Below are 57,671 nucleotides of genomic sequence, written 5' to 3'. Positions count from 1 at the left end.
CTCATCCAGATCGAAAGTGCTTTCACTTCATTTTCTGTTACATTCGGATGGAAGCGAATTCCACCTTTCGTTGGACCAACAGCATCATTATGTTGCGCACGATATCCTGTAAATATTTTAACAGTCCCGTCATCCATACGAACTGGTATTTTCACTGTCATCATACGAATTGGTTCTTTTAATAATTCATATACTTCGTTTGGATAACCCAATTTTTCTAATGCTTCACTAATAACAATTTGTGTCGAATTCAATAGTTCAAAATGTTGTTCCCTTTGTTGTTGTGTTTTTGTTTGAGTTCCCTTTTCGGCTACCATAGTAAGTAAACCCCCTGTAATTTCACTTGTTTAGTAAACCTTCATTGCCTAGTATACACCGTTAAATTTGGAATGCAATAGAAAACGCTAACAAATATATACAACTTATTTCATATTGCAAGCGTTTTCACTATTATTATAGTCCTTTTATTGCTTTTAGAAAAGTAAAATACTTAAATATTTAAATATTTTTTATCTCACTCGAATACAGCGTCGCGAAACGGTATATTTAATTAAGAAAACGTTTGTTTAAATATTTATAATTGACCCTAGCCTTACTCCTCTTATCCAAATAAAATACAAAACCCCAGCTATGTTATATTAGCTGAGGTTTTGCTTTTTCACAAAGTAATTGTATACTTGTTCAATTGCTTGAGAAGCCATTAATTCTTTACCATACTCCATTACACGGTAAATGGTTGCCGTAGACGGATTACCGTATTCTGCTAAAATAGCTATAAAATCCGCCTTCAATAATTGTATTTGCTCTTCTTCTTCCATCCAAAGATAGAAACGCCCATCCCACGTATATAACTTTCCGCCAGTTACACCAAGGTTATATAAGCGATTCGACAGGTTAATTACGTCGTCTAGTGTAGCAAACTCATAAAGTATGTGCTCGCTCTCATCTAGAGTCACTTGCATTTCAATAAACTCGTCACGGAACTCATCATCTGTATCCACTTCTTGATTTTCCTTCGTTACTATTACAACCATGCCTTGTGCTTGTAGAGAAAATACTTCAACTGCAATCGGACCATCTGCTTCAAATCCTAATTCTTTATTTGCTTCTTGCATCATATCACGAAATAGTTGCTGTACTTTCGGTGCATTTCTCCATAAATCCTCTTTCGTTAATCCTCGTTCAGATAAATCATCAAATGTTAGGAAAATTTTTATCTTATTATAATTTAATCGTTCCAGCCTCATCTCATACCCTCCCTACGTAACCATTGAATCTAATTTTTATTATATGAAATAGAAAATAGATGGTTCTTTCCGAACAACTATTCTAACATTTTTAACCATTCATCCCATTCTTCTTTCGTATCGCCGATTAGGATTGTTTGAATGTTCAACTGATCTCGAGCGCTTATTTCCCCTATAACCCCAACAGAAAGGTTCTCATTTTTTTCTTGCAATAAATCCCCAACATTCATCGCCCTTTTCAGTTCTAGGCCATTTTCAAAAGAGACAAATAAATATTTTGGCTGTATTTGCTCAACCGCTAATAACATGCCATCTCCCTCTAAACTTGTCCTAATATGTATCGCCTCATATCCTTTTAAACGTAAATACATTGAGAAAATAAATCCTTTCAATGTATTATTTTCTAACACAATTACTTTGTGTATGGAAGAAAACGTTGAAGCATTATGATACACCATTCCTAGACGAGTTTGTAAAAATGATACGGCATATTGGAATTGCGTCATTGCAATCTCATTGTTATTTTTTAGTGTCAACAATTTGTTTGTCACTTGAAGAATAATACCGGTGATAACTTTTTCTGTTGAATAAATACTAAAAGCCTCATTTATTAATGCAGAAGTTGTAATTTCATCAAATTCTAACAAAGCTTGTAGTAAATCGTCCACTAAAACAACTTCTTTATCGTAATGTATTTCTTTTTGGGCATTACTCTGCAAACGATTCCCTTCTAATAACTGCACTGCTTGTCCAATCATCATACCGGAAGAAACCTTCTCCATTAACCATTTCAAAATTCGAATATGCTCTTCTGTATATAATCGATGCCCAGCTTGATTCCGCTTTGGGGCAATAATCTGATATCGCCTTTCCCATGCACGAAGCGTACTCGGTTGAACTCCAATAATATTCGAAACAGCTTTTATATTATATTTTCCATTTAGAGTTGGCATCATTTCCCTCCACATAACGTAATAATATGTGTTTGAGCAGGTGCTCGAAAACGAAGTGGAATCAATGTTGTTCCGTATCCATTACTAACAAAGAGAGTCGTATTTGAATGATTATATACGCCACCTTTTAAATATTTTTCAGATGGGAATAATCGAATCTGTCCTCCATGTGTATGTCCACTTAACACAAGTGAAATTTGTTCTTTTCCAGACATTTTTTTTATTATATCAGGGTTGTGACTAATTAAAATACGAAATCCCTCTTCTTTACAATCAGCCAATGCTAAGTCTAAACGATCACGTTCCAATCCAACATCATCTACACCGAGTAAGCAAATTTTCTCTCCTAACTCAGATTCAAATACAACTCTTGTATTATCTAAAACTTTCACATTATTTTCTAATAGCAACGCATCTAATTCATGGTATTCAATCTCATAGTCATTATTTCCCCATACAAAATATACAGGAGCTATCGCTCTTAACTTTTGAATGTTTGCAGAGATTTTTGATAAAGGTACGCCCTTTTCCGCTAAATCACCACCAATAATAACGAGATCTACTTTTCCCTTTATTCGCTCAATTAACGAATCTGAAACGACTCTTCTATGAATATCAGAAATAAAAAACATATTCATCTGTTGAAAACTTTGCGGAAATTCTTTAAATTCTAAAGTATGTTCCAATACCGTATTACGCATCGCTTCTTTATACATTACAAGAAGAAATATTATACCTATACATATGAGAGTACTTAATATTGTAATCCATATCATATTTTTACTTCCCTACTCATAAAGATAATCCTCAGTTTTTATAACAAGCTACGAATTGCTTAGTTTACTAGCTCTCTTGTTTTACGGACTTATCTTTTATCGGAATTTTTAATTCTTGACCTGCACTCACTTCATCTTCTTCTAAGTTATTATACTTTTTAATAACTTCAATCCCACTTTCATCTGAAAAATATTGCTTCGCTATACTTTCTAAAGTTTCTCCCTTTTTCACAGTATGCGTTACCACCTTCTCAGATTGTTTCTGAGTTTCAGATTTGGCTGAATCAAAAAAAATTACTTCAAACGCACTTTTACCAGCATTACTACTATCACTTTTCACCTGAATATATTTATCCGTATACCATAAAATACTAATTGGTAGTAATATGAATAGACACGTTAATACTCGGACAAAAATGTGATTCATTTTAAACTTTTGCTTTTTCTCTTTATTTCTATGAAGTTCACTTCGCGGCGGTAAACTTTCATCTTCTTCCACTTGCTCAACTTCTAATTCCTCTTCAAAATCAGGAATTCGTTTCCTCATGTTGTTCACCACCACCTTCCATTTATTTTCTTAGTTGGAGTCCCATTATAAAATCAACAAGAAAGTGTGCAAAGATTGTTATAAATAAATTCCCTGTCCATTCAAATACATAACCAAAGACAAAACTAATAAAACATACGAAACAAAACAAAAATGGCTTTGTTATATACCGAATATGTAAGACTGCAAATACTAAACTTGCTATTATAATTCCGAAATGAGTCTGCATTACACCTCTAAATAAAAATTCTTCTGCAAAGCCAATAACGAACGTAATAACGAGTAAATGCATAACTGACATTCCTTGAAACATCTTATCGTTAATACCACCATCATCAAACCAAGACTCTGGAAATACTCGCATTGCAACATAATCTAATAACACAATACCAATCGCTAATAAACTACCTACTATAAGTATTCGTACAGGTTCCCACTTCCAAAGACTAAAAACTTCTTTTGTATCTCGAAATAATATATATGCTAGCAAACAACCAATACCAATAATAATTAGCTGTGTTATATACAGATTCAGCCTTATTTCTTTCGGACTCATATCTTCAACATTATGCCTTTGAATGTTCATCATTCCTCCATCTTTTCTAGGCCGAAAAGCTTTTGTAACTCTGTTTCCCAATTATAGTCGAAATCGGATTGTTGCGCTCGTCTTTTTTTATACTCCGTTTTTGTAATACCACAATAATCGCAGCAATTTTTCAACTCTGTCTCTTTTCTATAACCGAACTGTTGAAGTACATATTCACGCCTACATCCTTTAACTTGTATCCATGACTTCATGTTTTCTAGCTCACTATATTTATTACGCAATCTTATTTCTACTTCAGCTATTAATCTGTTCATGATTTCATCTGACAAGCTCTCTAATATTAGTTTTCGCCGTTGTATGATCCCAAGCCGTTCGAGATGATAGCGGATGAAACGCCAATATTGTTCATTAAATCTTGCTGCATTATAACAAATTTCTTCTACATCTTCTATTGGTAATTCTTTCGTTTGAAACATTCTTTCTTGTAGTAAAGAAAATAAAAATTGTATTTGCGACTTACTTGGCAATTCATCTTCAATAATTGAAATTGGCAAATCGTGATCCAACGGACTACATAATAAAAAGGCTATACTCGGTTCGCCATCTCTTCCAGCTCTTCCGATTTCTTGTAAGTAGGAAGCTATATTAGTCGGATAATGGAAATGAATAATATATCTCGTATTCGACTTATTTACTCCCATACCAAAAGCACTTGTGCATATTACAATTTGCAATTGGTCATTCATAAATTGCTGTTGAATTAACATACGCTCTTCATGTTCCATACCACCATGATAAAAAGCCACACCAGTACAGCCTTTTCCTCTTAAATATTCCGTTAAACGTTCTGTCCATGCTCTACTTGAACAATATACAATCCCTGGCCCCTGTAAATACATCACATGTTCCAAAAGTGCTTCTTTCTTCTCTTCTATCGTCTCTACAAATTGCACTTCCATTGCAATATTTGGACGATCAATAGAGTATGCATGCTGCGAGACATTCTTTAAACTTAAACTCTCTGCTATATCTTGCAGTACATCCTTTGTCGCTGTCGCTGTTAATGCTAGTACCGTAGGAGATCCAATGTTCTCGATTACTACGTTTAATTTTTTATAATCCGGTCTAAAATCATACCCCCACTGCGAAATACAATGGGCCTCATCCACAACAAACATTGAAATATGAATTTTCTTCAATTCTCTTATTAATAAATCCGATTGCAACATTTCTGGAGACACAAAAATAAATTTATAAAAAGCCAATTTTTTCATCGCTTCTCTTTTTTCACTTAATGTCCGAAAACTATTAAATGCAATCACTCGATTTTTCACAACATACTTTAATTGTGTAACTTGATCTTCCATTAAAGATAATAGTGGTGATACAACAAGCACTGTTCCTTCTTGCATTAGCCCTGGGAGTTGATAGCACATAGATTTCCCTCTTCCAGTCGGAAGCATCGCTATAACATCTTTTCCTTCTAATAAGTCTGTAATAACTTCTTTTTGTCCTTGACGAAATTCAGAATATCCAAACCACTTATATAAATATTCCTCAAGTTTCATTTATACCCTCCATCCGTGCCAATACAAGACGGACTTCAAAATAAGATATCTCTTCCCCAACCGCTTGTTTCAAGACACGTAACTTACGTGTTTGTAATGTCTCAATTACTTCTTTTACTTTATCTATTTTGTCTTTCTCCATAAACATCTCAATTGAAAATTCTTTTTCTCGTAAAGCGATTTCTACAAAATGATCTTCTATCGTTGCAACCTTCAAATTCCGAATTGTTGCTATTTCTTCCAGAAAGCGTCCTTGTCTCCAAAGATTATATGTTTTTTTCGTAGATATGCTAAATAAATCAGCCTTCTCATTTGGATAAGATATAATTTCAGCTAATAACGGAAACTCACTTTCTTTATTACGAACTTCTTGAATAATGAAATGAATTGTACCCCAAAATAAAAAATACACTCGAAATACATCTTGTTTCGTAATTTCTGCTAATTGTTGCAACGTACAACCGATGCGTTTATAGCCCGTTAAGCGATATGTTACGATTGTCGCCTCTAATGGTTTATTTTTTTGTAAAAGAGTATACATCTCCTTCCACAACCTTTTAGCCAATTCACTTCTCATATATGGTATTCCAGTGAGAAAACGTTTCACCCACATCATTATTTCTGTATCTTGCTGAATTGGAATAAATTTCGTATTCACCTGTTGTAAATTCGAAATGGTTTGAACGATTAATGATAATCTCTTCCAAAACGTTTCACCTATCTCACCATAGTGTAAACCATGTAAACACGTCGGAAAAGCAAAGTCATCTTTCCATTTGTTTAATTGCATGTTACCAGCAGTCGTTACTACGTATGTATTTTCATGTATAGATTGAACTAAATCCGTTTGTACCAACTTTGCAACTTCTTGATCATAATCAGCTCTATTCAAAGATTTATAAATCCCAAACAAAAAAGAAATTTGAAACATATTCCCATCTTGTAATGTTTGCGATGACCTCTTTCCTTTTAATAAATAATAAATAGAAGAAACGGTCCTTTCGCCATTCAATTGTTTTAAACAATACAATAAAGTATATTGTAGTTGCATTACCGCTTCCCCTTTCCAATTTAACTTAATTCTTTTTCAATATGATTACAACGTCTACTGTTACTCATTAACCTTATCATATCGGTACCATATGCTTGTACATACTCTATTGTACCAAACGAAATAACATTTACGTATTTTGAAAATCTTATGACATAATTCAAAAATAAGTTGACACTCTAATTGATAAGCATTATCATTATAATTTTATGTTGAAAAGTTTTACAAACCGTTTTACAATAAGGTTATAATTTTTATGGCGAGCTTTTCACATACATATTATCAGGAGGGAAAAAAGATGGCAAAATATACAATCGTTGATAAAGATACTTGTATCGCATGTGGTGCTTGCGGCGCTGCTGCACCAGACATTTATGACTATGATGATGAAGGTATTGCATTTGTAACATTAGATGATAACCAAGGTATCGTTGAAATTCCAGATGTATTAATTGAAGATATGATGGATGCATTCGAAGGTTGTCCAACTGACTCAATTAAAGTTGCTGACGAATCATTTGACGGCGACGCTTTAAAATTCGAATAGTCTTTTATTAACTTCAAAAAATGCCCCTCATATTGATGAGGGGCATTTTTTGTTCCCTATTTTCATTCTACTTAACAAAAAACCATTAGTAGTTTCACACTACTAATGGTTTTATTTTATATGTTATGCATTTTTCATTTTTGCAAACACCCATACTTTCAGGCGTGAGAATAATGCTACAAATACAATTGTTACTACAATTCCTTTAATTAAATTAAACGGTAAGATCGCTGTTACAACAGTCGTTCTTATAGCCTCACTAGACATAGCAGGTGCATTTAAAAACCAAGTGTAAGCTGGGAATATGATGATATAGTTTAATACACTCATAATTAGCGCCATTGTAATTGTCCCTAACATTAGTCCTGTCGTTAAACTCTTTACAGTACGATACTTTCTAAATAAGAAAGCTGCTGGTCCAATAAATAAACATCCTGCAATAAAGTTTGCAATTTCTCCAACTGGCACTCCTACTAAACTACCTTGAATCCCGTAATGTAAAATATTCTTTATTCCCTCTACAATTATCCCCGCAATTGGTCCAAAAATAATTGCAGCAATTAGAGCTGGCACATCACTAAAATCAATTTTTAAAAATGGCGGAAGCCCTGGGAACGGGAAATCCAACATCATTAGTAAATATGCAATACTACTTAGCATTGCTACACTCACCATCTTTACTACACTGTTTTTTTGTTTCATCGTTCTCTCTCCTTTTCCATCGATCATCTCATGGAAAGTGGAAAGGTTCTGCTATGCCTATTTTTTCATAGAATGAAAAAACCCTTTGTGTTTTACACAAAGGGAGAATTTAAGGCACATCAAACAGACGTTCAAATTCCTATCTTTTTTGAACGCTTGAACCTCCATCTTCTCCCATCCAGACTATACTGTCGGCTTTGGAATCACACCAAATCCTGCCTTAACGGCTCGCGGGCTTAGAACGAAATCATAAATAGTTCATCACCGCCGGTCGGGATTTTCACCCTGCCCCGAAGATAGACCGATATTCTATTTTCCCCTTCATTATACAACAACCTAATAACATTGTGAACTAAAAAATTGTAACTTATTTAAAATTAGTTATTTATTTTTTATAACTCATTAATAATTGCAAAATATTTTACAATACACCCCATATTTTTTATTATTAGGCATTTCTCTTTTGAATTCCCTAGTCATATATAATGAAAAGTGATAAGATGTTGAATTGTTAAGATAAGAACATTTTCTGAGTTATGGAGGAAATGTCATGAAGAAAGATAAAAGACACTCTATTCGAGAAGCAATGAAAAAAAACTTAAGAAAAGAATACTTTTACTTAAAAAAAGAATTACTTTTCTACTGTCCAATTGATTTAGGCACATTCTCAAGCGAGACATACTATGCTGCTTTCGATAAAGATGGCATCAGTATTTATCAGTATGATAAAAAAACAGAAAGTAAATTAAAATTGTGCGAGCGTCATCCATGGAAGAGTTGGAATAAAGTGAAGGTTGATCACTATTTGACAACTTCTCAATTTATTTTTCAAGGTGAGCGTAACTGGATATTATCCCTTTTCCAAAAAGGAAAAGAAGCTCAAAAAATTATCGAAGAGCATACATCTTTACAAACAGAAGTTGTTTCTCGCTCTTTCTTAAAAAAACTTCCTGGTTTTCGTTCTAATACACCGTTGAATAAATACATCGGCAGCATTTGTTACACTGCACTTATTGCATTTTTATTAAAATGGATGATTCCATTTCAAGCACCACAAATCGCCCTGTACTCTCTTTCGATTGGTTGTATGCTTCTTGGCTTACTTTGTTTGACAATCGGTTTAATTGAACCGACTATTGTACTGTTTCGAACAAAAGAAAAAACAAGAACAAAAGTTTTTTACTTATATAGCTACTTAGCTATTTCTGGATTTATATGTGTCTTTATTTTTTGGTAAAAGAAGAGCTAGTTAAACTAGCTCTTCTTTACTTTACGTATAATTGTTGATTTGGATAAATTCGCTCTTGCTGCAATCCATTTTTTGCTTTTATTTCCTTAAGTGTCATACTAAATTTCCGTGCAATATTAACTAAAGTATCCCCTTTTTGTACGACATATAATGAGGAAGAAACAACTTCATTTCTTTGTTCATTTAAAACAAGTAATGGATTCATCGCATTCTTTTTCGCCATCGTCCATCTTCCTTGATGAAGTTCTAAATGTAAATGTGCACCTCGTGATTCTCCTGTGTTTCCTACTTCTCCAATTATTTCTCCTTTTGAAATATAATCCCCTTGAACTACGTGTCTCTTATTTAAATGTGCATACACAGCCTCATATTCTCCATGTTTAATAAATACAACGTTCCCATAACTATTTGAATAATATGACTTTGTCACCTTACCATCTTGAATAGCTGCCACAGGTGCTCCGATCGGTGCAGCTATATCAATACCGTAGTGTTTTCCATGCCTTGTCCCAAAATAATCACTTATCTGTCCTTCCACAGGCCATGTCCATCGATTTTCTTTTGCGTAAACATGTAATTGAGATAAAAACAGTACAGTCAATAACATGACGCTACATTTTAACACTTTCATATACATCCTCCGTTTTCTAATTACCACCATACCTTCTCTATTTTGGTATATTACAGAAAAAAGTATACAAAAAAAGAAAGTGAATTACTCCACTTCCTTCTCTTTCTTATCACGAAAAACTAATGCGCTACGGTTATACTCCACATCTTTTACTTGTAATCGAGTATTTATTACTCTAGCTACTGCAAACAAATAATCAGATAATCTATTTACATACTTTAGAACAACTTCATTTGTTTCCACTTCTTTTTTCAACGATACGATAGAGCGCTCTGCTCTTCTTACAACAGTACGTGCAATATGAATGGTAGCCGATGCCTCGCTACCACCTGGTAAAATAAAGCGTTCTAATGGTGGCGCTTCTTCTATATACAAATCAATCCTTCTTTCTAAGCTTTCGACCATTTCGATCGTTACTTTATAAGGGATTTTCTCCTCCACTATCGCCAAATCTCCCCCGCAATCAAATAGTTCATGTTGAATATTTTCAAGTTCATTGTAAATATCTCCAAATGCCCCGCCTTGTAGCTTAGTCATCGCATATCCAATATGAGAATTCGCCTCATCTATCGTGCCATATGCTTCTACACGAATATTATCTTTATCCACCCTGCCACCTATTACACTTGTTTTCCCTTTATCTCCTGTTTTCGTATATAATTTCATTTCTTCACAGCACCTCTCTCGTTATTCTTAATTCGACTAAGATAGAAAAAAGTTCTACTATAATTTATTTAATTGATTTTACAAAAAAATAAAAAACAGTAGAACTTTATTTATTATTAACTTTAAAAACATATATCTAAATTATACGATTCGGCAAATATACAGAGAATGTAGTTCCTTCTCCAACAACACTTGAGACAGAAATTTTCCCATCATGGCCTTGAACAATATTTTTAGCAATCGCAAGCCCGAGTCCTGTTCCACCCTTTTTCCCGCGTGTTCTTGCTTTATCAGCTTTGTAAAAACGATCAAACAAGAATGGAATATCTTCTTCTGGAATACCAGCACCTGAATCTTGCACTTCGAAAGTAAGACCATTATTTTCCGTATGAATTACAAGTGCAACATGTCCACCTGCATTCGTATGACGAATTGCATTATCAATTAAATTCGTCAACACCTGTTCCATACGGTCTGCATCAAACGGATATTGTTCAATTGGACTTTGGAAATCTACTGTTAGTTCAACTTCTTTATCCTTTGCAATCCCTTGGAATTTACGGCCAATCTTTTCGACAAATGGATGAATATCTACTTCACCAATATGTAACTCTACGTGGCCACTTTCCATACGAGCTAAATCTAATAATTCATTTACAAGTTTACCTAAACGAACGGATTCATCATAAATGATTTGAACAAACTCATTAATTTCCTCTTTCGTTTGCACAATATCATCTAAAATCGCTTCACTATACCCTTGAAGCATGACCATTGGTGTACGAAGTTCATGTGATACATTGGCAATAAAGTCTTGACGCATCTTCTCAAGACGGCGTTCTTCCGTCATATCACGCAACACTGCTACAGCCCCACGAATTTTCGTTTGATTGTAAAGCGGCGTCATAAGAACTACGTAGTTACCTTTTTGCAAATTAATTTCAACAACTTGTTGTTGCTCACTTTCTACAACGCGATGGAATAGTTCCACAAGTTCAGAAGGTAGTTTTTTACTTAGCTCTATCTCTTTTTCTTCTTGCCAAACTTGTAAGAAATTTTCAGCCGGTGGATTAATAACTACGACTTCACCTTCTTGATTTAACGTAATAACTCCATCTGCCATACTACTCAAAATACTAGCTAACTGTTCTTTTTCTTGCTGCAAAGCATTCATATTAAACTTCAACTGTTTACCCATTTGATTTAAGGCCGTTGCAAGCTCACCAATTTCATCCTGAGATACCATAGGGGCCTTTGCATCAAACTTCCCACGTGCCACCTCAAAAGCAACCTCACGCATTTTACGAAGCGGTGCGGTAATTCGAGTAGATAAGAAGAACGCAAAGAAGGTTGTTAATATAATCGCAATCCCAGCCGATAAGAAAATAAAATCAGTCGTTCTCTCCATACCTTGTATTGGTACTTGTAAAGATTCATATACGAACACTGCACTTTGATTTTTTGATTGCACCGGTTTTCCGACAATCATAATATCATTTTCAGTATTTTTATTCTTCCTACTATTAGAAGCTTTTCTTATGTTGTTTTTAATTTCTTTTTTATCTTTAAAAACAGCAGCTAATTCTTTATCTTCTTTTAAATCATCTATTGTTAGCGTAACTAATCCTTCTTGTTTCGGAGAAGATGAAATCTCCTTACCATCTTCTACAATAATGATTCTTGAAAGTGGGTCAGAGAATTTATACGCGATATTCTCAATCGTTTTTACATCGGCACCTTCTTCAATTAACTCTGAAACACTTGTTGCAACTTTCTGAAGCCTAGCTTCACTCATATCAACATAATACGTTCTAAAAAACTGTGAAAGTAAAATCGCAACAAATCCAAGAACAAACGAAACGAGAAGTAATATGGTCATCCATAACTTCCCTACTACACTTCTCCAAAGCATCAGTCGTTCACAACCTCAAACTTGTAACCTACGCCCCAAACGGTAACAATCATCTTCGCAGCATCTGGTGATTTTTTACTTAATTTCTCACGTAAACGCTTTACATGCGTATCCACTGTACGTAAATCTCCGAAGAATTCATATTGCCATACTTCTTTCAACAATTGCTCTCGATCGAATACCTTATCAGGAGCTTTCGCTAAGAATAATAGTAATTCATATTCTTTCGGCGTTAAGTTCACTTCATTACCATCTGCAGTAACACGATGTGCATCGTTATCAATTGTTAAGTGCGGGAACACAGTAACATCTTTCGTCGTTGTATCTTGTGTAAAGAATGTTGTTGGTACAGCACGACGTAACACCGCTTTCACACGAAGCACTACTTCACGTGGGCTAAATGGTTTTACAATATAATCATCCGTTCCAACTTCAAATCCTTGTACCCGATTTACTTCTTCACCTTTTGCCGTCAACATAATAATTGGTGTCGCTTTTTTCTCACGAACCCCTTTGCACACTTCGATACCATCTTTACCAGGCATCATAAGATCCAATAAGATTAAATCATAATCATTTTGCAACGCCATTTCTAAAGCTGTATCACCATTATCTGCTTCCTCAATAGTGTATTGCTCTCTTTCTAAGTACATTTTCAATAAACGACGAATGCGATCCTCATCGTCTACAATTAAAATTCTAAATTCATTTTCCATTTCTACCCGCTGCATATTTTCACATCAGCGGTTCACACCTACCCTTCTACACTATTATGTTGCGCTATTCTCGGTTATTTAAGCACTCCTCTAAATGTTTCACTTCCCACTATTATGCTTCACAAGAATAATAAAGTTTGTTCAATTTTTTTCCAAAACTATGTATTTTATTTGAACAGTATATTATGTCCTCGACATCATTTTACAAAATCAACCGCTACTTTGTCATGTTTTTCTCAAAAAAGAAGAAAATTTGACAAAAATAAAATAGGAAAGTGACATACACTCTCCTATTTTATTTCTCTATGCATATGAATGTAAACCCGCAATGATTAAGTTCACTACAATAAAGTTAAACATAATGATCGCAAAACCAATTACTGCAAGCCACGCTGATTTTTCCCCATGCCATCCTTTAGATAATCGTAAATGTAATACTGCCGCATAAAAGAGCCACGTTATAAGTGCCCAAACCTCTTTCGGATCCCACCCCCAAAAACGCGTCCATGCTATTTGAGCCCAAATCATCGCAAAAATTAGCGCACCTAATGTGAAAACTGGGAATCCAATTGCAATAGATCGATATCCAATTTCATCTAATAAATCACTATTCGTATTCTTTACTAGTGGCTGAAGTGCCGCTGATACTCGTTTACGTAAAACAAGTCTTAATACAACATAAAGTAGTGTTCCAACTATTACTGACCAAATAACAGTATTTAATTTTTTCGCATTTACAATCGCTGGAACTTCGACTGTCGGTTCTAATTTATTTTCTGTCAGTAACTTCCCTTCATGTGGTCCAACTAAAGCTGGGAGATTATACTTCATCTCGACTTGTTGTTCATTTTTATCAATCCATTGAAACTTAGCTTCATATTTCATACTGGAGAATACTGTCGTTACCGCAATAAATCCAACTGTACAAACAAGTGTGAACACTACCGTTTCTAACCAAAATGTACGTTTACTTCTCGTTGATTGATCTACATTTTTCAATAAATACATAACGCCCGTAATAAAACTAATTGCTAAAATTGCTTGTCCTGCTGCTGCAGTCGTCACGTGAATGTGTAACCAGTTACTTTTTAAAGATGGGATAAGCGGGGATATTTCCCTCGGGAACATACTTGCATAGGCAATTAATAAAAGAGCAACTGGTAATGCAAATAGTCCAATTATACTTACGCGGTACATAAAATACATTACAATAAATGCTCCGACAAGCATCATACCGAAAAACGTACCGAATTCGAAAAAGTTACTAACTGGCGCATGACCTGATGCAATCCACCTTGTAACAAAATATACTGTTTGTGCTATAAATCCTAAAATTGTAATCGTTATTCCTACATTTGCCCATTTATGACCCTTTTCTTTAATTGCTCCCCCAAAAAATAGAGTTGCTATTAAATATAAAATAAATGCGGTAAAGAGAAAGTTACTACTTATTTGCACCATATCGTTTCCCCACCTTAACTAATTTTTTTATCAATTACTTTATCATTTGGCTGTGGAATTACTGTACCTTCTAGTATTCTTTCAATATCTTTCTTTAAACCGAACCAATTTTTATTCGTATGTCCTGCAATCCACCATTCATCATTAACACGTTGTATCCAAATACGGCGATGATTCCAATACATACCTTGAATGACACCAACCATAAATATAAATCCTCCAATACCAAGAATCCAAAGCGTTAAATCTTTCCTAACCGTTAGAGCTGTCGCATTTTGCATTTCAACACCTGCAAATGACATTTTATATTTGTTGTTTCCATCTGCTTCTATATTTTGCTGAATACCAACGAAACTCACTTCACCATCTGGCGTCTCAGGCGTAAACATTTTAAATACGAATGCAGGGTTGTTTGGTAATTTTGTTTTTGTATTCGGTTTTCCATTCTCATCAAAATAAAAATCTGGAAAATAGCTTAATAGTTCTAAAGAATAACCATTTCCTAAATCGTATTTTTCTGTTGGATTCGCTAAATCTACTTTAATTGGTCCCCACTTTTGATTATTTTCTTTGTTTTGCAAGTGGAAGGACATACTTTTAAATTCACTTTCTTTATAATCCACTTGATACACTGCAAATTGATCAAATTTCAATGGCTCATTCACGCGAATTTCCGCTTCTTTTACTTTTTCTAATTTCGGTTTTTGCCCTGCTATATTTTCGCCTACCGCTTTATATAATACTGCATTCGTTTGGAAGTTTTTCGCAATCATTTTATCCCCAACACGGTCTATCGCTTCATCAAAAACTTCCTTATCCTTACTTTTATCATAAACTTCTTTTATAAACTTCTCATTTTTTAAATAGTATTGACCATCCGTCCCTGGTACTTCTTTCGTTTCACCATCACGTAACCAAAGAGCTTCGTCTACGTACATACTCGGTAAAAAACGAAGCATCGCACCGAATAAAAAGATAATAAGGCCGATATGATTTACATATGGACCCCAACGTGAGAAACGTCCCTTTTCCGCTAAAACGTTTCCGTCTTCCACTTTCACGTTATAGTTTCTTTTCTTTAAATTCTTTTGCACTCTTTCCAAGTCACCATCTTGCGGAGTACCAGTCCCGTATAATCTTTGTCTCTTTAAAAAGCTAGGATGTCTTTTTACCCCTTGTTTTTTTAAAGCTTTATAAAGGGGAATAACACGGTCTAAACTACATATCACAAGTGAAGTACCGATAGAAGCAATTAAAATCATGTACCACCATGAACCGTATAAATTATTAAATCCTAATTGATAGTATAATTGCCCTAAAAATCCGTATTCCTGTTTATAATATTCAGCTGGTGCAATTCCTGGCGTTATGTACATTTCTTGCGGAAAAATTGTTCCTATCGCTGATGCAGCTAAAGTTATTACGATTAGCCATACACCTACTTTTACAGAAGAGAAAAAGCTCCAAATTTTATCGACTATCGTTTTTGTTTGCGTGAGAGATCTCCGCGCACTCCCCTCATAGCGCATATCCAATAGTTTTACATTTTCATTGCTTTCAAATGGTTTCCCACAAGCTTCACAAAAAATGGTTCCTATCGGATTAACATGTCCACACTCACATTTAATTTCTTTCAACACTCTCACCGCCCCTGTATCTATATGTACTATTGTATATTCTAGCCTCAAGTTACCGCAATACTCAGAATTTTTAAATCAGAGGCGCTATAGACATGCACCTCTTATGTAAAGGCTTTCTTTATTACGGAGTAATTTTCTTTAAATAGCCTTCTAACTGTTCTTTCGTTTGTTCACCTATAATTTGCTCCACTACTTTTCCATCTTTATCAATCAAAAAGCTTGTCGGTAATGGACCTACTCCATATGTGCCTATGATTTTTGTTCCTTTATCAATGGCAACTGGGAATTTCAAATCATATTGTTTCACAAAGTTCTTAACAGCAATATCTGTTTCATCTGCATCTAACGCAATAATTTCAACGCCTTTTTCTTTATACTTTGGATATAATTCATTCATATAAGGCATTTCTTTTTCACAAGGTTTACACCAAGTTCCCCAAAAGTTTAAAAATACACCTTTACCCTTTAAGTCCTTTAATTCAATTTTCTTTCCTTCCAAATCCGTCACAACAAAATTAGGTGCTTCTTTCCCAATTTGCATTTTCTCTTTATCAGTGAAAAACCCTTGATAAAGGGTAAATCCTACAGCACCGCTTAAAATGAGCAGAATGATAACACGAAATAATAAGCGATTTTTCTTCATCTTGTCTCCCCTCTCCTCGGTAAATGGTATGTATTCTTTTCTGTAAATGTTATATTGAATAAATCACCAGCAGAGCACTCCACTGGTGAAATTTTAACTCTATAGCTTATCTTGGCTTTGTAGAAGCAAGCGCGCGTAATTGTTTTACCTCATGTGGTGTCAATTCTCTTGCATCACCAGGTCGCAAACTACCCACTTCTAAAAAGGCATAACGTTCACGTTTTAATTTCACTACTTTACAGTCTAACGCTTCAAACATACGACGTACTTGACGGTTACGGCCTTCGTGAATTGTTAATTGTACAATCGCCATCTCTTTACGCTTGTCCCAAGAAATAATTTTCACATTTGCTGGTGCTGTCTTCCCGTCTTCTAATGTAACACCTCGTTCTAACATGCGAATTTTCTCACCTGTTAATGGCCCTTTTATTTTTGCAACATATGTTTTTTCAACTTTATATCTCGGGTGCATTAATACATTAGCGAAGTCCCCATCGTTTGTCATTAATAATACGCCAGACGTATCATAATCTAAGCGTCCGATTGGGAATAAACGTTGTGTAATTTCAGGGAAAAAGTCTGTTACAACATTTCTTCCTTTATCATCTGATACACTTGAAATTACGCCAGTTGGTTTATATAGTAAAAAATAAACAGGTTCTTCTTTTTCAAGAGGGATGTTATTTACTTCTACTTTATCTTGAGGAGTTACTTTTGTTCCTAACTCCTTCACTATTTTTCCATTAACTTTCACTTTTCCTTGCTGAATTAATTCCTCAGCCTTTCTTCTCGATGCAATACCTGCTTGTGCAATCACTTTTTGTAATCGTTCCATTTCTTTTTTTCACCTCGAATTTATCTTACCTTACATTAGAAAGACTTGGCAACCGCATACGTTTTACGACTGTTCGCCTCGTCTCACTTAAACAACATAGCGATGATATTAAACATATAAAGGGCAAATCATGTTTTTATCCTTTATTATTGTCCATATTTTTCATATTTCTCACAATAAAAGTTCATCATTTTGTCAAAAATACTGCATAAAAAAACCACTATTAAGCTACACCTTAATAGTGGTCGTATACGTATTATAAGCGAAATAGCCTAAAAAATGAATAGTATTACTGAAACAATAAAGAAACAAACACAATTGAGCAAATAATCCCGATTAAATCTGCAAAAAGGCCTACTTTTAATGCATCCCCCATTTTTCTAATCCCAACAGCTCCGAAGTATACTGTTAAAATATAAAAAGTCGTATCTGTACTCCCTTGCATCGTAGAAGCTAATCTCCCAATAAACGAATCTGGTCCATATGTTGCAATTAAATCAGTCGTAATACTTAAACCAGCAGAACCCGAAATTGGACGTATAAGCGCAAGTGGAACGATTTCTGCTGGGACATGAATTAAATCTAACATCGGCTTCATTACAGATATCATCGCATCTAAAGCACCTGATGCCCGAAAAATAGAAATGGATACAAGCATTCCAACCATAAACGGTAAAATGGAAACTGCAATTTGAATCCCTTCTTTTCCTCCCTCAACGAACGATTCATACGTTGGGACTTTCTTTATCGTGCCATATAAAAGGATAAAACCAATTACACAAGGGATTACCCATAATGAAATTGTATTTACAATACTCATTTTTTCCGCCCCTTTCTACTCCTTCTTCGGTAAAAATAGCGGTCAATCCAAATTGCCCCAATCATAGAGAGCACTTGTGCAATGAATGTTACCCCAACAATTTCAGTAGGATTTGCTGATTCATAAGTCATTCGAATCGAAATGACGGTAGTAGGAATTAAAGTAATAGCTGATGTATTTAATGCTAGAAACGTCACCATAGAGCGACTGGCCGAATCCTTCCCTCCATTTAATTCTTTCAGTTGTTCCATCGCTTTAATACCAAGAGGGGTTGCTGCATTACCTAGTCCAAAAAAGTTCGCCATCATATTCGATAGAATAAATCCCATTGACGGATGATCCTTCGGTATTTCTGGAAACAACCTTTTTACTATCGGCATAAAAAGTGTAACTAACTTTTTTAACAACCCTGCTTCCTCTGCAATTTTCATTAAGCCAAGCCAAAATACTAAAACGCTAATAAGTCCTATGCAAATCGTTACTGCATCTTTTGACCCGTCAAATACAGCTTTCGTTACTTCTTCCATCGTTCCGTTTATCATGGCATACACAATCCCTATGACCGCCATCGCTGCCCAGACGAGATTAACCATCGTTCCCAACACCTATCATGTAAGAAAAAATTTCCTTCACATTGTTCCAGTACATACCCGTTGCAGCTACTAACTTCCGTTTACTATAAAATAAATTCCGTTCTCCGACTTTTTCATTACCAACATAAATGTCTGTCTTCCCAACCTTTACTCCATCCGTAAGTTTTGCACTTTTATCGAGTTCAACTTTTAATACTACGTTCTTTTTTTCTTCTTCAGTTAACGGTACCGAAAAACTATTTTTCGTATAAACATGATTGGCATATTTCTTTTCATTTATTTCAGCAAGCGCTCCTTGTCCTAAAACTTTTGTTTGCTTAAAACGTTCAAACCCTTTGTCAAATAGATTCATATGATCATCCCAATCACTAGAAGCACTCAAAGTCACGACAATTAAATCTAGTCCATCTTTTGATGCCGTTGTAACAAGCGTTCGTCCTGCTTTTTTCGTAAAACCTGTTTTCCCACCTGTTGCAAATTCATAATAGGATGTCACAAGCTTATGTTTATTTTTCCACGGATAATCCCATGAATTTGATTTATACGTTTTTGTGCCAAAAATTTTCTTAAAGGTCTCGTTCCCCATTGCATATTTCGTTAACAGTGCCATATCATAAGCCGAAGAATAATGAGAGCCATCTCCATCCAAACCATGAGGATTTGAGAAGTGAGTATCTTTCATTCCAATTTGTTTCGCCTTTTCATTCATTAAATATACGAACCCCTCTATACTCCCTCCTACATTTTCAGCAATTACTTGCGCTGCGTCATTACCTGATCTAAGCATAAGTCCGTATACTAAATCCTCTAGCTTCACTTTTTGTCCAGGTTTTAAATAAATCGCCGATCCTTCCACCCTGACTGCTTCATTACTAACTGATACCATTTCTTTCATTTTTCCTGATTCAGCAGCTAACAAGGCTGTCATAATTTTTGTTATACTAGCAATTTTTTGTGGCTCATGTTCTGCTTTTCCGTATAATACACGACCAGAACTTTGCTCCATTAATACAGCATTTCGAGCGCTAACATTACTGTTCATCTTTGCATATGTAGGAATCGGCATAACGCTTGCGTACATAATAAGAAGCGTAATGATTACACAAATTCGTCTCATATTTCCCCCCACGTCCTTTTGGCACTTTTTGTACAAGTGTATGCTTGGCCTTTTAAAATATGAACGAAATCTTCCTTCTGCTCCCATTAAAAAAGACGCAAGGAATTTGCGTCTAATATGGTGTCCATTCAATTTGTTTCGCAGTTTCAAATCTTTTTTCTACATCAGGCCAATTCACAACATTCCACCAGTTTTTAATATATTCATCTTTTCGATTTTGGTATTGTAAATAATACGCATGTTCCCATACATCTAGTACAAGGAGCGGTATCGTATCCCATTGTGTAAACAATTGATGAAGTGTACTCTGCAAAATTTCTAACCTTCCAGATCGGGGGACCCAAACGAGAATCGCCCAGCCTGAACCTTCTACTTTAGAGGCTGCTTCCGTAAAATGTTTTTGAAAACGTAAAAAGCTCCCAAAATCTTGTTCAATTTGTTGTGAAAAAATCCCTCTTGGACTTCCACCACCATCTTTTTTCATGTTATTCCAAAATATCGTGTGTAAATAATGTCCTGATCCATGAAAAGCCGCTTCTCGTTCCCAATGCTTAATTAAATCAAATTGATTGGTTTTTCTCGCTTCCTCCATCATCTTCTCTGCTTTATTTAACCCTTCTACATAACTACGATGATGTTTATCATGGTGTAACATCATAATTTCTCTAGAAATATACGGCTCTAACGCGTTATATGGATAAGGTAATGGCGGGAGTGTATGCCCTCCAATTGGAACAGCTCGTTCACTATCCCCTCTTTCATATAGTTCATATTCCTCTTCTTGCATAAATACTTCCTGCAGATGATGTTGAATATGTTCTACATCATCGCTTATTTCATACATAAACTCCGCATCCGTTTCGTACTCATGCTCTTTCATACGCTCTAATAATGTCTGAATTTTATAAGCAAGCATATGGACATCATACACTTCCATTGCGCGGCTATCTAATACGTGAAGAACACTTTCACACCAACTTTCTACTTCATGAAAGTAATCTGTAAATACACCTTGCTGACTCATGTTACACCTCCTTATTGCTATCCACTTAAATATATTCAATGAAAATCCCTTATATAACTGTACAAAAGGAAAAGAAGCTAAGTCTCCTTAGCTTCTTTTCCTTAATTAGTATTTGTGTAACATCTTCGTTTGGTAATCTGTCTCATAATATTCTAGTTCTTCACGCATCAATTGAAATTTACCTTCTAAATTCTTCATCACTTGCTCTATAGATGAAGGTGGTGTTTGTTGAAAAACGATAGAATTTTTTCCTGTATATGCAGATCGACTATTTTCATACCAATGATCACTCTTCGGGGAAAAAAACTCTGCAATTACTTGATGATATATCTTATATAAAATTTTTTCAGCTGCTGTTTTTCGAAATGGCTGGCTATTCAGCAAAACAAAACATGCATCATGTCCTTCTTCGCAAAAAACGAGAAGACGTCTCATTGATGCTAATAACCCTTTATAATATTGCTCGTTCCCAGCTGGTGTCTCTTCTAATAAAAAAGGCAACGTATGATTATTTACATAATTGGTTATCAAAGTAATCGCATCTTCTAAAAATATAGAAACTTGTTCTGTTTGATTTTCAACCATCAAATTAGACATTTCTTCCCTCTCCCTTTCCATTTCACGCTATTTCTATTCTTTTATTTTTATGTAATTCAGCCAATATTTCTTGTACTTTCAACACTGTTCTCTCATCAAAATATTGTTGAAATTCTTCTATATTATTTAAATATAAACGTTTTTGCGCACGGAGCTCCTTATCTTTCACTAAACAACATATCGCTACAATATCCCGTAAATATATGTCTTGTTCTTCTACTTTACACACTGGATTTCCTTCAAAAGGAGTAATTTCTTGTATAACTTCTTCAAAATAGCGAACGTATAAAACTGAAAAAGTTTTCTCTTTATCATTTAATATATATGTCACTTCAGATCTGTTAAAAAAATCTTCTGATGTATTAGGTTTTGCTTTCTCTAACTCATGCCCCGCATAACCTATTATAATCATATACTTCCCCTCTCTTCCTTCTTTCACTCCATTTTAACTTAACTTTCTGATAAACGAAATATTCTTTTAAATATACCTATATAAAAAATAGCTTACCTATACAGGAATTTACCTTTTTATTTTTCTTGAAGTTTGTCATAATAATATTATTGTCTCAGTTTTCTTATACAAGGAGAGTTGTATTTATGTCGTTTTCATGGAAACGTTTCTTACAAATCGGGAAAATTATCTTCCCATTTGTTGTATTAACAGTTGTATTCTTTCAAGCAAAAAAAGAATTAGCGGGCATTTCTTTTTTAGAAGCGATTGATACAATTAAAAACATTCCAACTGGAGGAGTCTTTTTAGCAATTACACTTGGTGCATTCGCTGTATCAACGATGTTCTTTTATGATTATGTTATGCTTCGTTACTTAAAAGCTGATATACCTGTCCAAAAGATTTTCCGTATCTCATGGATTGCGAATACTTTAAATGGTTTTATTGGATTTGGTGGCCTCGTTGGAGCTGGTGTACGAACAATGCTTTATCGTCCATACATAAAAGAAAATGGAAAACTTATTAAAAGTATTGCCTGGATGACGACTGCCTTTATTAACGGATTAGCCATACTTTCATTCCTCGGTCTTATCGGAATATTAGACACAAGATTTATTTTGCATGAAAAACCGTGGTTATGGCCTGTCCTTATCTTCTTTGCCCTTTTCGTCCCTATATACATCGGCTTTTCTAAACTTAAAAATAGAAAAACAACGCAAACCGAAGGACAAGAAGAGGAAGAGAAAAATCCAACTGTTTTATACTCATTAGTTTCATTAGTCGAATGGGTATCTGCTGGTATCGTTATGTACGTCATTTTAATACTGTTTGGAATTGAAGTTGACTTTCAAAAGTTTTTAGGTGTATATGTAATTGCTGCCTTAGCTGGCGTCGTTAGTCTTGTCCCTGGTGGGCTTGGTTCATTTGACCTTGTCTTCTTAACTGGACTAGGACAATACGGCATTGATACAGGTGTTTTACTGCCTGCTATGTTACTATATCGCCTCGTCTATTACATTTTACCATTCTGCCTTGGTCTCATTTTTGCGGCTTTCGAAATGACAGGAGTGGCCATTAAAAAGTTTGAAGATAAACCTTTTATTGCGCCTGCATTAGAAACCACTGGCGTTATATGGACTTTGCAGCGTGACTTTCTAGGGAAATTAGGTTCATGGGCATCTGCTGCTTTAACAGTATTTGCTGGCTTAATGGTTATTTTATCGACTATTTTACCAACAAGTATAAACCGGGCACACGCCTTACATATTTTAGCTCCAAAGCATCTGATTCAGTTTTCTTTTAGCTTATCGCTAACATTCGGTATTCTCCTTCTAATCCTTTCAAGGGGAATATATTACGGAACAAAACGTTCTTATTATATGACAATTATTTCTTTAATTGGAGCCGCTATCTTTAATACGCTAAAAGGAATTGATATTGAAGAAACATTTATTTTGTTAATCGTACTCGCTGTATTATATATGCTTCGTAAAAGATTCGTACGCGAGAAAATGGAAGTCTCACTTTCTGATATCGTAAAAGTTTTTATATTCTTACTTGTAACGTTATATTTATATAAAAACTTAGGTATTTTATTTGCAGGTGCAAAAGAAGCTTTTAAACCTGATTTCGTCGTTCGTAATATTACCCAAGTGAAACGAAGTGCATTAGCAGCTGCCTTTTTCGTTCCTACTTTTTTACTAATTGGCTCACTCATTGCCAATCGTTATCGAAATGAATTTCCCGGGCAACCAGCAAATGATAAAAGATTACAAAACTTCTTAGATGAACACGGTGGAAATGTACTTAGTCATTTAGGTTATTTAGGAGATAAACAATTCTTCTTTAGCAGTGATGGGAAAGCGCTCCTTCTCTTCTCCATAACTGGAAAACGTCTTGTTGTATTAGGTGATCCAATTGGTGACCCTTCCTCCTATCGTAATGTGTTGCAAGAGTTTTTAGCTGAAGCTGATCGATTCGGATACATTTGTGTATTTTATCAAATCGAAAGTAAATGGATGAGTTTATATCATGATTTTGGTTATAACTTCTTTAAACTTGGTGAAGAAGCTGTCGTTGATTTAAATACATTTACAATAACAGGAAAGAAACGCGCTGGTATGCGAGCGACTTTCAATCGTTTTGAAAGAGAAGGCTATACATTCTCTATTCATCAGCCGCCATTCTCAGACGAATTATTCGAAGAGTTACGGAAAGTTTCTGATGCATGGCTCGGTGGAAAAAAAGAGAAAGGTTTTTCACTCGGATACTTCGATCGTGAATATATTAGCCGTGCTCCTATCGCTACATTATCTGATGCGGATGGAAAGATTATCGCATTCACAACCTTTATGCCCGTATATCAAAACGGATCATTGTCTGTTGATTTAATGCGCTATTATCCAGATGCACCTAGTGGAATTATGGACGCAATTTTCATCCACTTATTCCAATGGGCAAAAGAAAATGAATATCACTCCTTTAATATTGGTATGGCGCCACTTTCCAATGTTGGGTTATCAACACAATCATTTTGGTCTGAAAGAGTTGCTGCTGCAATCTTTAATAACGTTCGTTATACGTATAGTTTCAGCGGATTACGACATTTTAAAGAGAAATACAAACCAGCATGGAGCGGTAAATATTTAGCATTTAGGAAGAATCATTCTTTACCAATTACGATGCTCTCTGTAACAAAACTAATAGGAAAAAGAAAAAACAGCTAAAAATTTAGCTGTTTTTTCTTTTTTGAACTTGTACGATAAAATCCTTCTCATATTTCTTACCATTTATATAAAAAGTTCCCCACAGTTTATACGTGCCTTGGGCAGGAAATGTAATACGATACTGTAATTGCTCATCCGTATCAACAGGCATAGCGTATAAAAAGTTTTCCCTCGTTTCATCTACGATATAAAGAGTTTCCTCTTCTCCTCTCTCTGAATGTAATTTCAATTTTTCACCCTTTTTTGCTTGAAACTGAAATGTTAACGTCACCGGCTCATTCGGATGTAATGCACCGAATAAAAGAGAAACTTCATGCTCTCCAATTTTTTTTGTAAGTACACTATCGACTGGCAGGTTCACCTTCTTCTTATTTTTTTCTTCTTTTTCTCTCCCAAAATCTGTCTTCGCGAATGATTCTACTGACTTATTTTTGTCTTCATATAAAAATATTGTATACGCTTCATCTTTCGCTATTTTGGAAGATAACTTATATGATCCATTCCCTGCAAATGTAGGTTTAATCTGTTGTATATGTTTTAACTGTTCATCTACAATAACTGCCCGAATTTGATCATTTACACCACGAACCTCATTATTCTTTTTATTTAGTAATTGAAACAAAATATCTACTTTATCATTTCCTTTTCCATTTGATACATCCCATTTTACTTCTTGAACACCTCCTACCGTCTCTACGGTTTCCTGATATTTTTTTATGTAAAATCCTCCCGCCACAATAAGTACCAAAGCTACAAGTCCAATGACAAGATTTTTCAAAAAATCACCTACCATTTTTATTGTCTCTGTTTATACAAAACTTCTTTCATATATATTCTAGATTATGATTTATGAAATCCTCCTCTTTTGCACATATTACAAATAATTAAAAAGATTTTAATTGAACGGATTCGTAGTGTATAATGCAAATGATATTGATTTCTATCAATACATTATAAGGAGGACTTTTCATGAGTGTACATATTGAAGCAAAACAAGGCGAAATCGCTGAATCTATTCTATTACCTGGTGATCCATTACGCGCAAAATATATCGCTGAAACATTTCTAGAGGACGTTACTTGCTATAATAACGTGCGTGGTATGTTAGGTTTCACTGGAACTTATAAAGGAAAACGTGTATCTGTTCAAGGTACAGGTATGGGTGTTCCTTCTATTTCTATTTATGTAAACGAACTAATCCAAAGCTACGGAGTTAAAAATTTAATTCGTGTTGGGACTTGCGGTGCAATTCAAAAGGACGTAAAAGTACGTGACGTTATTATTGCAATGACAGCTTGTACTGATTCGAATATGAACCGTTTAACATTCCCAGGTTTTGATTTTGCACCAGCTGCAAACTTTGACCTTTTAAAGAAAGCTTACGATGCAGGAACTGAAAAAGGATTACACGTTCGTGTTGGTAACGTTTTAACAGCAGATGTTTTTTATCGTGAAAGCATGGACATGGTTAAAAAACTTGCAGATTACGGTGTATTAGCAGTAGAGATGGAAACAACTGCTCTTTACACATTAGCAGCGAAATATGGTGTAAATGCATTATCTGTATTAACAGTAAGCGATCACATCTTCACTGGTGAAGAAACAACATCTGAAGAACGTCAAACTACATTTAACGAGATGATTGAAATCGCTTTAGATGCAGCAATTCAACAATAATACATTAAAGAACTCGTCATACGTCTGTCGAGTTCTTTTTATGTGACTTTTTATAAAAAACTACTTTAGAAAGAGACAGATTTCTCCCTCTACTTTCTTGTCACGTTTGTTATAATAAAGTGAAATCATTTACAGTATTTCTCATAAGAGGTGAAGCAGTGAAAAACAGAAGTATCGTCTTTAAACTATTTTTATTAACATCAACATTATTTACAATCATATTCCTCCTCTTTTTCCTAGGACAGTCTCTATTTTTAGAGAAATTTTATATTAATAAAAAAGTAAAAACCGTTCAAACTGCCTTTGAAAAATTCGTAGATAATTATGAAAAAAGCGGCAAAAGTTATGAGGAAATTAGAAAACTAAAACAAGAATTTCATGATAAAACAAATGCTGAAATGCAATTTTTAGATTCTAATGGCATTATTAAAAGTGAAAACAATTTCTACATTGATGTTATTGATTCTAAAACTCAAAGTACGTATTCCATTCCACTTAATAATCTTTTAACACCCGAAGAATATATTAAATTCGAAAATTTAGGTTTAAAAAAAGATGGACCAATCAGCGTCTTGGGGTTCTTACAGGGGAATATTATAACACCAATAGAATTGTCAACAAATTATAATCGATGGCGAAACGAACATTTCAATTCGGATTTCCAATCAATTAATAGTAATCCTCCTAAAAATGGACTTACAAATCGATACAAAACTACAACTAATATCCGTCTTACTGGCGTTATATCTAAGTTACAGCTCCCATCCAAAGCTGAGGTTCGGCTTGCAAATGACATTGAAACATTACGAGCCGTTCAATATTTTACATACACAATTAGGCAGGGTACTTCTGATTCAAATAAATTAACTATATACCCATTAGGCGTTGAAGAAAATTTACAAAGCCGCATCTTTGTAAAACCTATTATGGAAAACAATATGGTTACAGAGTACGCCTTTGCGATAGTATCTTTGCAACCTGTTAATGAAGCGATGCTCGTTTTAAAAGATTATTATGTCTATGCCTTAATCATTGTGTTTCTCGTGATTATTTTATTATCCTTCTACTATTCAAAAATTATTGTGAAACCATTAATTAAGATTAATCGCGTTACAAAGAAAATGGCTAATTTTGATTTTAGCGAGAAACTACCTGTTACAGCAGACGATGAAATTGGCGGACTTTCCGGCAGTATCAATACATTATCTGTAAACTTAAAAGACAGAATTGATCGATTAAATGTTGCCAATACAAAATTACAACAAGATATTGAACGTGAACGTCAATTAGAGAAGACGAGGAAAGAATTCATTTCTGGTGTATCCCACGAATTAAAAACACCACTTAGTGTAATTAGAAGTTTCGCAGAAGGGATTCAAGATGGTGTTAGTAAAGATACAACGTATTATACAGATGTTATTTTAGAAGAAACAGAAAATATGAACAGACTTATTGTTGAAATGTTAGAATTAGCAAAACTAGAATCGGGTACGTACAAACTAGAAATGACAACATTCTCAATCGGTGAATTAATTCAGCAAATCCATACAAAGTTATTATTTAGTATGGAGGAAAAGCAGTTACAAGTGGACGTCGATGCAGACACTTCTATATTTGTTAAAGCGAATCGTAGTCGTATTGAGCAAGTAGTTGTGAACTTACTTAGCAATGCAATTCGCTATACGCCCGATGGAGAAAGAATAAAAGTCTCTGTTATAGAAACCGAAGATACAGTAAAAGTCGAAATCGAGAATACAGGAAATCCTATCCCAGAAGAAAGTCTTGAAAAAATTTGGGATCGCTTCTATCGTTTAGATGCATCACGTAGTCGTCATACTGGTGGTACCGGTCTCGGGTTATCTATTGTAAAAAACATTTTAGATCTCCATCATGCCAAGTACGGTGTATATAATACGAATAATAGCGTTGTATTCTATTTTAATTTACCAAATGTAAAAGAAGTCAAATAATTTGTCTTAATTTCACTAGGAGTTCACATGAAATTCACACTCTCCCTTTATAGTAAGAAACAAGTTAATCCTTTCCTTTACACATATAAAAGAGGAGAGTGCGTGAAATGAAACAAGCAGGACAACCTATTCAAAGTGAAAAACAATTAGAAACTATCAAAAATATACTTTTACAATCTTCGAAACGTGATGGCTTATTATTCGTATTAGCCGTAAATTCTGGCTTAAAAGTAAGCGAAATCTTACAATTAAAAGTTAGCGATGTCATCGATGAAAACGAAAATGTTCGCCATTCCATTTTATTTTACAATGAAAAAGTAAAGAAACATAAATGGTTTGCTGTAAATGAAGACTTACAGCACGCAATCGAAGACTACATGAAAGAACGTAAAACTTGGAAACGCAATGAGCCATTATTAAAGTCTCAAAAAGGAACAAAATCTATTACGAGACAACATGCATGGTACATTTTAAACAAAGCTGCAAAAGAAGTTGGATTAGAAGGGATTAGCTCACATACACTTCGAAAAACTTGGGGCTATTGTGCATACAAATCAGGTGTTGACATTGCATTTTTACAACACTTCTTTGATCATAGTACTCCATCAAAAACTTTAAAGTATATCGGTATCGCTTAATACCTCTTATACATAAAAAAGGTTACCATTTAAAAAATGGTAACCTTTTTTATGTTTCATATTCTCTTTTCTTTTCTTGTCTCTCTTATATTGTAGTGGTACTCTAATAATAAGGGGGAGAAATTATGAACACACTTACAATTGAATTACCGCAAGAAACGGCTGAAAAACTCGATTTATTAAAACAAGCTTATGAAAAGAAAACAGGTGCTAGCATTTCTGAGAGCACTCTCGTTCAAACACTTATCTCAAAAGAATTTATCCAAGCGATAACTCCTTTTGATTTACAACAATTTATTAACGGAAAAGAACAGCATTAATGCTGTTCTTTTTTTATTGCTATTTAAAATACAAAAAAATTTTACTTATTTTCCGAAAAACCATTGACAATGATAATGATAACCATTATCATTTGTTATGAAGCCAACAATTGATGAATCAACCAAACGCTCAGTAACATTGTTACCCCTCTTTTTCATATAGAAAGGCACTGTACATTCCCCCTGTTTGTACAGTGCCTTTCTTGTTTTATCATCGTTCAAATAAATTTAATTGCTCAGGCTTTGGCTCACCATATGTAATGTTCATCATTTTCATAAGTTGTTTCGCATTATCCGCTGCATCCCCGCCCGAATTATTATTAAATAATACGTATATGTCCTTTGTCTTCTTTTTTAGTTGCTCTAGTCGTTCTACCCATTCTTCCAATTCTTTATTGTTGTAGCGATATAAACAGCGAACCGCCCTCCAATTTTCCCCTTTATCCAGCCAGCCATGAACGTTTCGACCATGAAAGCGGATTAATGTTATATCCGAATCCGTCGCCTCTAATACGAGTGGAACCGAACCAATTCCCGCTTGCGGTTCATCACAAATTGTATGAATCCATTTTTCTTTCTCTAAAAATTGTAGCGTTTTATCTCTCATTTCTGGATAAAACCATGTTTGATTTCGAAACTCTATCGCACACGGTAAACCTTCCATTTTCTCTTTCGTATATCGAAGGAAATCTACATTTTTCTTTTTGCAATCAAACCATGGTGGATATTGAAATAAAATTATTTTTAATTTATTCGCTTCTATTAAAGGAAGAATCGATTGTTTATACACATCAAACATCTCATCAAACGTAGAAAAAGGAGTTTCTCCTTTCATATGCCCTGTCATTCCTTGATACGCTTTTACGACAAAAGAAAAGTCTGTCGGTGTTTCCATCGCCCATTTCGTATAATTTCGTGCCGGTTGCATCGCATAAAATGAACTATCCACTTCGACAATAGGAAAATGTTCACTGTATGTTCGTAATTTATTTTTATTTTCATAGGGATCTATATATAAAGAATCATGATCTCCCCACCCTGTCACTCCAATGAAAAACAATCATATTCCTCCCTTTCAGTTTTCATCTTATATTCATTCTACTGATTTCCCAATCATCTTGGACAATCAAATTCATTAAGTAACTCTTTCTTTAAGAGTATCCGTATAAAAATATGATATACTAAATGGAAGAATTTTTAAATTGAGGGGTTATTTATTTATGCTTCCAACCGATGATATTTTATCTCATGAAAAACGAATAGAAGAACTAGAAAATAAAGTACGTTTTTATGAAGAACTTGTGAATCAATTGCCGCATCATTTCACATATAAAAATCCACATATTGGTTTACAAATAAAGAAAACAAGAACAAATCATTCCATTCAAAACATACGAAAAGAGAATAAAGAAGCTGATTTTCAACTTACTTGCGATTCATTATTTTTATTTGAACAACTTGAAAAACACTTTGTTCATATTTTTGATGCTTTTTCACATCATGTAACCTTTATTGATAATAAAGGGAATATTACATTATGTAATCAAGCTGCTGCAGATGATTTTGGTGTAATACGAAACGAAATAATTGGAAAGCCAATTCAACAATTACTTAACTTACCTGAAGAAAAAATTAAAGCTATTGAAACCTTAAAAACAGGAACCGAAATATATAATGAAGAGGTTTTAGACAAAAACTATGGCATTATTAATAATCGAATTATTCGCGATTATAATGGAGAGATTTTTAGAGTTATTAGCGTTTTTCATTATTTAAACACAGAACGTGATGCAGAGAAATTTTCATTAGCAGGACGAATTGCCGCCGGGATTGCACATGAAGTACGCAACCCACTTACAACAGTACGGGGATACTTACAGTTTTTACAAGAGAGTGTATCTCCATCCAATAAAGAATTATTTAAACACTTACTTATTCCTGAATTAGATCGTGCAAATAGTATTATTACACAATTTTTATCTATATCGAAAACACGCGAATTTAAAAGAGAACCGTTTCCCATTAATACATTTTTACGTGAATATATTCAACAGCTACTAGCAAGTGAGGTCTTTTTGCATAACATTTCAATTGATTATAATTTTTCTAATGAATTAGATGATATTTTAGTCCATATTGATCGCCATGAACTTGTTCAAGTGTTTTTAAACCTATTTCAAAACGCCGTTGATGCTCAAGGTGAAAAACCTCTTTCTATTCAAATCACTAGTTATCGCCTAGATAACTTCGTTCGGATTACTTTCACAGATAATGGAACTGGTATTCCTCCAGCTATTCAAGAATATATCTTTGATCCATTCTTCTCAACAAAAGATTCAGGAACAGGACTGGGCCTATCAGTAACGAAGAAAATTATTCAAAATCATAACGGTACATTAAAAATGACTAGTAATCAAGCCGGTACAACTTTCACTATTTCAATTCCAATTTTACCCAAAACAACCCTTGAAAGGTTGAATGAATACAAATGAGGTATTCCTCCACAAACCGCATGCCAATTGTTAGATACTCTCAACAATTGACATGCTTTTTTATGTTGAACTAATCTTCTTTAATTTCTATAAAACTTTCTCCATAACTTAATTGTTTTTGCTCGGTAGGCAAACTTCTTATTTTTTTAGAAATAGTAGTTTGTCCATCACGAATTTAGTATAAATCTCATCTTAATATATTGTAACGACTATTGATTCTATGAAAGAAAGGAATGAAAAGATAAACAATATAAATAAAGGAAAAGTATTTTATGGTAATGATTGTTGCGAAGTCAGAGCCTGTAGTCATATTAACATCTCTAAGTCCGAACTTACAGAATTCGTTAGACTTCTTCAAGCTCTTAGTCAAGCTATTCAAGCTGTCTTTCAAAAACCTTCTCAAAATAATATCGATAACTTGATTGCTGCCCTAAATAACCTACAAAAATTCCTCAATTGCTTAGATTTGTCTCCAGCACAAAAACAAATTGGAAATTCTATTATCGCTAATCTATTAACTATTTTAAGAACAACACCTTTCTCATGCGGAGCATTGTACGTTGAGCTACAAAGCTTGCTAAGTTATTTAAAGTAGATTGTTGTACTATCGACAAATTAGTTAACCTCATAACAGAGATCCAAACTATTCCTAGTTCAATACGGATCAGATTGCCTTGGAGGAGGTGCTAGTAGGACTCAAGGGGCTTACTGGTGCCCAAGGACCGGTGGGCTCTCAAGGTGCTACTGGTGCGACAGGTCCAGCGGGTACTCCAATTCCTGTACCTATCGCGTCCATCGGAAACTCAAATCCACAAACTATATTTCCTGGAACAAACATCCAATTCAATCAAGTTTTTGAATTAAATAATATCACTTTCAACGATACTGCAGATACTTTAACAGTTTTAGAAACAGGCGTATATGATATTAATTTCTCAGCGTCTACAACTTTCCCAGGCTCTTCACCGTTTGGATTCGGTATTTCCTTCAATGGTCAACCACCTACTCGTAATTTTTCAACTAACGTTATCGGTAGTGCTGTTTCTTTCTCTACAATCGTTACTTTACAAGCTGGTACAACAATCGCTGTACAACCTACAGCAAATACTATTTCTATTCCTAACACAGGTGATACAACAGCAACACTATCTGTTTTCCGAATTTACTAATTTTCACTAAATAAGCGTATTTATAATAATATGCATCATTTGACTGTAAATTAAATTTCTCTTTTTATATAGAAAGGAGCACTTATTTGGGAGGATAAGTGCTCCTTCTTTACGTTTCTTTACCTCAAATTTACTCTATCTTAATCCTCATTTTGTATGATAAATAGTGAAGTCAAAGATATGAAAGAGGGATGAAAATGAGAGTTATGTCACTGATACGCATCTGGGTTGCTCTTATGGTATGCATTATTTTATGTGTAGGATTTTTTTTAACTCTAAAATATTCCACTATATCAAAAGCAGAGAGAAAAACAGTTCCATACAAGCTTTTGTATACAAAACAAAGTAACATCCCTTATTCCAATGCAGCAAATAATGAAAAAAAGGTTATAAAAGGAATGCTTATTACGAAAGCTTCTAGTTACGAAACGCTACTTCAAATTGCTGAAACGATTAAAGATCAGTATATAAATAAAGAAATTGATGAAATCACGCTTTCTATCCATAATGAAAATAATGGTAGTTATGAAGAAGAATTACCTTACGAACCTATTAGTAAAGGCAAAATCATTATCACATATGATTCTCAATCCTCTGGCAGTACGAACATTATACTAAACGAGTAATATCATTTCCCAATTGGTATGGGCTAATCATTAGCGGTGAATAAACATCCCTTAATGATTGAAGTTTCACTTTATTTTTCATACGAAAAAGAGGCGGATTTCGTTATTCGCCTCTTTCTTCTTTTACCAAAGTGATGGAATCCACTCTTTCACTTTATCAAACCACTCTTGCTGCTCTTGTTTTCTTTGTTGTTCCTGTTCTTTCCTTCTCTTCTCTTCTTCTTTTCTTCGTTTTTCCTCTTCGATTGTTTGCAATTGTTTTTTGTAGTCAGCCTCTGGTATTAGCGATAACTGGAATGCTTTTTGAGCTGGATTTGCATTTGCTTTTTTCATGATATCCCGGAACATCGTCGTCGTAATTTGACTCCCCCCTGGAACATAATGCTCGCTATCTGTTTTATCATATCCTACCCAAATTGCACCTACTAAATCTGGCGTATATCCAACAAACCATGAATCCTTTGCACCATTGCTTGGACCATTTACAATTTGAGTAGTACCTGTCTTACCCGCCGTATCAACATTATTAACTTTCGCTTTTTCACCTGTTCCCTTTTCGACAACACCTTTTAATAAATATGTCATCTTTTGAGCAATTTTTTCACTCGTCACCCGCGTCTCTTTCTTATACCATTTCCCAATCGTTTCACCTTCAGCGTTTTGAATTTCTCTAATTGCATGAGCCTCCACTTGAACACCATCATTTGCAAATGTACTATATGCTTGGGCCATTACAAATGGAGATGTACCTACATGCATTCCGCCTAAAGCAATCGGATACGTACGATCTTCTGGCACTATTGGAATACCAAATCTCTCTAAAGATTTCAATCCTTTATCTAATCCTATTTGTTCTAACAGCCAAACTGCTGAAACATTATACGACTTTGCCACCGCTTCATACATTGTCACATTACCATGGAAGGTAAGATCACTATTTTTCGGTTCGTATTCTTTAATACTAAATGGTTCATCTTTTAATATATCGTATACTTCATACCCTTGTTCTAACGCTGGTACATATACAGCAAGAGGCTTTAACGTTGAACCTGGTTGCCTTTTTAATTGAGTAGCATGGTTAAATTGTAAAAACTGATACGGTCCTCTGCCTCCAACTAAAGCTGGAACACCACCAGTTTTTGGATTCACAAGGACCACTCCTGTTTGCATGAGCTGATCTGAACCACTATCTTTAAAATAGTTATCATTATTCACAACATCTTCTACAGCCTGTTGTTTTTTCGAATCAAGCTCTGTATAAATACGATAACCACCTGCTAAAATCTCATTTTGTGTTAATTCGTACTTGTCCATTGCTTCTCTAACAATATAGTCTACATATTGAGAATATTTACCTTTGTATTTATCATCAACACCACGTTTTAATACAAGACCGGACTCTTTTTCTTTATTGTACTGTTCTTCAGAAATATACCCTTGCTCTTTCATTAAACTTAATACGACATTACGTCGTTCAATTGATTTATTAAAGTTTTTATAAGGCGAATACGCAGACGGCGCTTTAATCAAGCCCGCAATCGTTGCAGCTTCTGAAATTGATAAATCTTTTACATCTTTATCAAAATAAGATTTAGCTGCTCTTTTTATACCCCAAGCCCCTTCACCAAAATAAATTTGATTCATATACATTTCAATAATTTCATCTTTTGTATAAGTACGTTCTATTTTTTTAGTTAGAAAATATTCTTTTATTTTACGTGAGAACGTGCGGTCTTGTGTCAAAAATACATTTTTCGCAAGTTGTTGTGTAATTGTACTTCCCCCTGCTACAACTTCTCCTGCTGTAATATTTTTAAAAACCGCACTTATAATTCCACTATAGTAAATACCGTGATGGTTAAAAAACTCCTTATCTTCTACTGCAACAATTGCCTGAACCATAATGTTAGGAATATCTTTCCTTTTTACACCTTCTGTTTTAGAAGAAGCCAATTTAGTCGCAACTTCATTGTTTGCATCATAAATTAAAGTCGGTTGCGGAACAGCTTGTTTTAATTCAGATATGTCTTGAATGGAAATTATTATATTTATAGCAATAAATAGAGTAACGAGTAAACTGCCCAATACAATTAATGAATTGCGTAGTTTCTTCCTCTTATTGAACCACTCAAGCGTTTTTTTAAAGTGAGTGTTCTTCAATTTCATTCGTTCACTTCCTTCGTTTGTTTACACTCTTCTTTTCAAAAGGAAGAATATACCTCCTTTTAAATTTATTATAATAACGTAGTCCTTCCTATAGTGTAAAGCTTTTCTTTCACATTCATACTTTTTGCAAGAAAAGGACATTCTACAAGTAAGATATTCAATATCGATTATTAATATTATTAATACAACAATGAGAGTTATGTTAAGTTTTTGTAAACTTTTCGATAAAATGTTTTAAAAAACGACAGTTTTTTGTTAGAATTGACTAGCCAATATATTTTACATATATTACTTTTGTGGGGGTAACTAATAATGGTCTTTAAATCAAAAAAAGATAAATTTTCTGAAATGTTAATGAATGTTTCTGAAAATTTAAAAGAAGGCGCGCAATTTTTCGTGGAGTATAAAATTAAAAATGCTAGCGATTTAAAAGAATTTTCTATGCGCATGAAAGAATATGAGTCAAAAGGTGACTCATTTATTCACGAAATCATTATGGAGCTAAACAAAGCGTTTATTACTCCTATTGAACGTGAGGACATCCTACAACTTGCAATGAGTATGGATGATGTATTAGACGGATTAGATCACAGTGCTGGTCTGTTCGAAATGTATTCTATTACAGAAGCTGATGAATACATGATTAAATTCGTAGAAGCAATTAATCAATGTGCAATTGAAATTGCAAACTCTGTTGAACTACTGTCTAAAAAGAAGTTGGTCGACATTCGTACGAACGCGATTAAGATTAAGGATTACGAATCACAATGCGATGATATTCGTCGTCATGCGATTAAACACTTATTCTCTCGTGAAAAAGATCCGATTAAGATTATTCAATACAAAGAGATTTACGAAGAGCTTGAAGAAGTAGCTGATAGCTGCCAAAGCGTTGCAAACGTATTAGAAACAATTATTATGAAGAACGCGTAAGGAGTTTGATCATGGATACACTCTTGATACTGACCGTTTTAGTAGTCATTTGCGCTTTAGCTTTTGACTTTATCAATGGATTTCACGATACAGCAAACGCTATTGCAACGGCTGTTTCAACGAAAGCTCTAAAGCCTAGACATGCAATTATTATGGCAGCTATTATGAACTTTTTAGGTGCAATGACATTTACAGGTGTAGCAAAAACGATTACAAAAGATATCGTTGACCCATTTGCTTTACAAAATGGTTCTCTTGTAATTTTAGCTGCTTTACTTGCGGCGATAGCTTGGAACTTAATTACTTGGTACTACGGTATCCCAAGTAGTTCTTCGCATGCAATTATTGGCTCAATCGCAGGTGCAGCTATTGCTGCTGCTGGTATTAGTTCATTAAACCTTAAAGGATTCATTAAAATTCTTGAAGCTTTAATCATTTCACCGATTATCGCTTTTGTTATTGGTTATATCGTATACAGTATTTTTAAAGTGGGCTTTAAAAACTTTAACTTAACGAAAACGAATAAAAACTTCCGTATATTCCAGATTTTCACTGCAGCATTACAAGCTTATACACATGGTACAAATGATGCACAAAAAGCAATGGGAATCATTACGATGGCTCTTATGGCCAATAACTATCATACTTCTAGCGACATCCCGTTCTGGGTACAATTATCTTGTGCAATTGCAATGGGTCTTGGTACTTCTGTCGGTGGATGGAAAATTATTAAAACTGTCGGTGGACAAATTATGAAAATTCGTCCTGTAAATGGTGTAGCTGCTGATTTATCATCATCACTTGTTATTTTCGGTGCAACATTCATTCACTTGCCAGTTAGTACAACGCACGTTATCTCTTCTTCTATTTTAGGGGTTGGTGCTTCTCATCGTGTGAAAGGTGTAAAATGGGGAACTGCAAAACGCATGTTAATTACTTGGGTTATTACACTTCCTATTTCAGCTTCATTAGCTGCGTTATTTTACTACTTATTACACTTAATCTTTTAATCAAAAGTCGTCTTCCTTATTTTTCTAGGAAGACGACTTTTTTGTGAACAAGCCTATTTCTTATTAAAAAGCGTGTATAATGATTGATGGATAAGTTATATAGAGGAGTTGGCAATTTTGGAATACATCATGTTACTTTTCATCGGATTAATCGCTGGGACCGTTGGGAGCCTAGTAGGGCTTGGGGGCGGAATTATTATCGTTCCGTTATTAATTGGATTACACAGTTTATCACCACAACTCGCAGTAGGAACTTCTATGGTAACAGTCGTTTTTACAGGACTGGCTTCTACCCTTACGTATATGAAGCATAAACGGGTGGATTATAAAAGTGGACTTATTTTATTTATCGGGAGTGGCCCTGGTGGTATTATCGGATCATGGGCAAATAAATTTTTAAACCAAGATACATTTTCTTTATATTTTGGGATTTTCCTTATTTTCGTATCCATTCTTCTTATGCTACGAGACAAATTAAAACCTCTTTCCTTATCAAATATGTCTGTCATTAAGCGGTCTTTTACAGATAACAAAGGAAATACTGTACACTATCAATTCCCACCGTTTCTTGCTATCTTTATCGCCTTTATAGTTGGGTTTATATCTGGATTATTTGGAATTGGTGGCGGTGCCTTACTTGTTCCAGCGATGATGCTTCTTTTTGCATTCCCAGCACACATTGCTGTGGCAACTTCGATGTTTATCGTATTTTTATCAGCAATTGTAAGTTCTGCAACTCACATCTCTCTTGGAAATGTTAGCTGGACTTATGCATTAATTCTTATTCCTGGTGCATGGATTGGCGGAAAAATCGGGGCTTATATTAATACAAAATTAAGCGGTAATGCCGTAATTAATTTATTACGTATCACATTAATAATTCTTGGAACTAGATTAATCATTACTTCACTTTTATAACGCGTTCTTTCTAGAATGCGTTTTTTTATACACATGAATATAAAAAAGCTCCTAAGAGAACAAATAAAACTAAACAAACACTTAATAGCATAAAATTTGAAATATGTACCTTCTTCAAGTTGATCACTCCTATAGCTGCGACTGTTATCTTTATGATAGCGAAAAAACAGTTCGCATGCAGTTACAAAGTGCTAACAATGCAAAATCATTTATTACAAATTTTATCCTTTTATTTCATTTCCTTGTATAATCTATCGATTCAATAAAAAAAGATGTCATATTGACATCTTTTTAGTGAAGAAGTGACCATCCCATAAAGTCTTCATGTACTTGGCACGCCCTCTTATCGTTTCGATCATATAATTCAGCATAACTATCTGTTTCTTCATCATAGGCCATCGTATAAATAATTTGACCGTCTATTTCAACGGATAGAACGACTCCACCTTTCATCTCTTCTACATGAATGATAGCATTCGCTGGTATTCTCACATCCGTCATCTTCATCGCATCTAACAATATACTAAACCCCCTACAGCGTATTCATTGCTAGTACTATTACACACTAAATAGTATACTACTGTAATAGCATACATTTCGTCAATGAAATTGCTGTTCAAATAGCATATTATCTTTATACATATACGCTAAAATAGAAGAAATAGAAATGTTTAAATGGGGGGCTAACATTGATTCTACACAAAGGAGATGTACTATTCCGTCAAGGCGAGGATGGTCCTTTATATTTTATAAAAACAGGTTTATTAAAAGTGGTTCGGCTAGAAGAAGACGGAACACCATTTCTATTCAACATTATCGTTCCAGGTGAAACGATACCTCACCATTCTTTAATTTCACCGAAGGAATATCACGGTACCGCTATTGCTTTAATAAAAACAGAAGTTGAACCGATTACTAGTAGCGAATGGTACGATAGACTTCAAGCAAACCCTAAATCATATGCCGACATCGCTATGCAATTACAATCGAAACTAAGAATGATGCAACAGCGGATTGACCAATTGTCAACTGTCTCTCCGAAAGAACGTCTTCATCGTTTACAAGAGTGGTTCACACTATATTTAGGTGACATTCCTATATATGAAATATTAACGCAAACTGAAATTGGTCAACTGATAGGTATACGCCGTGAAACAGTAAATCGGCTGTTAAGAGAACAAATAAAAAACGAGGTAAAATAATACCTCGTTTTTTGCTTATTCAAGCTCACCCTATTGTAAGCTTGCTGCTGGACCAAAAAATTCATAATGAATATGCTCTTGTTTCACACCTAAATCAATTAGTGCAGTATTTATATGCTTCATAAATGGCACTGGACCACAGAAATAAAATTCTGCTTCAGTTATCGGAATAATAGTTTGTAACCATTCACCTTCAATGAATCCTTCTTTATCAAAGTTTTTCATTTCCAAATCTTTTTCAGTCGGCGCAGAATAGCAAGTGTATGCTTTAACTTGTTCGTATTCATTGTCTACTGCCTTAACGTGTTCTTTCATCGCATGTGTAGTACTATTTATCGCTGCATGAACAAAATATACATTACGTTTTGAGTCTTGTTCAATTAACGTATTTAGCATACTCATCATCGGTGTAATACCTACTCCACCACTAATTAGTACAACTGGTAATGTTGAATCCATATTTAATACGAAATCTCCCGCTGGTGCACTTACTGGCAGAATATCTCCTTCCCCTACATGATCATGTAAGTAATTAGATACTTTACCACCTGGTGTATCTACACCTTCTTCTTTTTTTACACTAATACGATAATATTCTTTTCCAGGAGCATCAGATAAGCTATATTGACGATTATGTGTATATGTTTCACCTTTAATATTTATTTGAATTGTTACATATTGTCCTGGGATGAATGAAGAAACTTTCCCGCCATCTTCAGGTTTTAAATAAAATGATGTAATAACGTCACTTTCTTTCACTTTTTTAACAACTACAAAGTTTCGGAAATCTTTCCATCCACCTTCTTTATGTGCAGCCTCTTCATACATCTCTGCTTCAATGCTAATGAATGCATCAGCAATCACTCCATACGCTTCTCCCCATGCATTTAAAACTTCATCAGGTGCACCTGCGACCTCTTTAATCGCTCGTAGTAAACATGTACCCACAATCGGATAATGTTCCGCTTTAATACCTAAACTTCTATGCTTATGACCAATTTGTTTTACAACTGGAATAATTGCTTCTAAATTATCAATGTACATCGCAGCTGCATAAACAGCATTTGCTAACGCTTGTTGTTGTCTTCCCTTTTTCTGATTCGTGTGGTTGAAAATATTCAATAACTCCGGATGTTCCTCAAATAAAATTTGATAAAATCTCGTTGTAATTTCAACGCCTTTTTCTTGTAATAATGGTACTGTTGATTTTACGATTTCAATTGTTTTTGCACTTAACATTGTATCCCACTCCTCTATTTCCTTAACTGTTTTTAGTTTAACTGAATTGTATTATACACATTGTGATTTTAATCACTATTAACACGGTGTTTTTGTGAAAAATATATGAACATTGCACTTACAAAAAGAAAATAAGCCAACTAGAATGCTAGCTAGCTTATTATTTGGACTGTATTGCTTGTTCAATTCCCCTTATATATTTCCCATCTCCAAATTCTGTATACCCCCAGATATTCGTTTCACCTCTATATTTATTTACGATAATATCTAAGTCATGGTATACACGATGGGCATAAACTACATACTCAATATTTTGAAGCTCCACACCTTTTTTTACAATTTCATAACTTCTATTTACATCACGTTTGATCTTTTCATTTTTTATTTCTGTATGTATGTTTTTTAAAGATGATTCTTGTTCTTGAAACCATTTCTTTAAATGGTTCCAGTCCCCGTCTGTATAATTCTCTGCCTTACCATAATTTAAGAAATTATTATAACTTTCATGTGTCGTACGAATAAAATCAAGCACTTTTGTCTCTTCTTGTACCGCTTCTATTTGAGCTATTGTATTTACCCCAGCGGGCTTATTCGCATAATGTAATAGCACTTTCATAAGACTATAACTCGCAATGATCATCACGATTATAATGCTGAACACACTTAGCAATTTCCTCATATACAGAACTCCTTTTCTACTATGAATATTACAATAGAGTGTTTCACTTGTATCATTCGCTCGTAGAAATACAATTCCTGTTTAAATTCTTCCTATCATTTCGACACTATTTTTCTACACATTTCGCCTTGGCAAATGCTCCTGTAAAACAATATAACCTTCATAAGCTGTATAACCAAGTATAGCTATTAATCCGATATAACAAGCGAATACTGTCCATTTCGTTTTCGCATCAACTTTATAATAGTTTTCTTTTTGTACTTTTTCTTTTTCCCATTCATTTAATTGTCTTTCCGCTACTTCAAATGCCTCTCTGATGTGAATTGTATACTCGTCTTTTTCATTCTCATATGGAACATAATCTAGCGGCTCAAACTTCGGAAAAAGATGCTCTAGCACTTCCATTCTTTGAAGTTCCCCTGTTTTTAATTCTTTTTCATGCTCTCTTTGTCTTAATACATTCATCTCATGATGCATCATATATATAGTCCGATGCACAGCACCAGTTTCTTTTAGTTCCTCTTCAAGCTTAGCAACATATTCTTTCATTCCATCAATTCTATAACCTAATTCTTTAATCGGCTCATCTCTCTTTATTACTCTATATAGTTCCATACAGCCGATAATGAAAATAAATCCTCCCAAAATACTTTTAAAGTAAATTGAATAGCCTAGCAATAAAACAAGCCCTGCCCCCCAAATTTTCGTACTTACCACTGAAATAATTCGGCCACCATCTAGCGGTGAAACGGGAATTAAATTAAAGAAATTAATCATACTTCCAAGCAAAATAACAAGTGCCCAAAACGGCTCTTTTGTGATCATATAAAGTGGAATAGCTGGTAAAAATGAAAGTAATCCGAAAAGAGGCCCCATATAAGCAATATACGCTTCATCTTTTGCGTTTTTCGGCAGCTCTTTCATTCCAATAAGAGCCCCCATAAATGGAATGAAGATTGCCGGTGATGTAGGTATCCCTTTTCTTCTTGCCGCCCATAAATGACCCATTTCATGAACAAATAACAAATAAACAAGTGCTACCCCAAATTTCCAACCATATATAACTGCGTATGCACCAAGTGATAGAAACATACTAAATACAGTTGAAAACTTTGCTAATTTAAAGATTGCGAATACCCACTTTAGCTTAGATAGTAAAAATAACCCTATTGCAACAATAATTCCCCATAATCCTTTTTTATTATTTCTCATGTCCCTCTCCTTTATCTTATTGAAATGAGCTATATGCACCCATTTCAGTTTATTCTATTCTCTATTATGACACATTTTTTTCTTTTCTTAGAAATAATGTTTATATCATCCATTTTTAGACAAAAATACAAATGAAAGGAGGTAGATACAAATGAAATTACAATCTCTCATTATAGGTGCTCTCTCTTTCTTAGCCTCAACTCTTATTTTTTATACCGTTAGCTACCTATTATTATTAGATTGGTTGCCAAATCACTTATTCATCGCTCTTATTATTCTATCCGCTCTTATGATTTCATTTCTTATTACACGAAAATCCATAAATGAGCCATCTGCAAAAGCAAAGTAATAGAGAGGGGATTCTCTCCCCTCTCTATTATCATTTCCTAGGAAAGTCCATATAGACTTTCCTATTCACTTTATCTTTGTAAATCCATTTTTTCACCATACTCTTTAACAATTTGAATGATATTTTGAAAAACGCCTATTTTTTCTTTTTTATTATTTAATATTTTCAAATCATAATTTTCATAATATGTTTCTAATGCTTTTAATTGTGATAATGAAGCATCTTTCATCGGAACAGTAACATTCAATTCATACTGTTTATACCCTTCCTTTACTTTTTCACCTGAAATCATTTCACTCTCTTTTGCTCCAATTAATTTTTGAACCTTTTCCGGGAAAATCAATTGCAAATAATATTCTTGTTCCTTTGCTAACTTGTTGTAAAGTGATTGCGAAATTGTATAACGTACCTTATAATTCATTTTTTGATCCCCTGCTTTAATATGAAACGCTGTAATCTGCAAATCTTTTTTCGTTACTTCTGTTAAAGGATCAACCTGTATCTCATCTTCTTTTTGTTCTAGAATCTTTGGAAATATAGACAAAAGTTTTTCCGTATCTTTTTCGTTCAACATGTACATTGCCTTCTTATATTGTAGCCACCCTCGTCGATCTTCTCCTCTTAACCATGCATAATACGTTTCTTTTTTCCCATCTCTACTAATTTGTATTTCATATTCAGGTTCACCAAAGCTACCTGTTATTTCTTGTTTTTCCGCATTATTTATAATATCTATTACGGCCTTAACTTCTGACTCCTGTAACTTTTTCTCTTTATGTTTTTTTTGTATAACAGTTATCCCTATTGTTTCTTCCACTTCATTCACCGTCTCCTCTACTTGTTTCGTTTCTTTCTTTTGCTCAGCTTGACCACACGATGCTAATAAAATCAAACATAAAACCATTACATACTTCACTTTCAACTCAATCCCTCTTTTCTAATAAGAAATCCTTATAACCTTCATATAAGAAACAAAAACATGAGATCATATTAAATAAGCTATACTATACACTGAAGGGAGGATTTTACAATGTCCATTAATTTTCATGATGCAAATAATAAGTACACATATGCAACTAGAAATGCCCATGTTTCTTGGGAGGAAATGATAAAAAACATTACAGATATACAAAACAAACAAATAATTGACATAGGCTGCGGCGGTGGTATTTACACGAAAGAACTTGCTTTTATGGGAGCCAAAAATGTTGTTGGACTTGATTTTTCAAAAGAGATATTACAAGCCGCAAAAGAAAATTGTAGCGGCTTCCCAAACATTTCATTCATTCACGGTGATGCACATAGCATCCCATATCCTAATGAAACATTCGACATAGTTATTTCGCGCGCAGTTATTCATCATTTACAAGACATTCCTACATTTTTACGTGAAGCTTCTCGTATATTAAAGAAAAACGGTGTACTTATTTTACAAGATCGAACCATTGAAGATTGTATAATTCCAGGAAGCCCTGAACACATTCGCGGATATTTTTTCTCGGTATTTCCAAAACTCATTGAAATCGAATCAAAAAGAAGACCAAAAACTGCTACTATACAGCAAGAATTACAAAAGCATTCTCTTCACGTGTTCCCTTCGCAAACACAATGGGAAGTACGAAAAATACACGATTCTGTAGAAGCATTACTACAAGACTTATCTCCTCGAACCGGACGATCCATTCTATACGAATTAACAGATCATGAGCTTGCTCAACTTCTACATCATATCCAAATCGCATTACAAAACATCTCTCCTATTATTGAAAGAGATCGGTGGACAATTTGGAGCAGCAGGAAATTGTAAGGAAGGAAGCCTCACAAATGAATGTGAGGCTTCCTTCTTTCATAATCTAATTTTGCAACACTCTTGATATCCTCCACTTCTGGCCTGTGCACTCCCACACTTCGGACATACTAAATATCTAGACTGATTTGTCAACAAACTACCTTTTTGAAAGAGTAAAACTTCTGCTTGTTTAAACGAACGCGAATAATATAACCACATAAAACCAATTATAGCAATAATGCCAAATAATACTCCCATCGCAAGCATTTCAGTCACCTCTTTTGGTTTGTTCTTTCCAGCAAGTGGATTGTTTTATTATTCTCTGTAAATTCTATTAATACCTTCTTTACTCCTATAAATATCAACTTTCTCTACAAATTTTACATTTCTCTACAACTATTCACGCCTGTTTTACACTTCATCATTTCTTTCACAATAACAAATATCATCTTCGATATTTCCGCATATACATATATCTTTCAAAAAAACATATTGACTTTCAAAAAAAAACATGTAACAATACTGTCAGAATACTTGAACTAAAATTCATTGACGAGAACGAGTACGTTATAGGACTGTTCCCCAGAGAGTTGGCGATTTGCTGAAAGCCAACGTTCAGTGCGTAGCCGAAAATCATCTCCGAGAAGTAGAACCGAATGTTACAGTAAGTTCTTACCGGCTGTCCCCCGTTACAAGGAACACGTATCATGTTGTACGTTGCAAAGCCGTATACATATAGATTTATTTCTACATGTATAAATTAGGGTGGTATCGCGGGTAAATATAACTCGTCCCTTTCTTTAGGGGCGAGTTTTTTGTGTTCTTACAAATGAATTTTAAAAAAGGAGGAAAAAAAACAATGAACACTGTATCAAAAAAACATATTTTTTTCACAGGTCTTATGCTATTTTCTTTATTTTTTGGGGCAGGTAATTTAATTTTCCCTCCCATGCTTGGACAAAATGCAGGTGAAAACTTTTGGCCTGCAATGATTGGATTTTTACTAACAGGAGTTGGCTTACCACTACTTACTGTTATCGCAATTTCTCTATCAGGAAATGGAATGCAGCAACTTGCAAGTCATGTTCATCCATTATTCGGAATTTTCTTTACAGTAGTTGTATACATTGCCATCGGTCCATCCATGGGCATCCCACGTGTTGCAAATGTCGCTTATGAAATGGGGGTTAGTTCTTTCTTACCAGAAACAATCCGCTCTAGCAGCCTAGTGCTATTTGTATATACAATCATCTTCTTTACTATCGTATTTTGGCTGAGTTTGAATCCATCTAAACTTGTTGATCGTATTGGAAATGTATTAACACCTATTTTATTACTCTCTATTTTCTTATTGTTTGTTAAAAGCGTATTTACACCACTTGGGCAATCAGGACCAGCAATGCAAGAGTATCAAACTTCTCCAATCTTCAAAGGCTTTATGGAAGGCTACTTAACAATGGACACTATTTCAGCACTTGCATTCGGAATTATCGTTGTAAATGCCATTCGCTCTAAAGGTGTGAATGATCGTAAAACCATTGCCATTGCAACAGCAAAAGCAGGATTTATTGCCGCTACCGGACTCGTACTTGTATATGGTGCACTTGGCTGGCTCGGTGCGACTAGCGTCTCTCTCGGATACGCAAAAAATGGTGGACAGCTACTTACTGTTATCGTACAACAACTATTCGGTCCATATGGTCTTCTTCTATTGTCTCTTATCGTTACACTCGCTTGCTTAACGACATGCGTTGGACTCGTATCTGCATGCAGTCAATATTTCGCAACATTATTGACTACATTCTCATATAAAGCATTCGCGAGTATCATTTGCGCATTAGGGTTACTAGTTGCTAACTTAGGTTTAACAAAAATTATCGCCATCTCTGTTCCAATTCTACTTGTTGTATATCCAATTGCGATTGTACTCGTTCTCCTATCGTTACTACATAAATATTTCGGTGGTTATCGATCTGTTTATGTAGGTGCTTTATTCGGGGCAGCAGTTGTGAGCGTATTTGACGGATTAAAACAAGGCGGTATTCCAGTTTCATTTATCACACCCTATTTTGAATTTATCCCTTTATATAATGAAGGAATAGGCTGGCTAGTACCAGCATTAGCCGGAGCTCTTATCGGCCTTACTATCGCTAAGCTAAGCGGTGCGAAAAAAGTTCCCCTACTAACGGAATCCAGCGAAGCAAAAGCATCCTAAAAAAACTCCCGAAAGGGAGTTTTTTTACATTTGATAAGCAGTATGATTAAAACTGCTTATTTTATACGCTTTCGTATAATATTCAATATTTGTATCAACTGTTTCTACTTTGACAACATCATAGCAATCTTCTTGCTTTACTAAAAATAAATAATACTCTTCTGTCGCCTCAATAATTGCAATTTTATCTGTTTCAACATTATATTGTTCACAAAGCGCTTGTAATGCGTTCACATAGTCCCCTAATTTTTTAGACTTATCCATTCCGAATATAGTTTGAACTAACATATACATTCTCCCCTCTGTATGTACTGTTAACAACTTGATGATAACGCTTACATTATTTATCGTCAATAAAAAGATGCAACGATTTTACTGCCAAATCCAAATTGATGCAAGCTAATAATCAGCGAGGAATCTCCCCCGCTGATTAAAATTTCACTTTCCCCCGCATTAACGGGCAGTAAGACTCCCCCCTCAAAATTCAGCGAATACGAGGAAGGTAAGCGGGAGATAACTGCCCGTAAAAGCCCGATTGGTGAAGGCCAATAATCAGTAGGAATAACCCCCACTGATTAAAGTTTCACTTTATCATTTCGTTAATTGATGTCTAAATGCATAAATAACCGCCTGTGTACGATCACTTACATTTAGCTTATTTAATATGTTACTCACATGTGTCTTTACTGTTTTGAGGGCAATAAATAACTCATCTGCAATCTCTTGATTACTTTTCCCCTCTGCAATTAATAACAAAATTTCAGACTCTCTTTCTGTTAACTCCTCATGTAAAGGTTGTTCTTTTTTCTGGCGCATACGAGACATCATTTTGCCAGTAACTTTCGGCTCTAATACCGTTTCTCCATCATAAGTAGCTCTTACAGCGTCTGCAATATCACTTGCTCGGGATGTTTTTAATAAATAACTTGTCGCTCCTGCCTCGATAACAGGATATAGCTTTTCATCATCTAAAAAGCTCGTTACAACTACAATTTTCGCTTCTGGCCATTCTTGAATAATAGCACGTGTCGCTTCAACCCCGTCCATTTCATCCATAACAAGATCCATTAAAATAATATCTGGTCTTAATTGCAACGCTAGCTCTGAACCTTTTCTTCCATTTTCAGCTTCACCAACTACTTCAATATCTGGCTGCGTTGATAAATATGCTGATACTCCCATTCGAACCATTTCATGATCATCAACTAGTAATACTTTTATCATGATTCTCCCCCTTTCTCAATCATAATTGGCACTTTCACTTCAATTTGCGTACCTTTTGCCGGAAAGCTAAGTACTTTTAATGTTCCACCAATTTCATGAACACGCTCTTGCATTGATCGTAAACCGTATGAACCCGCTTTATTCACTCCCACTTCAAAGCCAACACCGTCATCAATAATTTTTAAAATCGCATATTGATCTATTTTACGAAGACGTACTTCCGTTTTCTTTGCCTTCGCATGTCGTAACGTGTTTGATAGAGCTTCTTGTACAATACGGAATAAATGATCTTCTACACCTTTTTTTAATTCAATTGGCTCAATTAACCATTCAATTTTCATATGTTGCTTTCTAGACAGTTCTGTTAATAATTCTTCTATACCCTCTGTTAACTTCTTACCTTCTAACTGTACTGGGCGTAGATGTAAGAGCAATGCTCTCATTTCTGATTGTGCATTTACGACCATATTTTCAACAAGTTGTAATTGTTTTTTTGTCGTGTCTGGAATTTCAGCTACTTGTTCATTAATGGCTGACATCATCATCGACATTGCAAAAAGCTGCTGACTTACTGAATCATGCAGTTCCCTTGCTAATCTATGCCTTTCTTGAGAAATCGCCTCTTGCCTCATCTCTTCATTCCAATGGGCTCGTTCATTCGTTACTTTTTGAAATAATCCCGCTTGCTCCTCTAATCGACGAGCAAGGCCGATTACTTTTCGTTCCACTTCATGGAATTCATCATCCGCAGTAAATGAAACATCGTTCGGAAAATTCCCTCGTTCTACTTCAAATAGAAACGTATTTAATCCTTGTATACGCTGCTCAATATAATAGCCGATTGCATATCCTATAATCCCCCCGATAAGGAGACTTGTGCTCATAATAAACAAGCCAATTGGAACAGAAGCGATGGATTCTTCCCATAATAAATCATAAACTTGTTGCTCGCTTTTCCATACGTACACAATTGTACAAATAAGTGCGATACTCACTGAGGATAACATCGAATAACGAATATACATCCACGAAATATTTTTTTGTTTTTTCATTATACTTTCCTCACTTCCGTATCACCTACTACAAGTGAAGAAATGATTTTTATACGACGAGGAGCTTCTTTATACTGTTCTGTTCTAAATGTAACATTACGATTAAAACCTGTTTCTTCATGCCCTGGCAGGAGTACTCGCCCAACAATTACAGAATGATTTAAAGACAATTCAATATCATACGGTACATATAAACGAATGTTACCAACGACACCTCGAATAACAATTACCGTTTCCCCCTCCGGAATCATAGCAGTTGTTAAATCAATCTCGACATCACAGGCACCATATTGGACATTAATATCTTCAAGTTCATAAATATGATCCATCATTCGTACATTACCTACGAACATATTTTTTATATACGGTTCTGTACGATATATTTGTTTTTCTTCATCTATATATCCCTTTTCTTTAATTTCAACTTTCATTACTTTTTGCTGATGTCCTTGTTGAATCAGTTGATAACCAATTAAAGCTAAACAAGCAAATACGACAAGTACAAACGCTGCTGATGAAAATAAGAAGAATAAGAATACTATACCACCGACAAATAAAAATACATTCCCTCTTACGTAACGATTCTTCTTTCGATAATGTCTTCCAAACATAAGCATAATAAATGCAAAAATTAGACCACCTGGTTCAAAATGTCCAAGTATCATATCAAGAAATAGACCGAATCCAAATATGATGAGGAGCATCCCCATTAATTGTGTTTTTGAAAAGCGCTTCTTCATTTCAGCTCCCCCCTCCTTGTCACATATACATAGAAGAAAAGGCATTGCTTTCCAACACCTTTTCTCCTATCACTATATCATAAGCCTGTTTTATAATATACTACAATTATTTTGTTACTTCTTTCGTTAACGATACTTCATTTTTCTCTTTCATTTCACGCTCAAGCTTTGCAATTTTCATATCAAATGTATCACGCTCATGCTCTTCATTTATACGAAGCTCTATGTCACGAATGTGATCTTCAATTTCTTCGAATCGTAAGAACGGATTATTTTCATCCATTTTATGAATAGCAGTATTCATACGGCGGTTTGCATGCGCCATATTTTCACGAGCCATTAATTCCATACGCTTTGCGTTCATTTCTTTTAATTTATTTTTCATTTCTGAAAGACGACGCTCTAACTCATCAATTTGCTCTACAACACCAGCATACATTTCTTCTAAGCGAGTTACTTGCCCTTCATAATACGCCACTTCTTCTAATGCACGTTCATGCAGTTGTAATTCGCCTGCTTCTTGAGCAATGATAGCTTGCTTTGATCTTTTGTTAACAAAATAGCGTGCTTGCTCAAGCTCACGAGCGAAGTTAGATTTTAATGTTTTATGACGCTGAATTAACTTCTCAATTTTTGTTATTTCACGCTCACTATCGCGTAAATATTGGTTTAACATTGCAATTGGATTTTTTCTTTCTTTCTCATCTAACACATTATGAAAATCAGCTAAAATTGCATCGCGTACACGTCCGAATAAAGATTGTTTCATTATAAATCTTCCTCTCTTCTACTTTATTTATAATTTATTGTTTTATTGGTTTATTGTTTTAGTTTTTCATTAATTTGTTCCACTCATCTTCAAAGTTGCTATATGGTTTAGAACTTTCTGAAGCTGAATCAACAACTACATCTTTTTCTTTTTTCCATTCACGGTATCCGTAGTACAAAACTACCAATGCAGCGATACCAATTAATGCTGGTGAATGAGAAAGTGCAATGGATAAACCGATTAAACCAACAATGCCCCAAGCTAGCTTTCCAAAAAATGATTTAGCTCGCACAAATGATTTATAGCTCCAGTACACAACTCCTGCTCCGATTGCGAATCCTACAATACCAGCAAGACTACCAAGAGCAATTAAAGCCAAAATACCGGCCGCGATAAACGCTAGAAATTGTTTCATCTTGTGCTTGCCTCCCTTCGATTTGATACTCTTATCTTAACTATTTTTTCATTTTTCCATAACGAGCTTAAGAACCGTTTTCAACTCAGACTTAAGACCGAGATACATTCAGCCTTCTGTAAAAAACATAAGGTAGAATAGGATGATTCACTCTTTTACCACACATAAAAAAACCGTGCAGAGAATATTCTCTGCACGGTTTCAATTACTAAAGTTATCATTCATATTAAATTATGCTGTTTTATGATACTCTTTTTTCTCCGCCACTTTCGAAAACTTCGGAAATCCAATCAAAATCGAAACAATTCCACATACCCCAACTAAAATTGGATAAAATGCATACGGTAACAGTTCAATCGGAGATAAAGCAGCAAACCCTGCCGCAGTTAACATTTGAGCACCATACGGAATTAATCCTTGCACACAACATGAGAAAAGGTCTAATACACTTGCTGATTTACGGGGATCAATTTCATATTGATCTGCAATGTTTTTCGCAAGCGGGCCTGTAAAGATAATTGAAATCGTATTATTCGCTGTACACATATTCGTCATACTCACTAAACCAGCAATACCGAACTCTGCGCCTTTTTTCGAACGAATATTACGCGTTAAAAGATTCATTAAATATTGAATCCCACCATTATATTGAATTAGTTCAACCATACCTCCGATTAAAATAGCAAGTAATACTAACTCCATCATACCGCCCATTCCAGTCGTTACACTTTTAAAGAAACTCTCCAACGTGTAACTTCCATCTATAAGACCGATAGCGCCAGATAATACAGTTCCACCAGTTAACACAATAAGTACATTCCAGCCAAGTAGCGCGGTAATAAGTACTCCTGCATACGGTAAAATCTTTATCCAATCAAAACTATGAGCTTTAACCTGCGTATCACTTCCTGAAGTAATTATTACTAATAGTACAATTGTAATAATAGCAGCTGGCAATACAATTAAAAAGTTCGTTTTAAACTTATCTTTCATTTCTGTTCCTTGCGAACGAACAGCTGCGATTGTTGTATCTGAAATAAATGATAAATTATCACCAAACATCGCTCCACCAACAACAGTAGCCATCGTAAGTGCAATTGAGATATCTGTTTGTCCACTAATACCTACAGCAATCGGTGCTAACGCTGCAATTGTTCCCATTGAAGTTCCCATCGCTAATGAAATAAATGCACCTATAACAAAAATTCCAGCTACGATAAATCCTGGTGGCAAAATAGTTAACGCTAAATTAACAGTTGAGTCTACTCCGCCCATTCCTTTTGCTGTTTCAGAAAATGCACCTGCAAGTACAAAAATTAATACCATAATCATAATATCCGGATTTCCTGCACCTTTAGCGAATCTTTCTACTTTCACATTAAAACTTTCTTTACGATTCATCACCAAAGCAATTCCTACAGCAATTGAAATCGCTACAAGTATCGGCAATTTATAGAAATCACCCGTAATAATTCCAGAACCAATAAATAGCGCTAAAAATATCCCAAGTGGTAATAAAGCTAAACCATTTCCTCTCGTTTCTTTCAAAGTACCATCTCTCCCTAGTTTCAACCTTTTTTCTAATGAATAACAAAAGACCTCTTCCAACGAGAAGAGGTCTTATACATCTATAAGGAACGCTCTTCTCATCTTTCAAGCACATGCTTGCTGGATTTGGCACAGCACTCTAAAATCGAGTCCGCTGCCGAGGCATCGTAGGGCCAGTCCCTCCGCCTCTCTTTATAAGAAGGTTTCATATTTATTTTTTAATAATAATTTCTTCCCTAACTTTACTCGCTTACAAAACAAAAGTCAATTATTTTTTGTATAGATTTTTTTGGTAATTATACAAAAATATGAATACACCAATCATTTTAACTTTTCGATTTCTTTATCTAATATTGAAATCCAATAAAATTCACTATTGTTTATCGCTTCCATGATCCATTTCGTTGTTTGCCAGGCTAATTCATATTCTTCCTTTGTAACATCACTATTTTTATAAGCGTCCTCTAACTCATCTTCATCCAATACATACATCTTACCATTCGGCAATAGCACTACATCTAAATATAAATCATCAAAATACGGTAAACCCCGGTCGTCTATTTCGTATTCTTTCGTCACATCAATATAATATTGTACTAAATTCCCCTTATTATCTAACATAGCTGTAATCGCAAAGTTTTTCCCTTTTATGAAATACTGAATCCACGTATACTCATTACCTGCGATACAAATTTCTTTACCATCATATTCTTTATAACTAGGTTCTCTCACCTTTTTTATGTCCAGTATTCCTAGCATGCCCTCTTCTACCTGCTTAACCATATAATCCTTCTCTATTAGTCGCTTCCACGAAGAACCGTCACCATATTTACGTTTCATTACGCCCGCTCCTCTTCTATATATAGAAAAGCTCCCACATATATTATGTGAGAGCTTGTTCATATTATAATTAAGCTGCTTGACCCTTTTCAGATATCTCTTTTAAATAGGCTTGTCCTTTTTCAGCGTCATATTGACCTTCCCACTTAGACATAACTACAGCTGCTAAAGAGTTACCTACAACGTTAACTGCTGTACGAGCCATATCTAGAATACGGTCAATACCTGCAATAAAGGCTAAACCTTCTGCTGGAATACCTACTGTACCAAGCGTTGCTAATAATACAACGAATGATACGCCCGGTACACCTGCGATACCTTTTGATGTAACCATTAATACAAGTAATAATGTAATTTGTTGAGAAATAGATAAATCAATACCGTACATTTGTGCTAAGAAAATAGCCGCAATTGCTTGATATAAAGTTGATCCATCTAAGTTAAATGAATAACCTGTCGGAATAACGAAAGATGTAATTGCTTTCGGACAACCGAACTTTTCCATTTTCTCCATGATTTTCGGTAAAACTGTTTCTGAACTTGCTGTAGAATACGCTAAGATCAGCTCGTCTTTTAAAATCTTAAAGAATTGGAAAATGTTAATTCCAAATATTTTCGCTGTAAGTCCTAAGACAACTACAACGAAGAAGATCATCGCTCCGTATACTACAATTAGTAATTTCCCTAACGGAATTAATGAAGCTAAACCGAATGTAGAAACTGTAACACCAATTAATGCGAATACACCAAATGGTGCAAACTTCATAACTTGGTTCGTTACGTAAAACATTGCGTCTGCTACACCTTGGAAAAATTGTAGAACTGGTTTACCACGTTCACCAATTGCTGCTACACCTAAACCAAATAATACAGAGAAGAAAATAATAGCAAGCATATCACCATCAGCTAATGATTTCATAATGTTCGTCGGAACAATATTTACAAACGTATCCGCAAACGAATGACTTTGTACTTGCTCTGTCGTATGTGTATATTTAGAAATATCTGTTTTTGTTAACTTATCCATATCAACGCCTTTTCCAGGTTGGAAAATGTTCGCTATTAATAGACCCACTACAATTGCAAGTGTTGTAATAATTTCAAAGTAAATAATTGTTTTTCCGCCTAGTCGACCTAACTTCTTAACATCGCCAACACCAGCAACCCCAACAACAATACTTGCTACAACAATCGGTACAACGATCATTTTAATTAATCGGATGAAAACATCACCAATTGGTTGTAAGTACTTCGCAACTGCTGGATTATCAAAGAAAATCGCACCAACTGCAATACCTAACGCAAGACCTATTAATATTTGCCATGCAAGTCCTATTCTTTTCATATTTGTTGTAACCCCCTCTTCGATGTATCACTCTATCCCTCATTCTATCTCTATAAAACTAAGAAATTAAGAGTATTATATATTATTCGACAATTCACTACATTTTGTCCCTGTTAAAAATCATAAATCAAAAAATTAAATCTGACAACAAAATAACTTTTCCCGAACGCAAATAATTTTCTTGACAAAAATAAAACCCATGTCAGAAAACCTAACATGAGAACGATTCCTTACTAGTGTTTAATTGACTCCCTACATAATTTTTCGCTATATACAACAATTCTGTTTATTCCTTTATTTTATAAAAATACCTAAATATACCTTTATTTCGTATGTAATAAAATATAACTTTCATGACAATTACTGTTGAAAAATGATAAATTCCGACAAAACTTAGCAATTTTATAAAATTTTCTTTACATTATGATTACAACGATAGACACACTTCTTCTTATGATATATAACATTCATAGGGAAAGGAGCCAGACAACCATGAAAAAGAAATTTGCAGCGTTTAGTGTTTTAGCAGCAGGAACGATTTTTGCTTCCCCATTACTTTCACCCGTATACGCTGAAACAAATCAAGATAAATTATCTAATATACAATCAGAATTAGACGGCAAACAAAATGACTTACAAAATAAATCAGCTGAGAAAGAACAAATAGAAAAAGAAATTCAAGAATTACAGAAAAAAATCGACGAATTAACTACTTCTATTAATAAAAACGAGGCTGAATTAAACGATACAAAAAAAGAAATTAGCAAAACACAACAAGTAATTGCTGACAAAAAGAAACATATAGAACAATTACAAACAAACATAGATACGCGTCAGGAAGTTATTAAACAACGATTACAATCTATGCAAGAAAAACCACGTACAAACATCATTACAGAGGTATTAACAAACTCTGCAAACATTGCTGACCTTATTGATAATATGTACTCCGTCAGTTTAATTTTAAACAATGATACAGATATTGTGAAAAAACAAACAACTGATCAAAATGCTGTGGCGACAGAAAAAGAGGCTGTTGAGAAAAAAGAACAACAACTAAAAGAGGCCGAACAAAAATTAATCCAAAAACAACAAGAGCTACAAACAAACCAGCAACAGCAACAATCATTTATTAATGATCTACATACGAAAGTAGCAAAAGTAGATTCAGAGATTGAAGGACTAGAAGAATCAAAAGGCATTTTAGAAAATCAGCGTCAAGCTGTTCAAAAAGCAATTGAAGAAGAAAAACGTGCAGAAGAGGCTCGTAAAGCCGAGGAAGCCCGCAAGGCAGAAGAAGCTAAACAAGCTACTACATCTGCTCAAAAAGCTCAAGCAGCTTCACCGCCACACGATACAAATACTGGCGGCTTTATTAAACCAGCAGCTGGATCAAAAACTTCTGGGTTTGGTACACGTTCTTTAGATAACCATAAAGGTATCGATATTGCCGCTTCAGGAACGGTTCCAATTATTGCTGCTGCAGATGGTGTAGTTATCCGCTCGGAATTCTCATCTAGTTACGGAAATGTTGTGTACTTATCTCACCGTATAAACGGAAAGACATACACGACAGTATATGCACATATGAGTAGCCGTTCTGTATCAAATGGACAAACTGTAAAACAAGGCACTCAACTTGGATTCATGGGGAATACTGGCCAATCATACGGGCAACATTTACACTTCGAACTTCACCTTGGAGAATGGAATGTCGGCAAGACAAACGCAGTTGATCCATCTTCATATATCGGATTATAAAAAACTCGGTGCATACCGAGTTTTTTCTTTACACTTCACACACTATAGGCATTCTACATAGACTATAACTAAATGTCTATCGTTTACGGGGTGATCAAAGATGGATACACAATTACAACAAAAAATAGAAGAAGCTAGAGAAACGTATATTGGCCGGTTATTTACATTTGGCGGCTCAGCATTGTTTTTAATCGGTTCTTTCATCGCAGTTGTCACAGCTTATAAAGCATATAATCGCTTATTAAATACTTCTACAACATAATAAAAAGACGGAGAATGATATTATCCCCTTTAGGTAGACAGTGTGAAAAAGACCATGTATACACATGGATGTTACACTATTACTTGGAGGGG

At 34.6% G+C, this 57,671-nt stretch carries 61 protein-coding genes, 2 riboswitches and 1 other annotated feature (1 of these 64 running past the window's edge); of the genes, 20 read left to right on the top strand and 41 right to left on the bottom strand.

Going from position 1 to position 57,671, the window contains the following annotated elements:
• The 8 genes from gudB to JDS92_RS07220 form a co-directional block, all read right to left on the bottom strand.
• Positions 1-317: the 5' portion of an NAD-specific glutamate dehydrogenase gene (gene gudB / locus JDS92_RS07255; protein ID WP_199631732.1), read on the bottom strand. The gene continues 970 nt to the left of window position 1, outside the view; 317 of the gene's 1,287 nt are visible here — the first part of the coding sequence; its start codon is at positions 315-317; the stop codon falls past the left edge of the window.
• A 321-nt stretch (positions 318-638) separates the two neighbouring features.
• Positions 639-1,247 (bottom strand): genetic competence negative regulator, encoded by a 609-nt coding sequence (locus JDS92_RS07250; protein ID WP_001235404.1) that lies wholly within the window; start codon positions 1,245-1,247, stop codon positions 639-641.
• Positions 1,248-1,324: 77 nt separating this feature from the next.
• Complete coding sequence (locus JDS92_RS07245; RefSeq protein ID WP_001142656.1) at positions 1,325-2,200, bottom strand: MerR family transcriptional regulator; 876 nt, start codon at positions 2,198-2,200, stop codon at positions 1,325-1,327.
• Complete coding sequence (locus tag JDS92_RS07240; protein ID WP_000637912.1) at positions 2,200-2,976, bottom strand: metallophosphoesterase; 777 nt, start codon at positions 2,974-2,976, stop codon at positions 2,200-2,202. The genes JDS92_RS07245 and JDS92_RS07240 overlap by 1 nt, the downstream gene beginning before the upstream one ends.
• Before the next feature lie 67 nt (positions 2,977-3,043).
• Positions 3,044-3,523, bottom strand: coding sequence for a LysM peptidoglycan-binding domain-containing protein (locus tag JDS92_RS07235; protein ID WP_001231536.1), 480 nt, complete (start codon positions 3,521-3,523; stop codon positions 3,044-3,046).
• A gap of 22 nt (positions 3,524-3,545) precedes the next feature.
• Positions 3,546-4,109: a CPBP family intramembrane glutamic endopeptidase gene (locus JDS92_RS07230; protein ID WP_001025774.1), complete on the bottom strand. Its 564-nt coding sequence runs from the start codon at positions 4,107-4,109 to the stop codon at positions 3,546-3,548.
• Entirely contained in the window at positions 4,109-5,638 is a 1,530-nt protein-coding gene (locus JDS92_RS07225) for a RecQ family ATP-dependent DNA helicase (RefSeq protein ID WP_000762984.1), read from the bottom strand. The genes JDS92_RS07230 and JDS92_RS07225 overlap by 1 nt, the downstream gene beginning before the upstream one ends.
• Positions 5,628-6,689: a YpbB family protein gene (locus tag JDS92_RS07220; protein ID WP_001176982.1), complete on the bottom strand. Its 1,062-nt coding sequence runs from the start codon at positions 6,687-6,689 to the stop codon at positions 5,628-5,630. Before JDS92_RS07220 ends, JDS92_RS07225 begins: the two co-directional genes overlap by 11 nt.
• A 298-nt stretch (positions 6,690-6,987) precedes the next feature.
• Here JDS92_RS07220 and JDS92_RS07215 point away from each other — a divergent pair, with 298 nt between their 5' ends.
• A complete protein-coding gene (locus JDS92_RS07215) occupies positions 6,988-7,236 on the top strand; it encodes a ferredoxin (RefSeq protein ID WP_001151993.1) in 249 nt (82 codons plus the stop codon).
• A gap of 123 nt (positions 7,237-7,359) precedes the next feature.
• Here the strand turns inward: JDS92_RS07215 and JDS92_RS07210 are convergent, their stop codons facing one another.
• Positions 7,360-7,938: an ECF transporter S component gene (locus JDS92_RS07210; RefSeq protein ID WP_000810844.1), complete on the bottom strand. Its 579-nt coding sequence runs from the start codon at positions 7,936-7,938 to the stop codon at positions 7,360-7,362.
• Between the two features lie 162 nt (positions 7,939-8,100).
• A riboswitch (FMN riboswitch) is annotated at positions 8,101-8,240 on the bottom strand.
• A 248-nt stretch (positions 8,241-8,488) separates the two neighbouring features.
• On the opposite strand from JDS92_RS07210, the gene JDS92_RS07205 reads away from it, so the two are divergent.
• Positions 8,489-9,175 (top strand): hypothetical protein, encoded by a 687-nt coding sequence (locus tag JDS92_RS07205; protein ID WP_000710844.1) that lies wholly within the window; start codon positions 8,489-8,491, stop codon positions 9,173-9,175.
• Positions 9,176-9,203: 28 nt separating this feature from the next.
• Here the strand turns inward: JDS92_RS07205 and JDS92_RS07200 are convergent, their stop codons facing one another.
• The 14 genes from JDS92_RS07200 to JDS92_RS07135 all read right to left on the bottom strand — a co-directional run bounded on the left by JDS92_RS07200 (position 9,204) and on the right by JDS92_RS07135 (position 22,254).
• Positions 9,204-9,818, bottom strand: coding sequence for a peptidoglycan DD-metalloendopeptidase family protein (locus JDS92_RS07200; RefSeq protein WP_098710927.1), 615 nt, complete (start codon positions 9,816-9,818; stop codon positions 9,204-9,206).
• An 84-nt stretch (positions 9,819-9,902) separates the two neighbouring features.
• Positions 9,903-10,484, bottom strand: coding sequence for a cob(I)yrinic acid a,c-diamide adenosyltransferase (locus JDS92_RS07195; protein ID WP_000781256.1), 582 nt, complete (start codon positions 10,482-10,484; stop codon positions 9,903-9,905).
• Between the two features lie 136 nt (positions 10,485-10,620).
• Positions 10,621-12,396 carry a sensor histidine kinase ResE gene (resE, locus tag JDS92_RS07190; protein ID WP_000964658.1) on the bottom strand — a complete coding sequence of 592 codons (1,776 nt, stop codon included), beginning with the start codon at positions 12,394-12,396 and terminating at the stop codon, positions 10,621-10,623.
• Positions 12,396-13,112 carry a DNA-binding response regulator ResD gene (resD, locus tag JDS92_RS07185; RefSeq protein WP_000426665.1) on the bottom strand — a complete coding sequence of 239 codons (717 nt, stop codon included), beginning with the start codon at positions 13,110-13,112 and terminating at the stop codon, positions 12,396-12,398. Before resD ends, resE begins: the two co-directional genes overlap by 1 nt.
• A gap of 303 nt (positions 13,113-13,415) precedes the next feature.
• Positions 13,416-14,573 (bottom strand): cytochrome c biogenesis protein ResC, encoded by a 1,158-nt coding sequence (resC, locus tag JDS92_RS07180; RefSeq protein WP_000250078.1) that lies wholly within the window; start codon positions 14,571-14,573, stop codon positions 13,416-13,418.
• A 14-nt stretch (positions 14,574-14,587) separates the two neighbouring features.
• The gene (gene resB / locus JDS92_RS07175) at positions 14,588-16,213 is read right to left on the bottom strand and encodes a cytochrome c biogenesis protein ResB (protein ID WP_098624008.1); all 1,626 of its coding nucleotides are present in this window, start codon (positions 16,211-16,213) and stop codon (positions 14,588-14,590) included.
• Between the two features lie 121 nt (positions 16,214-16,334).
• Complete coding sequence (gene resA, locus JDS92_RS07170; protein WP_000742208.1) at positions 16,335-16,856, bottom strand: thiol-disulfide oxidoreductase ResA; 522 nt, start codon at positions 16,854-16,856, stop codon at positions 16,335-16,337.
• Between the two features lie 106 nt (positions 16,857-16,962).
• On the bottom strand, positions 16,963-17,691 hold the full coding sequence (gene rluB, locus JDS92_RS07165; RefSeq protein ID WP_000440550.1) for a 23S rRNA pseudouridine(2605) synthase RluB: 729 nt from the start codon (positions 17,689-17,691) through the stop codon (positions 16,963-16,965).
• Positions 17,692-17,980: 289 nt separating this feature from the next.
• Positions 17,981-18,511, bottom strand: a complete 531-nt coding sequence (spmB, locus tag JDS92_RS07160) for a spore maturation protein SpmB (RefSeq protein WP_000029515.1) — start codon at positions 18,509-18,511, stop codon at positions 17,981-17,983.
• Positions 18,508-19,104: a spore maturation protein SpmA gene (gene spmA / locus JDS92_RS07155; RefSeq protein ID WP_000247802.1), complete on the bottom strand. Its 597-nt coding sequence runs from the start codon at positions 19,102-19,104 to the stop codon at positions 18,508-18,510. The genes spmB and spmA overlap by 4 nt, the downstream gene beginning before the upstream one ends.
• Positions 19,097-20,221, bottom strand: coding sequence for a D-alanyl-D-alanine carboxypeptidase DacB (gene dacB, locus JDS92_RS07150; protein ID WP_001252633.1), 1,125 nt, complete (start codon positions 20,219-20,221; stop codon positions 19,097-19,099). Before dacB ends, spmA begins: the two co-directional genes overlap by 8 nt.
• A gap of 112 nt (positions 20,222-20,333) precedes the next feature.
• Positions 20,334-21,245 (bottom strand): superoxide dismutase, encoded by a 912-nt coding sequence (locus JDS92_RS07145; protein ID WP_098138202.1) that lies wholly within the window; start codon positions 21,243-21,245, stop codon positions 20,334-20,336.
• 105 nt (positions 21,246-21,350) lie between these two features.
• Positions 21,351-21,842 carry a YpuI family protein gene (locus JDS92_RS07140; RefSeq protein WP_098138206.1) on the bottom strand — a complete coding sequence of 164 codons (492 nt, stop codon included), beginning with the start codon at positions 21,840-21,842 and terminating at the stop codon, positions 21,351-21,353.
• Positions 21,843-21,864: 22 nt separating this feature from the next.
• On the bottom strand, positions 21,865-22,254 hold the full coding sequence (locus JDS92_RS07135; protein WP_000583780.1) for a hypothetical protein: 390 nt from the start codon (positions 22,252-22,254) through the stop codon (positions 21,865-21,867).
• A gap of 185 nt (positions 22,255-22,439) precedes the next feature.
• Here JDS92_RS07135 and mprF point away from each other — a divergent pair, with 185 nt between their 5' ends.
• Positions 22,440-25,019 carry a bifunctional lysylphosphatidylglycerol flippase/synthetase MprF gene (gene mprF, locus JDS92_RS07130; RefSeq protein ID WP_000010881.1) on the top strand — a complete coding sequence of 860 codons (2,580 nt, stop codon included), beginning with the start codon at positions 22,440-22,442 and terminating at the stop codon, positions 25,017-25,019.
• 4 nt (positions 25,020-25,023) lie between these two features.
• Here the strand turns inward: mprF and JDS92_RS07125 are convergent, their stop codons facing one another.
• Positions 25,024-25,812 (bottom strand): hypothetical protein, encoded by a 789-nt coding sequence (locus tag JDS92_RS07125; RefSeq protein ID WP_141523542.1) that lies wholly within the window; start codon positions 25,810-25,812, stop codon positions 25,024-25,026.
• A 176-nt stretch (positions 25,813-25,988) separates the two neighbouring features.
• Here JDS92_RS07125 and deoD point away from each other — a divergent pair, with 176 nt between their 5' ends.
• The 4 genes from deoD (at position 25,989) to JDS92_RS07105 (ending at position 29,624) form a co-directional block, all read left to right on the top strand.
• Positions 25,989-26,696 carry a purine-nucleoside phosphorylase gene (gene deoD / locus JDS92_RS07120; protein ID WP_000110704.1) on the top strand — a complete coding sequence of 236 codons (708 nt, stop codon included), beginning with the start codon at positions 25,989-25,991 and terminating at the stop codon, positions 26,694-26,696.
• A gap of 158 nt (positions 26,697-26,854) precedes the next feature.
• Positions 26,855-28,666 carry a sensor histidine kinase gene (locus tag JDS92_RS07115; protein ID WP_098138211.1) on the top strand — a complete coding sequence of 604 codons (1,812 nt, stop codon included), beginning with the start codon at positions 26,855-26,857 and terminating at the stop codon, positions 28,664-28,666.
• A 107-nt stretch (positions 28,667-28,773) separates the two neighbouring features.
• Positions 28,774-29,304 (top strand): tyrosine-type recombinase/integrase, encoded by a 531-nt coding sequence (locus JDS92_RS07110; RefSeq protein WP_000806240.1) that lies wholly within the window; start codon positions 28,774-28,776, stop codon positions 29,302-29,304.
• Positions 29,305-29,429: 125 nt separating this feature from the next.
• A complete protein-coding gene (locus tag JDS92_RS07105; RefSeq protein ID WP_001094863.1) occupies positions 29,430-29,624 on the top strand; it encodes a DUF3924 domain-containing protein in 195 nt (64 codons plus the stop codon).
• Between the two features lie 211 nt (positions 29,625-29,835).
• Here the strand turns inward: JDS92_RS07105 and JDS92_RS07100 are convergent, their stop codons facing one another.
• Positions 29,836-30,684 carry a DUF72 domain-containing protein gene (locus JDS92_RS07100; RefSeq protein ID WP_000465099.1) on the bottom strand — a complete coding sequence of 283 codons (849 nt, stop codon included), beginning with the start codon at positions 30,682-30,684 and terminating at the stop codon, positions 29,836-29,838.
• A 160-nt stretch (positions 30,685-30,844) separates the two neighbouring features.
• On the opposite strand from JDS92_RS07100, the gene JDS92_RS07095 reads away from it, so the two are divergent.
• The 4 genes from JDS92_RS07095 to JDS92_RS07085 all read left to right on the top strand — a co-directional run bounded on the left by JDS92_RS07095 (position 30,845) and on the right by JDS92_RS07085 (position 33,911).
• Positions 30,845-32,116: a PAS domain-containing sensor histidine kinase gene (locus tag JDS92_RS07095; RefSeq protein WP_000938018.1), complete on the top strand. Its 1,272-nt coding sequence runs from the start codon at positions 30,845-30,847 to the stop codon at positions 32,114-32,116.
• A gap of 220 nt (positions 32,117-32,336) precedes the next feature.
• Complete coding sequence (locus JDS92_RS31510; RefSeq protein ID WP_033662975.1) at positions 32,337-32,711, top strand: collagen-like repeat preface domain-containing protein; 375 nt, start codon at positions 32,337-32,339, stop codon at positions 32,709-32,711.
• Between the two features lie 88 nt (positions 32,712-32,799).
• The gene (locus JDS92_RS31505; RefSeq protein ID WP_374191295.1) at positions 32,800-33,285 is read left to right on the top strand and encodes a Gly-Xaa-Xaa repeat protein; all 486 of its coding nucleotides are present in this window, start codon (positions 32,800-32,802) and stop codon (positions 33,283-33,285) included.
• Positions 33,286-33,482: 197 nt separating this feature from the next.
• Entirely contained in the window at positions 33,483-33,911 is a 429-nt protein-coding gene (locus tag JDS92_RS07085) for a hypothetical protein (RefSeq protein ID WP_001265581.1), read from the top strand.
• 123 nt (positions 33,912-34,034) lie between these two features.
• Here the strand turns inward: JDS92_RS07085 and JDS92_RS07080 are convergent, their stop codons facing one another.
• Complete coding sequence (locus JDS92_RS07080) at positions 34,035-36,077, bottom strand: transglycosylase domain-containing protein (RefSeq protein ID WP_000769258.1); 2,043 nt, start codon at positions 36,075-36,077, stop codon at positions 34,035-34,037.
• Positions 36,078-36,389: 312 nt separating this feature from the next.
• Here JDS92_RS07080 and JDS92_RS07075 point away from each other — a divergent pair, with 312 nt between their 5' ends.
• From JDS92_RS07075 to JDS92_RS07065, 3 genes are all read left to right on the top strand, one after another.
• A complete protein-coding gene (locus JDS92_RS07075; protein WP_000231446.1) occupies positions 36,390-37,010 on the top strand; it encodes a DUF47 domain-containing protein in 621 nt (206 codons plus the stop codon).
• A gap of 11 nt (positions 37,011-37,021) precedes the next feature.
• Positions 37,022-38,020 (top strand): inorganic phosphate transporter, encoded by a 999-nt coding sequence (locus JDS92_RS07070; RefSeq protein ID WP_199631731.1) that lies wholly within the window; start codon positions 37,022-37,024, stop codon positions 38,018-38,020.
• Between the two features lie 117 nt (positions 38,021-38,137).
• Positions 38,138-38,938, top strand: coding sequence for a sulfite exporter TauE/SafE family protein (locus JDS92_RS07065; protein WP_000455752.1), 801 nt, complete (start codon positions 38,138-38,140; stop codon positions 38,936-38,938).
• 291 nt (positions 38,939-39,229) lie between these two features.
• Here JDS92_RS07065 and JDS92_RS07060 read toward each other — a convergent pair whose 3' ends face one another.
• The gene (locus JDS92_RS07060; protein ID WP_000883006.1) at positions 39,230-39,457 is read right to left on the bottom strand and encodes a hypothetical protein; all 228 of its coding nucleotides are present in this window, start codon (positions 39,455-39,457) and stop codon (positions 39,230-39,232) included.
• A gap of 170 nt (positions 39,458-39,627) precedes the next feature.
• On the opposite strand from JDS92_RS07060, the gene JDS92_RS07055 reads away from it, so the two are divergent.
• On the top strand, positions 39,628-40,140 hold the full coding sequence (locus JDS92_RS07055; protein ID WP_000600584.1) for a Crp/Fnr family transcriptional regulator: 513 nt from the start codon (positions 39,628-39,630) through the stop codon (positions 40,138-40,140).
• A gap of 30 nt (positions 40,141-40,170) precedes the next feature.
• On the opposite strand, the gene hmpA is transcribed toward JDS92_RS07055, so the two are convergent.
• The 3 genes from hmpA to JDS92_RS07040 all read right to left on the bottom strand — a co-directional run bounded on the left by hmpA (position 40,171) and on the right by JDS92_RS07040 (position 43,270).
• Complete coding sequence (gene hmpA / locus JDS92_RS07050) at positions 40,171-41,379, bottom strand: NO-inducible flavohemoprotein (protein ID WP_199631730.1); 1,209 nt, start codon at positions 41,377-41,379, stop codon at positions 40,171-40,173.
• A 160-nt stretch (positions 41,380-41,539) separates the two neighbouring features.
• Positions 41,540-42,058: a hypothetical protein gene (locus JDS92_RS07045; protein WP_001228786.1), complete on the bottom strand. Its 519-nt coding sequence runs from the start codon at positions 42,056-42,058 to the stop codon at positions 41,540-41,542.
• A 114-nt stretch (positions 42,059-42,172) separates the two neighbouring features.
• Positions 42,173-43,270, bottom strand: coding sequence for a site-2 protease family protein (locus JDS92_RS07040; protein WP_199631729.1), 1,098 nt, complete (start codon positions 43,268-43,270; stop codon positions 42,173-42,175).
• A 151-nt stretch (positions 43,271-43,421) separates the two neighbouring features.
• Between JDS92_RS07040 and JDS92_RS07035 the strand changes: the two genes are divergently transcribed.
• Positions 43,422-43,619 carry a hypothetical protein gene (locus JDS92_RS07035; protein WP_000776283.1) on the top strand — a complete coding sequence of 66 codons (198 nt, stop codon included), beginning with the start codon at positions 43,422-43,424 and terminating at the stop codon, positions 43,617-43,619.
• Positions 43,620-43,689: 70 nt separating this feature from the next.
• Here the strand turns inward: JDS92_RS07035 and JDS92_RS07030 are convergent, their stop codons facing one another.
• Positions 43,690-44,541 carry a YhfM domain-containing protein gene (locus JDS92_RS07030; RefSeq protein ID WP_106080499.1) on the bottom strand — a complete coding sequence of 284 codons (852 nt, stop codon included), beginning with the start codon at positions 44,539-44,541 and terminating at the stop codon, positions 43,690-43,692.
• A 108-nt stretch (positions 44,542-44,649) separates the two neighbouring features.
• Between JDS92_RS07030 and JDS92_RS07025 the strand changes: the two genes are divergently transcribed.
• Positions 44,650-45,426 (top strand): class I SAM-dependent methyltransferase, encoded by a 777-nt coding sequence (locus tag JDS92_RS07025; RefSeq protein WP_199631728.1) that lies wholly within the window; start codon positions 44,650-44,652, stop codon positions 45,424-45,426.
• A 39-nt stretch (positions 45,427-45,465) separates the two neighbouring features.
• Here JDS92_RS07025 and JDS92_RS07020 read toward each other — a convergent pair whose 3' ends face one another.
• Positions 45,466-45,675 carry a hypothetical protein gene (locus JDS92_RS07020; protein ID WP_000880630.1) on the bottom strand — a complete coding sequence of 70 codons (210 nt, stop codon included), beginning with the start codon at positions 45,673-45,675 and terminating at the stop codon, positions 45,466-45,468.
• A gap of 273 nt (positions 45,676-45,948) precedes the next feature.
• Positions 45,949-46,207: a binding site (T-box leader), on the top strand.
• Between the two features lie 60 nt (positions 46,208-46,267).
• Between JDS92_RS07020 and brnQ3 the strand changes: the two genes are divergently transcribed.
• Complete coding sequence (brnQ3, locus tag JDS92_RS07015) at positions 46,268-47,623, top strand: branched-chain amino acid transport system II carrier protein BrnQ3 (protein WP_097957626.1); 1,356 nt, start codon at positions 46,268-46,270, stop codon at positions 47,621-47,623.
• 24 nt (positions 47,624-47,647) lie between these two features.
• Here brnQ3 and JDS92_RS07010 read toward each other — a convergent pair whose 3' ends face one another.
• From JDS92_RS07010 to gltP, 9 genes are all read right to left on the bottom strand, one after another.
• Complete coding sequence (locus JDS92_RS07010; RefSeq protein ID WP_131202359.1) at positions 47,648-47,986, bottom strand: DUF3922 domain-containing protein; 339 nt, start codon at positions 47,984-47,986, stop codon at positions 47,648-47,650.
• A 228-nt stretch (positions 47,987-48,214) separates the two neighbouring features.
• A complete protein-coding gene (locus tag JDS92_RS07005) occupies positions 48,215-48,847 on the bottom strand; it encodes a response regulator (RefSeq protein WP_000598709.1) in 633 nt (210 codons plus the stop codon).
• Positions 48,844-49,899, bottom strand: a complete 1,056-nt coding sequence (locus JDS92_RS07000) for a sensor histidine kinase (RefSeq protein WP_000744314.1) — start codon at positions 49,897-49,899, stop codon at positions 48,844-48,846. The genes JDS92_RS07005 and JDS92_RS07000 overlap by 4 nt, the downstream gene beginning before the upstream one ends.
• On the bottom strand, positions 49,899-50,639 hold the full coding sequence (gene liaF / locus JDS92_RS06995; protein ID WP_000745642.1) for a cell wall-active antibiotics response protein LiaF: 741 nt from the start codon (positions 50,637-50,639) through the stop codon (positions 49,899-49,901). Before liaF ends, JDS92_RS07000 begins: the two co-directional genes overlap by 1 nt.
• 106 nt (positions 50,640-50,745) lie before the next feature.
• The gene (locus JDS92_RS06990; protein ID WP_000814140.1) at positions 50,746-51,408 is read right to left on the bottom strand and encodes a PspA/IM30 family protein; all 663 of its coding nucleotides are present in this window, start codon (positions 51,406-51,408) and stop codon (positions 50,746-50,748) included.
• Positions 51,409-51,466: 58 nt separating this feature from the next.
• Positions 51,467-51,823, bottom strand: coding sequence for a lmo0954 family membrane protein (locus JDS92_RS06985; protein ID WP_000808637.1), 357 nt, complete (start codon positions 51,821-51,823; stop codon positions 51,467-51,469).
• A 231-nt stretch (positions 51,824-52,054) separates the two neighbouring features.
• Positions 52,055-53,371, bottom strand: coding sequence for a Na+/H+ antiporter NhaC family protein (locus tag JDS92_RS06980; RefSeq protein ID WP_000665472.1), 1,317 nt, complete (start codon positions 53,369-53,371; stop codon positions 52,055-52,057).
• A gap of 95 nt (positions 53,372-53,466) precedes the next feature.
• Positions 53,467-53,572: riboswitch (SAM riboswitch) on the bottom strand.
• A 120-nt stretch (positions 53,573-53,692) separates the two neighbouring features.
• On the bottom strand, positions 53,693-54,211 hold the full coding sequence (locus JDS92_RS06975) for a ribonuclease FAU-1 family protein (protein WP_000824636.1): 519 nt from the start codon (positions 54,209-54,211) through the stop codon (positions 53,693-53,695).
• A 70-nt stretch (positions 54,212-54,281) separates the two neighbouring features.
• Positions 54,282-55,556 (bottom strand): glutamate/aspartate:proton symporter GltP, encoded by a 1,275-nt coding sequence (gltP, locus tag JDS92_RS06970; RefSeq protein ID WP_000821124.1) that lies wholly within the window; start codon positions 55,554-55,556, stop codon positions 54,282-54,284.
• Between the two features lie 492 nt (positions 55,557-56,048).
• On the opposite strand from gltP, the gene JDS92_RS06965 reads away from it, so the two are divergent.
• Positions 56,049-57,317: a murein hydrolase activator EnvC family protein gene (locus JDS92_RS06965; protein ID WP_000726074.1), complete on the top strand. Its 1,269-nt coding sequence runs from the start codon at positions 56,049-56,051 to the stop codon at positions 57,315-57,317.
• Positions 57,318-57,417: 100 nt separating this feature from the next.
• A complete protein-coding gene (locus JDS92_RS06960) occupies positions 57,418-57,579 on the top strand; it encodes a hypothetical protein (protein ID WP_000380942.1) in 162 nt (53 codons plus the stop codon).
• Positions 57,580-57,671 lie beyond the last annotated feature (92 nt).

Origin of the sequence: Bacillus cereus group sp. N12, from assembly GCF_016483575.1 — a bacterium.
Lineage (GTDB): Bacteria > Bacillota > Bacilli > Bacillales > Bacillaceae_G > Bacillus_A > Bacillus_A toyonensis.
Note: the sequence above shows the minus strand (reverse complement) of the source record. Positions and strands in the feature narration are given on the sequence as shown.

Coding starts and splice junctions, on each gene's coding strand:
- JDS92_RS07250 (WP_001235404.1), bottom strand. CDS start 1,247: ATGAGGCTGGAACGATTAAATTATAATAAGATAAAAATTTTCCTAACA.
- JDS92_RS07245 (WP_001142656.1), bottom strand. CDS start 2,200: ATGCCAACTCTAAATGGAAAATATAATATAAAAGCTGTTTCGAATATT.
- JDS92_RS07240 (WP_000637912.1), bottom strand. CDS start 2,976: ATGATATGGATTACAATATTAAGTACTCTCATATGTATAGGTATAATA.
- JDS92_RS07235 (WP_001231536.1), bottom strand. CDS start 3,523: ATGAGGAAACGAATTCCTGATTTTGAAGAGGAATTAGAAGTTGAGCAA.
- JDS92_RS07230 (WP_001025774.1), bottom strand. CDS start 4,109: ATGAACATTCAAAGGCATAATGTTGAAGATATGAGTCCGAAAGAAATA.
- JDS92_RS07225 (WP_000762984.1), bottom strand. CDS start 5,638: ATGAAACTTGAGGAATATTTATATAAGTGGTTTGGATATTCTGAATTT.
- JDS92_RS07220 (WP_001176982.1), bottom strand. CDS start 6,689: ATGCAACTACAATATACTTTATTGTATTGTTTAAAACAATTGAATGGC.
- JDS92_RS07215 (WP_001151993.1), top strand. CDS start 6,988: ATGGCAAAATATACAATCGTTGATAAAGATACTTGTATCGCATGTGGT.
- JDS92_RS07210 (WP_000810844.1), bottom strand. CDS start 7,938: ATGAAACAAAAAAACAGTGTAGTAAAGATGGTGAGTGTAGCAATGCTA.
- JDS92_RS07205 (WP_000710844.1), top strand. CDS start 8,489: ATGAAGAAAGATAAAAGACACTCTATTCGAGAAGCAATGAAAAAAAAC.
- JDS92_RS07200 (WP_098710927.1), bottom strand. CDS start 9,818: ATGAAAGTGTTAAAATGTAGCGTCATGTTATTGACTGTACTGTTTTTA.
- JDS92_RS07195 (WP_000781256.1), bottom strand. CDS start 10,484: ATGAAATTATATACGAAAACAGGAGATAAAGGGAAAACAAGTGTAATA.
- resE (WP_000964658.1), bottom strand. CDS start 12,396: ATGCTTTGGAGAAGTGTAGTAGGGAAGTTATGGATGACCATATTACTT.
- resD (WP_000426665.1), bottom strand. CDS start 13,112: ATGGAAAATGAATTTAGAATTTTAATTGTAGACGATGAGGATCGCATT.
- resC (WP_000250078.1), bottom strand. CDS start 14,573: ATGGTGCAAATAAGTAGTAACTTTCTCTTTACCGCATTTATTTTATAT.
- resA (WP_000742208.1), bottom strand. CDS start 16,856: ATGAAGAAAAATCGCTTATTATTTCGTGTTATCATTCTGCTCATTTTA.
- rluB (WP_000440550.1), bottom strand. CDS start 17,691: ATGGAACGATTACAAAAAGTGATTGCACAAGCAGGTATTGCATCGAGA.
- spmB (WP_000029515.1), bottom strand. CDS start 18,511: ATGAGTATTGTAAATACAATTTCATTATGGGTAATCCCTTGTGTAATT.
- spmA (WP_000247802.1), bottom strand. CDS start 19,104: ATGGTTAATCTCGTCTGGGCAGCGATGGCGGTCATAGGGATTGTGTAT.
- dacB (WP_001252633.1), bottom strand. CDS start 20,221: ATGAGACGAATTTGTGTAATCATTACGCTTCTTATTATGTACGCAAGC.
- JDS92_RS07145 (WP_098138202.1), bottom strand. CDS start 21,245: ATGAGTCAGCAAGGTGTATTTACAGATTACTTTCATGAAGTAGAAAGT.
- JDS92_RS07140 (WP_098138206.1), bottom strand. CDS start 21,842: ATGTCTAATTTGATGGTTGAAAATCAAACAGAACAAGTTTCTATATTT.
- JDS92_RS07135 (WP_000583780.1), bottom strand. CDS start 22,254: ATGATTATAATAGGTTATGCGGGGCATGAGTTAGAGAAAGCAAAACCT.
- mprF (WP_000010881.1), top strand. CDS start 22,440: ATGTCGTTTTCATGGAAACGTTTCTTACAAATCGGGAAAATTATCTTC.
- JDS92_RS07125 (WP_141523542.1), bottom strand. CDS start 25,812: ATGGTAGGTGATTTTTTGAAAAATCTTGTCATTGGACTTGTAGCTTTG.
- deoD (WP_000110704.1), top strand. CDS start 25,989: ATGAGTGTACATATTGAAGCAAAACAAGGCGAAATCGCTGAATCTATT.
- JDS92_RS07110 (WP_000806240.1), top strand. CDS start 28,774: ATGAAACAAGCAGGACAACCTATTCAAAGTGAAAAACAATTAGAAACT.
- JDS92_RS07105 (WP_001094863.1), top strand. CDS start 29,430: ATGAACACACTTACAATTGAATTACCGCAAGAAACGGCTGAAAAACTC.
- JDS92_RS07095 (WP_000938018.1), top strand. CDS start 30,845: ATGCTTCCAACCGATGATATTTTATCTCATGAAAAACGAATAGAAGAA.
- JDS92_RS31510 (WP_033662975.1), top strand. CDS start 32,337: ATGAAAGAAAGGAATGAAAAGATAAACAATATAAATAAAGGAAAAGTA.
- JDS92_RS07085 (WP_001265581.1), top strand. CDS start 33,483: ATGAGAGTTATGTCACTGATACGCATCTGGGTTGCTCTTATGGTATGC.
- JDS92_RS07080 (WP_000769258.1), bottom strand. CDS start 36,077: ATGAAATTGAAGAACACTCACTTTAAAAAAACGCTTGAGTGGTTCAAT.
- JDS92_RS07075 (WP_000231446.1), top strand. CDS start 36,390: ATGGTCTTTAAATCAAAAAAAGATAAATTTTCTGAAATGTTAATGAAT.
- JDS92_RS07070 (WP_199631731.1), top strand. CDS start 37,022: ATGGATACACTCTTGATACTGACCGTTTTAGTAGTCATTTGCGCTTTA.
- hmpA (WP_199631730.1), bottom strand. CDS start 41,379: ATGTTAAGTGCAAAAACAATTGAAATCGTAAAATCAACAGTACCATTA.
- JDS92_RS07045 (WP_001228786.1), bottom strand. CDS start 42,058: ATGAGGAAATTGCTAAGTGTGTTCAGCATTATAATCGTGATGATCATT.
- JDS92_RS07040 (WP_199631729.1), bottom strand. CDS start 43,270: ATGAGAAATAATAAAAAAGGATTATGGGGAATTATTGTTGCAATAGGG.
- JDS92_RS07035 (WP_000776283.1), top strand. CDS start 43,422: ATGAAATTACAATCTCTCATTATAGGTGCTCTCTCTTTCTTAGCCTCA.
- JDS92_RS07025 (WP_199631728.1), top strand. CDS start 44,650: ATGTCCATTAATTTTCATGATGCAAATAATAAGTACACATATGCAACT.
- JDS92_RS07020 (WP_000880630.1), bottom strand. CDS start 45,675: ATGCTTGCGATGGGAGTATTATTTGGCATTATTGCTATAATTGGTTTT.
- brnQ3 (WP_097957626.1), top strand. CDS start 46,268: ATGAACACTGTATCAAAAAAACATATTTTTTTCACAGGTCTTATGCTA.
- JDS92_RS07005 (WP_000598709.1), bottom strand. CDS start 48,847: ATGATAAAAGTATTACTAGTTGATGATCATGAAATGGTTCGAATGGGA.
- JDS92_RS07000 (WP_000744314.1), bottom strand. CDS start 49,899: ATGAAAAAACAAAAAAATATTTCGTGGATGTATATTCGTTATTCGATG.
- liaF (WP_000745642.1), bottom strand. CDS start 50,639: ATGAAGAAGCGCTTTTCAAAAACACAATTAATGGGGATGCTCCTCATC.
- JDS92_RS06990 (WP_000814140.1), bottom strand. CDS start 51,408: ATGAAACAATCTTTATTCGGACGTGTACGCGATGCAATTTTAGCTGAT.
- JDS92_RS06985 (WP_000808637.1), bottom strand. CDS start 51,823: ATGAAACAATTTCTAGCGTTTATCGCGGCCGGTATTTTGGCTTTAATT.
- JDS92_RS06975 (WP_000824636.1), bottom strand. CDS start 54,211: ATGAAACGTAAATATGGTGACGGTTCTTCGTGGAAGCGACTAATAGAG.
- gltP (WP_000821124.1), bottom strand. CDS start 55,556: ATGAAAAGAATAGGACTTGCATGGCAAATATTAATAGGTCTTGCGTTA.
- JDS92_RS06965 (WP_000726074.1), top strand. CDS start 56,049: ATGAAAAAGAAATTTGCAGCGTTTAGTGTTTTAGCAGCAGGAACGATT.
- JDS92_RS06960 (WP_000380942.1), top strand. CDS start 57,418: ATGGATACACAATTACAACAAAAAATAGAAGAAGCTAGAGAAACGTAT.